The following is a 57,671-nucleotide window of genomic DNA, read 5'->3' on the forward strand; positions in this document are numbered from 1 at the left end:
TCCTCCTCCCGAACCTGCGGTTCCGTCTCCTCCTGGATCGCTTCTGTGATTACCTCTTCCGTCGATTCATCGGATAAAGTGCTTTCCCCCGTTTCCTCTTCAATAATCTGATATTCCGTTTCCTCCCTTACAGCTACCGCCCGTACCGTCTCCGCCGGAATCAAACTTACCATCATAACAGCTGATAGCAGTATTGCTGTTATCCGAGTCCCAATTGTTCTTTTCCTCTTCTTTTTTTCCATAGTTTTTTCTCTCCTTTTCCATTTGTGCGTATCCATCAATTACGAATACTCTACTTGATTACATAAACCTTTTCTCCTGAGACTGCTTCCTCACTCTCCTCTATACCCACATCTCTGGGCAGGCAGAATGCAGGGCGAACCCCTATATAGTTGTCCACAGCTGCAAAACCAATCCTCCCATCGCTGCCTACAGCTATGGCAACTGTATCACCCGCCATGGAAGGCGTCCTCAGCCACCAGCCAGACTCTTTCCCATTTTTATCAGTTACCGCCATTCTGCCAGGATCATCGTAGAAGTATTTTAGCGGCTTTCCTTCATGAATATATCCATTCGGAGAACCTCTAGGTGCCATTTCCGAAAAGGATAGTAAAAATGCTTTCCGTTCTATATGAATCGTATCTGGATCCTCTCCATAGTAAGCAGACATTGCAATGATCTCAATGCTGCTTTGGACGATTCTGGCACTCAACTCTTCCTGCAGTGTGTCCAAATATCTATTGCTCAGATAGTCATCTAGATTACTATTTTCATAATATGCTGCCCGTTGGTAATAGGTATGATATGGCTGCCTTTCATCCAGCACATACTTCCGCAAAAGCAGCACATTCCCATCACCGTTGTAATCATTATCCACTACCAGGTACGGCTGGTAACCCGCTGTCTCTTCCCTGATATATACGGTATTGCCATTCCGCTTATTCACTGTGTATGCCAATTCATTTAATGTCTCTGGCTGTTTATAAGGTATTAATTTAGAGACAAACCCTATAAATATGCCGGTTACTGCTGCTAACACCAAAAGTCCTGCTGCTGTTGCCGCCAAGATGGCTGCCGCCGCCACTACTCTCTTCTTTTCCATTTGCTTCCCCCTTTCCTCTTTCATTTGCGTGTATACGCCTATTACGATTACCTTACTTTATTATATAGACAGTTTCTCCCTGGACTGCTTCCTCACTCTCATCTATCACCACATTCCGGGGCAGGCAGAATGCGGGTCGAACCCCTACGTAGTTGTCCACAGCTGCAAACCCAAGCCGACCATCACTGCCTACCCCTATGGCACATGTAGGATATCCCTTGCTAGGGGTCCTCAGCCACCAGCCAGACTCTTTCCCATTTTCATCAGTTACCGCCATTCTACCTGGATCATCGTAGAAGTATTTGAGTGGCCTCCCTTCATGAATATAACCATCCGGAGAACCTCTAGGTGCCATTTCTGAAAAGGATAATAAAAATGCTTTCCGTTCAATTTGAACCGTATCGGAATTCTCTCCCTGGTAAGCTGACATTGCAATGATCTCAATGTGGCTTTGAACGATACTGGCACGTAGTTCTTCCGGCAAGGTATTCAAATACACATTGCTCAGATAGTCATCCAGGTTACTGTTTTCATAATATGCAGTCTGCTGATAATATGTATGATATGGCTGCCGTTCATCCAGCACATACTTCCGCAAAAGCAGCACATTCCCATCACCATTGTAATCATTGTCCACTACCAGGTACGGCTGGTAACCCGCTGTCTCTTCCCTGATATATACGGTATTGCCATTCCGCTTATTCACTGTGTATGCCAATTCATTTAATGTCTCTGGCTGTTTATAAGGTATTAATTTAGAGACAAACCCTATAAATATGCCGGTTACTGCTGCTAACACCAAAAGTCCTGCTGCTGTTGCCGCCAAAATAGCTGCCGCCGCCACTACTCTCTTCTTTTCCATTCACTTCCCCCTCTTTCAACACCCTGATACTTGAAGCATTTCTTTTCGCCATGCCGTTTTTTAGACTTATTTCTTTTCTTTCGCATTCTCGAGCAGCCATTCCATTACCACTTCATTTTGAAGCGCTATGTCCTGTTCGTTTTTATTCAATTCAGCTCCCATATCCCGCTCCTTGTCGTCACCCCCATATTCATACGCTTTATTCGTAAATTTTTCATCCGTAAGCTCCAGCTTCTCCTTCTTCGCAATTGCTCCCAATATTAAATCGATTACCTCTTGGCCCTCCTCCGGCTCTTTGATGACTTCGGTATGCTCAAGTAAGTAACTTTCAATTTGCTGAAACTGCTCCTGGCGCCAGGTTTCCTGCGCCTCTTTTTCCATTTCCTCCCTGATTCTTGCTTTTTCTTCCTGAAAGGAAGGATTTACTTCCAGAATGGATTTAATCGTAACTGTATAAATTCCATCTACCTCAAAGGTATCTCCAACAGAATGTCCCTTTACCTGCTCCCGAAATCCTTCTGCCAGGTGTTCTGACCCCACTGGTACATTCATATCCTGCCTAGTAATCTCCTCCCCGTTTATTTTCTCTGTCAGATCGATGATAATCCGGTCGCCGTCCTTAACCTTTTTTCGTTTGGTATCTACATACAATTCCTGATCAAATCCTGCATTCATAGAAAACAGGTTTTCAACCCTTTCTTCTGAAATCGTTTCTGGTTCCCCTTTGCTAATCTCAATTCCTTTATAATTGCCAAGCTTTACGTACTCATTTGAAATATCTTTTTGGCTGCATCCCGGGAAAATAAACATCCCGCATACCAAACCAATCATACTGATTTTTCTTAATAACACAGAGCGTACTCTCATAACTTCAATCCCCTTTCATAATGAACCTAATTTTTTCTCTCAGTTCCCGGAAGGAAGCTTTCAGCCAATATGCTGCATACCTTACGGGTTATTCTCAATTGTTCTTTGGATAAGTATCCAGCCTGTTTTTTACACCTATATTTATAACAATATCATAAATCCATCACATATATTGCCATGTCGTATTGAATAGCTCCTTTTATGTCACAGAAAAATGCTATATTTTCTTCTTTATATCAGTATTTTAAAAAAGCCAAAAACCCCGCTGTAACCAACGGGGTTTTTGACTATTTTTTGCCTTCCTTTTTATAATTAACCGGACTCATCTGGCAAAGTTTTTTAAATATCCTGTTAAAATGCTCCACACTGTTATACCCTACGCTCTGGCTGATCTCATAAATCTTCATATCCGTTTTTCGAATCAGCTCTTTTGCTTTTGAGATGCGAAATTCCATCAGGTAACTGCTGAAGGTGGTGCCTGTCTCTTTTGTAAAACGGGTGCTGAAGTATTTTTCGTTTAATCCCACAAAGTCCGCTACATTTCCCAGGGACAGCTCCGGGTTGGCATAATTATCCCAGATAAAGCGTTTTGCTTTTTGGATCACGTCATTCTGTCTTCTGTCATAGTTATGTTCCAGGTAATCCATGATCCAGCGAAGGTAATTGGTCATCCAGATCTCCATTTCTTTCAGACTGGTTATCCGCTGTATTTTTTCGTAGTAATCCACTTCCTGAGGAAATACCTTCAGGATATCGTCGTTGTTTTCTCTCAGGGACATGGAAACCTGATAGATCATATAGATACTCTCTATTTTTGCCTGCTCAAATCCAATTTTGTAAAAGTCCGTGAAGATCCTCTGACAGCTCTGTTCAAATGCCGCATTATCCAGAGATTTCAAACTGTCCTTTAAATCCTGATAACGAATTCCTGCCAAAACCGCTTCCCGTATATCAACTTTTTGCTGGATATCCATTGTAAATACATCCGTTTTTTCAAAAATGCTCTGAAAGGTCAGCAAGAATCCCGCTGTTTCCATGCATTCCAGAAACCGGGATGCCCCGGAGCCAATCTGGCTGATCCCCGCAATAGCCGGGAGATTCATATAGTTTTTCCAGTTGTTTAGAATCTGCCTGCTTACCGACTGCACCCGGTTCTTTCTGTTTTCATCTGCATCCTTTGCCCGGTAATACAGCAGGTAGGAAGACGGAGACAGGGAACAGATCGTACATTTGGAAGCAACCATGGGTATCTGATTTGCAATTTCCAGCATTGGCTTTATCAATGCATCATCCAGGTCATTCCCAAACCGGAATACCTGTTGTTTGAAATCCACAATTTCAAAACGAACGATATAATAATAATCTTCAAAAAACGATTCTTTTAACTCTGTCCGTCCAAGAGCCATATCCTGCAATATCTGGCTTTCCCCCACTGGTTTAACCGCAGTTCTGCCTGCCGGACTGCTCCCCTTTACTTTTTGAATTTCATTTACAATACGTTCCAGATGACTGCTCAGCATAATTTCATTGATATCCGATTTCAGCAGATAGTCCAGTGCCCCCAGCCGGAATGCCTCCCGAACCAGCAAAAAATCATCGTAACCGCTCAGCGCCAGAATAACAGGAACCTGCTCCATCTGATTTACCTGTTTGATTAAGGTAATGCCGTCCATAATGGGCATTTTCATATCGGTAATCAGGAGGTCAACGGGGGTGACCTTTAATTTTTCCAGTGCCTGCTGCCCATTTTTTGCATCCCCTGCAATTTCAAACCCATACTTCTCCCAATCCAAGATCGTATGCAGTGTGGTCCTTACGATCATATCATCATCTACAAACATAACTCTGTACATCTTCTTTTCCTCCCTGCTTCAATCCCGTGTTACAATCTGCACGTTCTGCTTCGTACTTTTGCGTGGTATCTCTATGGTTGTTCTGGTATATTTTCCGGGTTCGCTCACAATGCTCATCTCACACGTCTTCCCAAAATTCAGCTTCAGCCTGCTGTATACATTGGAGATTCCAATACTGTAATTGTCCTCCTTATCCTCCTTTGGTTTTAAAATTTCACTGATCTGAGCTTCTGTCATGCCCTTTCCATTGTCTTCAATGACAATACAAAGCCTGTCTTCTTCCTGATAAGCCCGCAGCTGTATTTCTCCGATATCTTCCATTTCACTGAATCCATGGACAATACAGTTTTCTATAATCGGCTGTAGAATCAGCCTGGGAACCAGATCCTCCATGCACCCTTCTCCCACATCAGCCGTATAGTCAAATCCGTCGGAATAACGCACCTTCATCAGGAAAATATAGCTGCTGAGCACTTCCAGCTCTTCTTTTAAAGTGTAAAAACTGCCGTTCCTCCGAAAAGAACAGGACAGTATGCGGATTAAAGCTTCCGCCATATTTTTAATGCCGTCAAACTTCGATACCTGTGCCATAAAACGAATGGAACTCAAAGTGTTCACCAGAAAATGAGGATTGATCTGTGACTGGAGTGCCCTGATTTCCGCCTCATGCTTCATCTGCTGCTGCTGTTCATTATCTCGAATCAATACTTTTAGCCTGCGCACCATGCGGTTGAATGAGTGGATCATCGTTCTGATCTCGGACTGCCCGCTGATGGGTATATGTACTTCAAGGCTTCCGCCCTCTACCTGCTTCAGCCCCTCAATTACTTCATTTACCGGATGAATAATACGCTTCAGGAAGATACTGGAGAACAGATAAAACAACATAAACAGTACAACGGTAATCACCGTTATAATCCCTGCTATTTTATTAAATTCCTCCAGAAGAATCTGAGAATCTACCACGCTGACCAGCTTCCATCCGGTAGGGCTGATCTCCTTCATCAAGTAGGTAAAAGCTGTCCCTTCCGTATGCTCCCGTACGATACTCTGGTTCAGGTCCAGATTATCCGGAAGTACAATTTCTTCATCACTGACATTCAGAAGTACCTCTTTGTTTTCGTCTACCAGGTACATGGTGCCCAGACTCTTCTCCTTGTTATATTCCCGCATCATGTTCCCGATTTCCGACTGAATAAACAAGGTCGCCATTTCGATCTTGTTGGTTCTGTCCAGGCTGTTGTCCGGTGACAGCCCCGCTGCAATGGTGAACTGATATTTTGTTTTCAATGAATAGGTGACTTTAGATGAATAACTGCCTATACAAACATTATTCTTATTTGACAACGCCTGCTGGTACCACTTTGACTGTCTGATTTCCGTCTGTGGAATCACCAGGTCATCCTTGATATATGTGTTGTCCCCGCTGACCATGTAGAATACGGATGCCAGCATGTCATCACTTGGGATCATCATATAATTAAAGGTTTCCCGCAAAATCTTTTCGAAGTTATATTTATTAAATGCATTGGTATCATCTGTCTTCGATGCCAATGCCAGCACATCACTGTTATTTACATTGCACAGATGGGACAGTCGCATGGAGACATTGTCTATTTCTTCTTCCAGCGTCTTCTCCACATTTGCCTGTACCAGTTCTATTTTATCTGTAGCAGAACGAAGCATCATTGTCCTGACGATGGCAAACGATCCGATAATAATAAATAAAATGGGTATCACAATCAATATTAAGAAACTGCTGTAATATGTGAATTGTAAACGGTTTTTCTTTTCAGTAAACATCCCCAACCCCCCCAAATCCCTTTTGTATTTTCCGATTATATCATGAAGTTTGTGAAGATACAACCGATTGGAATCAGAGAACGCGTATACGAGATAATAAACACAAAGCGCTGTTCGTTTCATATATTGCCATCAAAAGAAGACTGCCCTGGGTTATACCCCCCCGGGCAGTCTTCCGTCAACTATTTAATCTTCACTGTCTTAGCCTGTCCACCATTTTTAAATATTTTCTTATAAGCAGATGCCTTTTTGTTTGGCACATTAATATAAGCGTTCTTATGGATTCCGCTAAATGCTTTACTGTCAACTTTATTTACTTTTGTAGATTTAATTACAATACTCTTTAATAATTTGTCATTATAGAATGCTTTGCTTCCAATGCTCTTCAGTCCCTTACCAATCGTTACCGATTTCAGATTTTTACAGCCTGCAAATGCATAAGAACCAATTTTGCTTACGTTATCTGCAATCTTAACTGTTTTCAGCTTTGTATTGTTTTTAAATGCATTCTTATAAATTTCGGTAACCTTAAAGGTATAACCATTTAGCTTCACAGTCTTTGGAACACTGATGGAAGTATAGGTTTTTTTCCTGGCTTTCATTACTTTCACGGTTCCGTATTTGGATGAAGATTTAGTTACCTTGTATACCAGGCTGCTAACGGTATAAACAGCGTTTTTCTTAGGTACAGCCGGTTTTACCTTGAGCTGAGCCATAGCGTCACTTAAGTTCTTCACTGCGGCATTTACTGCTGCCTGGTCATTCTTATTGACTGCTTCTGCCGCTGCCAGCGCTGCTTTTACTTTTGCATAAGAATCTGAGGTATATTTGTTCCCATCCAGTTTCTTTGCTTCTGCGATCTTCTGGCTTAATGCACCCAGGTCTACCGGTTTGATTTTCAGCTGTGCAATGGCATCACCTAATGCTTTTGCTGCTGCATCGACTGCTGCCTGGTCTTTTTTATTGACTGCTTCTGCTGCTGCCAGTGCTGATTTTACTCTGGCATAAGAATCAGCCGTGTATTTAGCCTGGTCTATTCTCTTTGCCTCTGCAATCTTGTTATTCAGTACCGTCAGATCAATTGGCTTTAATACCAGCTGGTTAAGCGCTTCTCTGACTGCAGAAACTGCCTGATCAATTGCCTGCTGATCGTAACGGTCAGCATCCAGTGCTGCATCCAGTGCTGCTTTCACCCTATTGTAAGAATCTGCCGTATACTTGGCTGCATCCACTTTTCTGGCTTCTGCAATAATTGCATCCAGTGCTTTTGGATCTGCCGGTTCCATTAATTCACCGTCTATAAACTGGTTATTGACTGCAGCATTGTCAATCGTAGTAGTTCCATTGACATTCATAATACCAATCTGACCTGCAGCAAATGCAGTATCTTCTGCTATTATGAGAGCTTCCCTGCTGTCATTCTTATAAGCTTTGATCACGGATCCCTGCATTTCAACGGTTAATCGGTAAGTCTTGCCTGCCTGCAGGCGCATGCCGGTTTCCGCCAGAACGGTTGTCTCTCCTTTTTCCGATTTTACAATCTGGACTTTGTCGTTTTTAGCATCTGCAACCAACTGGTATCCGCTGATTCCTGCTGAACTGCTTACGGTACGCAGCAACAGTGCGGTTACGGAATCTTCCGTTCCCGGTTTTACATCCGCCGCAAATAAAGCATCTTTTATTTTATTGCTGTCTACCAGGGAGTATGCTCCCTTAGACCCTGAGGTATATGCTCCGTCAACTATCTTCCAGTTTCCGTTTGCTTCCCATTCATCGCTGCCTTTTTCAAATGTGCTGCTATAACGTGGGATGCTTGCCACGTGGATATTGTCCAGAGTTGCTGCTACCCGGTAACCTCTGACAGCCACGCCGCCCTCCAGGTAGGTAGAATCGTTAATATCTACACATGGTACTGCGGCATCATCCACATAGATCTGAATTCTGGAGCCAAATACAGCTACACGCAGTGTATGCGTACTTCCTACAATTAACTCCGGTACGGTAACTTTGGCAAGTTCTTTCCAGCCCTGGCTCATACGTCCAAGCTGTACATAACGGTCACCGATACCTGCGTAATATCCATTTGCACCATCCGGGCCCAAATTATAGTTGGAAGAGCGGAATACAAATCCTGCATTTCCGTGTGTTTGTGATGAATTGGTTACTTTTATATCCATTTCGTAGATACCGTCTGACATGGAGACATCCTTCATAATCATTTTGTCGCCCTGATCAGAAGCACCCATATTCAGCGCGCCGTTAACTACATTTCCACTCCATGCATTGCCCATAACTTCGTAACGTTTGGTATAGTCAGCATCACTGAAATCATCCAATACTTCAACGTCTTTTACCGTGTCGTCAATCTCAGTCTTAACTGCTTCATAAGACTCCGGTGAAACTACAAGATCGGATACCGTATTTGTTTTGGATGCATTGACCGTGATTCCTCCGGTAAAGCCGCTTCTGTCATAGACATTGATAACTGCTTCCGGATTATTGTCTGCAAATACACGAATCTGCTCGTCAAACAAGGTTACTTTTACGTGATGAGCGCCTTCCGCCAGTCCTGCTGCTTCTCCAATTACCTCATTTGTCTTCTTATTTGTAACGGTAATGCTGCTTCCTCCGTTTGCAAGAGCGATGACATATCCTTCCTTCTCTCCCGCTCTTACATTCAGATTGGAATTTCCGGATAACACGCCTTCAGCACTGTAATTATCAGAGGTTGTGTTAATATTTTTAACTGCTGTTACCTGATCTGCCTTTTCAATGTCCACCGGGTTTAAAATAATGGTTGGATTCACAGCATATCTTCCGTAAACGGAGTTGTAAATACGAAGTCCGTTCTGGTTTGCTGCATCCGCTTTTACTGCATAAGTAACTTTCATTACTTTGCTTTCACCCATAGCTGCCTTAATTTCAGCCAGTTTTTCCCTGGATACGCTTAAGTTTACCAGATAACCAAAGTCACCTGCACTGGTTGCACCGTTATAAGGAGCATTCAGGGAAAGTGTTCCTCTCATATCCCTTGGGTTGTCCGGAAGGTATACGGTGTCAATCTCTACACCGTTTACGGAAACGGTCATATCTGATGCCACTGCTCTGCCTTCTGCCGTCTGGCTGAATTCGGAGCTGTAAGAAGAATGGTTTTTATCGGTTCCTGTCACTCCTTTATAGGAAGATGCCTCTGCAATTATCTTCATGCCATTTAAGGAATCCAGATTAAAGTTCTCCGGTAATGTGTAGCTGTAATCCTGGCTGCCGGTCCCTTCTGTGGTAACCATCTTACGGTTGTTTACAGCCGCTTTCATGGTAATGGAACCTTTTTCATTATCCAGAGTCATTTCTTTATTATCGCTTGATGCATCTGCAACTACGATGTTGGTAAAGTTTTTCGCAATCTTAGCTCCGTCAGGTCCTTCAATCCATACGGTTAAAGTTCCTACGCAAGCCTGGGCCGGTACACGGAATGAGAGGCTTGCTTCTGCCTTTTCATAAGGGATAATATCCATTCCCAGTGTGCCGGCAAGGCCGGTGCTGATATTGTTTCCATAGATGTCTGTTCCGTCAAAACGCCATTTTACCACGGTATTTTCCGGTACATCATTTGTCCAGCTCATTGCCATAATCTTTGTTTTGATCTTTGCTCCCGGTTTTACATTTTTAATCGGGCTGTCTACGATACCGATATAGGTCTCCTGAACCAGATCCTTGATTCCCATATCACCGCCATAGGCTACTTCATCATAGCCAAAGATTTTCATTTTTCTGTCATAGGTTAAGATACCGTTGCGTTCGTACTCAACGTCAAATGGTTCTGTATATACGAAACCACTCTGTTTTTCATATCTTCTTTGTATATCCGTCATGTACTTGAAACAGTAAGAAATGTCGTAATCGCCGTCATAGGCAGCAACACCGCCGTATTCACTGTTCAGAAGGGGATCTCCATCCTGCTTGAAGCCAAACTTATAGTTATTTTCGGAACCTACGTATGCATTGTTTACCCGGTTCTCCACATCTCCTACCGCACCGTCATAAGACTTGGGATACATATGGTAAGTATTCAGGTCAGACGGCTGTACATGGTCGCTGTTGCAGGGACTCATATCTTCAATCAGCATATTCGGATAAGCCCCTTTTGTCTTATTGTACAGATATTCAACCCATTCTGCCGTGCTCTTTCCGTCAGCCGCTTTTACATTCCGGTTCTTGCCGTTGTCATTATATGCCGCATACAGTCCCCAGGTCTCGTTGAACAGCATAACAGACACAATCGACGGATGGTTATAGTTCATTTCCATTGCTGCATCCAGGCATTCTTCATAGTATTTTCTGCCAAGAGCTTCTCCGCCTTCTTTGGACGGCACCATAGCGGTTGCATGGGGCATATCCTGCCATACCATCATACCTAACTTATCGCACCAGTAGTATTGCAGCGGATCTTCGATTTTCAGATGCTTACGGATCATATTGAATCCGGCTTCTTTCATTGCCAGAATATCGTATTTTAAAGCATCTTCTGAAGGTGCGGTATAGATTCCCTCTTCCCAGAATCCCTGGTCCAGAAGTCCTGACATATAGACCGGTTCATCATTGAGATAAATATATTTTACACCCAGGTCTTCGTTGTAATACTTTGCCTCTACCTTACGAAGCCCAAAGTAAGTAGAAAGTTCATCCAGAACATTTCCCTCCACATCTTTGACGGTCAGAGTACCCTGGTAAAGATTGGGGTCATCATAGTTCCAGAGTTTCTGGTTTGCGATGGCAATCGGAGAGAGTTCTACCGAATTGGCACCGGATTCTACCTGGATTTCCTGGCTTCCTTCTACCACGGAACCGGTAGGGATATCCACATCATTTTCCATATCATATACGGTACTGGCGAAATCATATTCCACTGTAAGAGTCTGGTCTTTGTCTGTGGTGACATCCAGATCATAGGTAACCGTTGCATTGTCAATATCCGATACAGCTTTGGCATTGTCCAGGTAAGTTGCACTTCTGGCTTCCATACCTACTGTCTGCCAGATTCCGCTTGTATGGATATATCCACAGGGAGCGTTTCTGCCCTGTTTACCGATTAATGCCGGATAGCTGTCATCGCCGTAGCTTCCTTTGTCTTCTACCCAAAGAGTGACTACGTTGTCTTCCCCAACATTCATATATTCGGTGACATCCATTTCAAACGCACTGTATCCGCCAATGTGTTCTCCCACTTCTTCTCCGTTTACCCAGAGCTTGCATTTCCAGTCTACCGCTCCGAATTTTAAGAAGATTTTCTTACCTTCCCAGGATTTGTCTACATTTACAGTTTTCTTGTACCATGCCTGTCCTTTATAATCCGGGTCATTGACACCGCTTAAAGAGGATTCCCAGCAAAACGGTACGTTAATGGATCTGGAAAATTCCTGATCCGGCTTGAACCAACCTGCATTTTTACCTTCTTCATCTGCATCAAAGTCAAACTCCCAGATTCCGTTTAAATTTACATAAGAATCCCGTTCCCAGTCTGCCCTGGGCCGTTCTGTCCTTGTACGTACATCGTCTGTTCCCGGTTTTACAATAATGAGGCCTTTTGAAATCACGGCTGTATTGCTCTGTATGATTTTCAGCTTGTATGTACCGGTTTCCATATTTGGAATTACAATTTTTGCTTGTTCATTTTTCTGTGATGTTATATCGGCATATACCGGAGTCTTCAGGGATTCTCCGGAAGTCTTTACAATTTCAAAACGCTCCGCCTGATCCAGTCCAAAACCATTTACCGTAACATCCCCTTTAAAGTCTTCGCCTTCTTTCAGGTTTGCTTCGGAAGTATCAATGCTTCCGATATAAATTCCACTATAATTCGACGGAAGGTAAAATGCGGATGATGGAATGGTTGCTTTATCCTTCAGCCCTTTGTTATTACTCCAGGACAAAGTTGCATGAGCACCACCTGCGTAATCAAAATATTCCACTTTAATATCATAGAATTTGCCGGCTTCTAATTTTACTGCCTTGCTTGTCTGTAATACATCCCATGAATCACCATCCCAGTAATTAAACAGCTGCTCCCCGTTTACCCACAGTCTGATTCCATTATCAACAAGACCGTAGAAGGTATAATCTGCTGTTTCCGGTACCTGAATCCTGCCGCTCCATCGGATGCCGGCATAATCATCTTTACCAGTTGTAAGCATCAGCTTGGGATTTAAATCTCCATAATTAATGTTGTAATCGATGCCTTTTGACTTCAATACATCCAGTCTGACATTCTTTCCGCTTCCGGAAGTCGTATAATATTCTGCAAAAAGTCCGTTTACATCCACATTATTTACTGCGTCTGCCTGTTTGTTCTCAGCCTTTTTTGCAGTTTCTGTGTCGTTTTCCTCCGTGAGCTGTGTCTCGGTTTCACCTATTGTTTCTTCTTCTGTTTCCACCGGTTCTGTCTCGGTGACTGTCTCAGTCTCCGGTGCAGCTTCTGTTACTTCCTCAGTCACTTCCTGGCTGACTGGTGCTGTTTCTGACTCTGTTTCCGCAATTGCCTTTGCCGTCCCTGGGGGCAGTGCATCACCGGGATCTTCACTTAACTCCACAGTTTCTGCACTCCCCGGGGACACATGCTCCGGTTCTGCCGCCAATACATTTGTATACGGAGACAGATTGGATACTACCATACCGACAACCAATGCCATGCTTAATAGTTTCTTTCTTCTCTTGCCCATAATGTCCTCCTTCTTAATGTTTGTTTTGTGTAAATCGTACATTTTATATACGAATTTTCACCTTGTCTTTGACATTATAGCACCCGCAAATGGCATTTATCGTTGCAATTTTTTGAGTATTTTTTACACATTTATGATATTCCGGTATTTTTTTATAAAATTCCCCCTTATAATGCCATCATTGGTCTGGATTTAGCTGCCCCGCCAGGCTCCTGCAATATTATTTATTTCAATTTTATTGTTCGAACCTTTGAATAATTTCCATATATCTTAGTCTCTCCGGCCTTCTTATAGCCACGCATCTTAAACTGATAAACTTTTCCTTTTTTCAGTTTTGTTTTTGTATATGCGGTACTTGCTGCAGATGCATTTTTAATCCTGGTAAATTTACCGTTACCGGTCTTCATATAAATTGCAAATCCATCTGCCTTAGTTCCTTTTTTCCAGGATAGCTTCACACTGGTTGTGGAACTTACTTTGGCAGTAAGTGCCGGTTGTCTCGGTGTTGTCGCTGTCTTTAAATATTTGGAATATTCACCAAAAATCTTTTTACTTCCGGATAATGTATAAGCCCTTACTCTGTATTTGTAAATCGTTCCGGTGCTTAAGCCTTTCACCCTGTAACTTGTCTGGCCTGTGGTTTTTACTACGTACCATTTGTTTTTATCCGGATTATAGCGGCTTAATTCGTAGCCTTTTGCACCGCTGATTTTATTCCAGGATAACTTCATCTGGTTGATTTTGAAATTAGAAGCTTTTAATCCGGTTGCTTTTTTTGGTGCCGTTATCTTCTTAAACTTTGCAGTATAAGTTACATTTTGATAAACTGCCACCGTATAGTTTGCGGATGTGGATACTTTCTTCCCGTTGAGATACCAACCGTCAAACGTATACTTAGAAGATGGTTTTGCAGTTAAGCTGACTTTGCTTCCTGCATCCACTACCTGACCGCCTGCTGCTGTTCCGCCTGTTTCCGCTTTTACGGTAACTGTAACTTTTTGCGGCTTTGGTGCTTCTTTCTGAACAAATTTTGCGGTATACACAGTATTCTGTAGAGCATTCATTGTGTACTCCGGATTTGATGAAACTTTCAGGCTACCGATATACCAGCCTTCAAATACATAGCCTTCCTGTGCAAATGCCTGAATTTTTACAGTGGTTCCGTATTCCGCAGTGACACCGCCGGATACCCTTCCGCCTGTTTCAGCCACCACCTGAATTGTTATCATTTCTTTTGGTTTTTCTTCAAAGTATGCTGTATATACCGCATCCTCTACCGCCATGACTTCCAGGCTTAAATCATCCGATACTTTTTCGCCTTTCAGATACCATCCTGTGAACCGATATCCATCTTCTGGATATGCCGTTATGGTAAATAATTCACCCTTTGTAACCGTTCCGCTATCACTAACGGTTCCTCCCGGCTGTGCCTCTACGGTAATGTTCACCGTTTCCGGCTGCGGCTCTTCTTCTTTTGTGAAACGAGCAACATATGTGGCATCCTGACGGGCTTCCACTTCGTATTCTGCATTTTTGGAGACATTGACATTATCCAGATACCAGCCTTCAAATACATAGCCTTCATTGGCTGTGGCTGTAAGCGTTACCTTTGTTCCAACGTCTACCCTTGCTGTACCTTCTGCCGTTCCTCCTTCTTCTGCTTTGGCTGTGATCGTCACCTGCTGTATGGCATTTTTCGTAAACCGTGCAGTGTATGCCGCATCCTCCGTTGCCTCTGCTTCATATTCCGCCTGATCCGATACTTTTGTTTCTCCCAGATACCAGCCCTCAAATGTGTAGCCTTCCCTGGCTGTGGCAGTTATGGTTACAGTCTCTCCGAGGTTTACACTTCCTCCGCCGGATACGGTTCCTGCCGTTTCATCTTCTGACTGTACGGTAATCGTTACCTTTACAGGTGCATTTTTAATAAATTTAGCAAGATATTCCGCATCTTCTGCCGCCTCAACTTCATATACAGATGCATCGGATACTTTTACGCCTTCCAGATACCAGCCTTCAAATGAATACCCTTCATGAGCCATTGCAGTAAGGGTTACTTTTTCCCCTTCTTTCACTGTTCCTCCGCCGGATACGCTGCCTGCAGCTTCATCTTCCGAACGGGCTGTAATTGTTACGTCCTTCACGACCACCCTAAAGCTGGCTGTCAGTGTTTGGCTGGCCTGCACATTGGTTTCAAAACGCTGTGCATTTACATTGCCGTCGCTCCACTGTGCGAACTCATATCCGCTGTCTGCAATTGCGGTTACTGCAGTGGTATTGGAACCTGCTTCAACTTCCTGCACTGCCGTCCCGTCAATAGACCCGCCTGTTTCTGCTGCATAGGTAATGGTGTATTTCTCCACCTCCGGCTGGGTGAGTACAAATTTTACGCTGTCAAGGTTGTAGTTACCTGCATTGCTGCCTTCGGCGCGGATTCTGATGGTCTGAATGCCTGCCTTCAGTGCTACTCCCTGTACCTGTGTAATACGCCAGTCGCCATTCTTACTGCTGTCACCCCAGGTATCCGTTACCGGGAATGCCAGATCCGCTGCTTTTTCGCCGTTTACATACAGTCCGCCGGTACGCGGGGTGCTGTCATACTGCGGGCTGTTCTTTTTACCGTTGTTTACATGAATCTCAAGATCATAGATACCTGCAGCTTTTACATCTGCCAATATCTCAACATATTGACCTTCGGTTTTAAACCCGGCAACATAGCCTGTTCCGGTATAGCCTTTCCACTCGGTGTCTGTCCGCAGGGCAGTATTGCTGTCGTTGGTAATGCCTTTACCGTCTTCCAGTTCGAATACATCCCCCGGATTAATTACTGTAGGTTTATTCCTAAGCTTCACCAAAACGGTGGCGGGAATCGCCTGGGGTACGGTTAAGGTATAACGGCTGCCCGCTACAACCTCCTGAAGCGGAACAACTGCTCCATTTGCATCGGTTACTTCAATAGTCTCAATCTCAGTGCTCTTGTCTAATCCGCCTACCTGGAACATTACATCCTGCCCCGGTGCGGTATAGGGTTCGCTGATTTGAACTGTGGCGTTTCCGCCTTCTACCCGGGCAACAACTCCCAGCTTATTCTTCATAAATTTAAAGGACATAAAGTCACACACAGAATCTTTCGTATCTACAGAGAATTTAACATATACCGTGTGTATGCCTGTTACGTTGGCGCAATCTGCTGTAAAGTCCTTAAAGTTGCTCCAGCCGCCGGTATTGGTGATCTCAACCTCGGCTATTTTGTTTTCTTCCTCCATACTGTCTATATAGAACTGCGCCGTTCCCCCTGGCCGACCGCTGGTAACGTTGATTGCTGCCGTCTGCACGCCGCCATCGCCAAAGTTTACATCGTCAAATCTTGCCCAGTCACCCGACTCAATGTTTACCAGATAGGCTCCGGAGGAATGGACATTTATACCATTTCGCTCTGCCGCAGTAACAGCCTTAACGATATTAAAAGCATCTGCATTTCGCATAAACCGGAACCATTCCATTTCGCAGTCCAATGCCTTACCCTGAGGAGCTTTAAACTCAAGGAAAATATTGCTCTCCTGGACATCGGTATTCTTGCCGGCCACACGGATCGTATGCCATTCGCCGTCATTTGGCAGCGCTGCTGTGGCTAAAATCTTGTCACCTACGCCGTTTTCATAGACAATGATACTGCCGCCGGTAGTGCTCTTTATCTTCAGTTCCACGCCTGCCTTGTTTTCGCCGGTCACCTCATCAAACTGTGCCCAGGCACCATCGGTCACCGCTTTGATTACCGGAACTTCACCACCGGTCTCCAGCGTCATGTTCTCCAGATGGGCATTTTTCTCCGCCTTAATAGGCTGGAAAGCAGGAATCGAGGTATCCAGCCTGGTAAACTTCAGTGAATCCAGGTTGTAGTTACCGGCATTGCTGCCTTCGGAACGAATCTGGAGCGTCTGTACACCGGAACTAAGTTTGACACCAGCAATCTTATATTCCCGCCAGTCACCCTGTTTGGTTTTGCTGTCACCCCAGGTAGGCGTTACCTCAAATGCCAGGTCTGACTTTTTCTCCCCATTCAGGTACAGCGCACCGGTTCGGGGCGTATTGTCAAACTGCGCGCTGTTCTTTTTGCCGCAATTTACCCGGATTGTCAGATCATAGGTGCCGCCTTTTACCACATTGGCACGGAATTCAACCGCATCTCCAACCATCTTGAATCCTTTTACAAAGCCGTTTCCGGTATAGCCTTTCCATTCTGTATCCTTAATTACCTGGCCTCCAGCCACCGGAAGGAATGTCTGGTCCTCCAGTTCAACCATGGTACCGCTTTCAACGCGCTGTGGCGGAAGCCCCTGATTATCCTCGCCTTCCTCAGGCAATACCAGGCCATCGGAATCCAGCACAATGTTCATTGCTTTTCCGGTATCGGGTACCTTCACATAAAGGGTATTGTTTGTATCGTCCAGCCAAAAACCTTTCTGTGCTGCATTATAAGCTTCCAGGCTGTTCTGCACAGGCAGATTTTCGTTGTTTAATGTTACTCCCCGCACTGCCTTCAGGTGGTTAAACTTCAAGTTGTAAGACCGCTCATCCGTTTTGTACTCTGCGGGATTGTGGTCTTTTCGTTCGTCAATCCGGAAGGATATATTATTTCCCTCCTGCACGCTGGTGTAGGTTGTGGTGCTGTATGCATCTTTGGTTATGTATTCACGCGACTGTCCATCATCTTCATACAGTGTGTAAGTGGTGGTTCCCTTTGGATAAATATCCAGAGTCAGGGGATCCAGCAGCTTTTCATCAGCATAATCTACATCAGGACCCATGGGTACGATAGCCCCGGCTTTTACGAACACCGGAATTTCTTCCAGGGCTGCTGCAACGTTGATGGTCTTGCCGTTCTCGCCGCCTTCATAACGCTCACCGCTATAATATTCATACCAGGTGGTGTTGGGAGGGAGCCAGACCTGAACCACCGTGTCCGTTTCTTCCGCAGCAGGAGCTACCAGGAACCAGTCGCCAAAATAATATTGTTTGTTCAGATTCCATGCATCCGGGTTATATTGGCTGTCATCCTCTAGCAGCATTGCCCGCATCATCGGTACGCCCTCACTGTAACCCTGCCACGCCATCGTGTACAGGTAAGGGTACAGTGCATAGCGGATTTCCAGGTTCTTTTTCAGCGTATTCTGGGAAGTTTCACTGTACAGCCAGGGCTCGCGTCCATCGTGGCCATGAGCCCGCATAATGCCGTTCCATGCACCAAACTCTGACACCCATCTGGTGTACAGCTTATCACTGGGTTTTTTCATAAAGCCGCCCAGATCGTGTGAGGTGGACCAGTAGCCCACAAGTCCTGCGTCGATGCTGAAACCAATCTGGTTTACCAGCTCGCTTGAGGTATTATTAATATCACCGGACCATGCTGTTGCAAAATGCTGTCCCGCATAGCTGCCACGGGTTACAAACATGGGACGGGATTCCTCGGTGTACGCTTTCCACGCCTCATAGGCGCCCAGGGAAGAGAATGTGGGAGCAGTGTTGCTTCCCAGTACGTCGAATTCATCCGGCCAGAACCAGTCACCATAGCCGGTGGTAATCACGCTGTCCATGTAGGACTGTACCCACTCATCATCATTGATGTGCAGGTTTTTCCCTCCCTTTGCCTCAGGGGTTCCTGCGTTGTTGTGCAGTCCCACGCGGATGCCCATATCCCGTGCCTCCTGAAACATTCCGTCAATGTCGGGGAATTTTACGATGTCGTTGCTCCACATCTGCTTGCCCCATTTTTCACCTGCACCGGTTTGGTTGCCGCCGTTGTCTGCCACATCGCCCCGCCATCCATAGTCAAAAACATAGCTGTCTGTGGGGTATCCCTCGTCTCTCAGCCGATGAATCCACTGGGAAAATTCTGCTTGTGTTGCGTTGTCGTTTCCATATTTGGAAAGCATAAATCCATGTGCCCATTTGCCGTACATCTCCATACGTCCGGTGATTTCCGCATATTCATTGAGAATAGTCTTGAAATCCGGTCCATACATAAAGAAGTAATCCAGGTAACCCGTGGTCTGGAACCCGCCGCCCTGCTTATAAAATACCGTGTCCTTCTCGATGGTATTCAAAAATACGCCGTATCCCACGGTACTCATAAAGAATGGTGCTATCAGACGTCCATGTGACATGGAAAATTCATTAAAATCTGTTGCGTAGCGGTTCAGATTTGACCGGCGACCATGGTCACCGGAACCAAATCCAAAGATTCCTCCCGCATTTTCAGTGCCTTCCGTCTTTTTAACGCCTACCTTGTCTCCATCCACATACATACCGGTATCCTCTGTATCTTTCGACAACAGTTTTCCCTCAAGGTCATACATCCCGATACGCAGAGGTGATTGATTAATCCTTACTTCCATGGCTGCAGTTTTAACAGATATTACACCATTTTCCTGGGTGACGGACCTGTTAACCGCCGGCCATTCATTTTTCTGGACCATGTAGTATTCAGCATTGGCGGGACGATATCCATCCGCACCGTTTTCAGACAGCTGCACCCGCACCGTACGGTCGGTGCACAGCTCCACCATTACCTGTTTTTCTCCAGTGTTAAACAACAGGATATTACCGTCTTCGGTAAAGTTGTCCATGTCCCCAATGCCTACGGTGGCCGCCTGTACCTCTACAGGAGCAAAATTGCCCAACAGGGGAGCTATCAGAACAATAGACAGCAATACTGCCACCAGCCTGTTTCCTAAATGCTTTAAACGGTTTGTTTTACTCATGTTACCTCCTTCTTTTTCACAAAAATCCCTCAACGTGTTCCTGTGCTGCCTGGCATAAGTCAAATTTTGTTGAAATATACCATTTGTTGTGTACAATATTAGCAAAATATATAGTATTTTCACAATGGAATCTTTTGCCCACCAACAGCAAGATTTTGCGTTGTGGATTTTTCAAACTATCTGCCCTTTGCCCGTGTTCTGACATCAAATGCTACTGCTGTGATGAAAATTATCCCTTTTACCACATACTGATAAGAGATATCAACACCCATCAGATTCATTCCATTAGTCAGGGACATGATTACCAAGGCTCCAATCATGGTATTCGTCACCCTGCCGACACCACCGCTGACTGCCACGCCTCCAATGTAAGATGATGCAATGGCATCCATTTCAAAACCCAGACCTGCCGTGGGCGTTGCGGACTGTAATCTTGAAGTATAAAGAACTCCTGCCAGCGCTGCCAATACGGACATGGAGCAAAAAGCAAACAAAGTCACTCTTTTCACATTAATTCCGGAAAGTTCCGCTGCCTGTTCATTGCCACCGATTCCATAAATATAACGTCCCAGTCTGGTTTTTGTTAATACGTAGTTATATCCAAGTAACACGACCCCAACTATTACAGCGGTCCAGGGAAGCCCGCTGTATTTTGCAAGCACATAAATAATGAGCATGATAATAGCGGATAAGAAGATCAATTTAAATACAAAAATAGGTGTGGAAATAACCGGAAAGTTATACTGCTGTTTGTTTTTCCTGCTTTTTAGCTGAGTGAAAATCATAATAATTACAGCTGCTGCACCAATTAACAGAGTCAGAAGATGAATTTCGGTACCAAAGGGCAGATCCGGAATGAAACCATTTGATAATGCATTAAAACCTGCATTTGGTACAATAATTGTTCCTGATTCCTGTAAGAACAGGTTGAGTAGTCCACGGAAGATAAACATTCCCGCCAATGTGGTAACAAAAGCCGGCACCCCTACTTTAGTCACCAGAATACCCTGATATAATCCAATTGCCAGACCAAGAAGCAGTACCAGAAGGATTGCGGCCCATTCATTTATCTGATATCTCGTCATAAAAATTGCTGCTGCTGCTCCGCAGAATCCGGCTACATAGCCTACTGACAGATCGATATGTTTTAAAATCAAAATAATTGTCATCCCCACTGCCAATACAGCCACATAGCCTGCCTGATTGATAAGATTGCTTAAATTTCTGGCTGTAATAAATCCACCGTTTGTTTTGAATGTAAAAAATCCCATAATTAAAATTAGCGCAATATACATCATATAATCACGGATGTTTGCTCTTAACAGGGAAACAATCTCTTTCCCCAACCCTTGCGTTTCTTTATTTTCCTTCATTTCTTCAACCTCCTATGATCTGATCGCCATCTCCATAACCTTTTCTTCATCTGCATCTTCCGCTATTAGTTCCCCGGTAATCCTGCCCTCCGACATAACATAAAGCCGGTCACTCATTCCCAGTACCTCCGGTAATTCAGACGATATCATAATTATGCTCATTCCCTGTTCTACCAGTTTGTTCATTAAAGAATAAATCTCAAACTTTGCGCCCACATCAATTCCCCTAGTAGGCTCGTCCAGAATTAAGACATTCGGATTTACAAATATCCATTTTGCAAGCTGTACCTTCTGCTGATTTCCCCCGCTTAACTTTCCGGTCTTTTGTTCAATGGAAGGTGCTTTGATATTAATGGACTCCCGGAATGAATTTGCTGTCTGAATTTCCTTGTTCTCATTAATTGCCAGTCCCTCCGTCAATTCTTTTAAATTGGCTATGGAAATATTAAACTTAATATCCTGAATTAAAATCAGCCCATTTCCTTTACGGTCTTCTGAAACGTAGGCAAGCCCGTCCTGAATCGCCTCTCTGGGGTTTTTAAACTTACGCGGTCTGCCATTTATGTAAAGTCCGCCGCCTGTCACCTTGTATCCGGAGGGGTTGCCGAAGATGCTCATAGCAAGCTCTGTCCTTCCTGCTCCCATCAGACCCTGAAGTCCCACAATTTCACCTTTACGGACATTCAGGCTGATATCATGTAAAATTTCTTTTCCTTTCGCCGGGTCCGATACGGTCCAGTTCTTAAGCTCTAAAGAAATATCACCAATTTCATGTTTTTTCCGGGCGGGATATATATGTTCTATTTCCCTGCCTACCATATGTTTTATGATTTCCGCTTCTGTAATCTTCTGATTTGCCACATCCATGGAACAGATTGTTGCCCCATCTCTTAATACGGTGATCGTATCTGCAATGGCTGTTATTTCCCTTAATTTATGTGAAATCATAATGCAGGTAACGCCTTGGCTTTTTAATTCCTGAATCAGTGCCAGGAGGTTCTGACTGTCATCTTCGTTTAACGCCGCAGTCGGCTCGTCCAGAATCAGCAGCTTTACATTTTTGCTCAGAGCTTTGGCGATTTCCACCAGCTGCTGGTTTCCCACGCTTAATTCTTTGACTTTCATGGAAGGATCTGCGTTAAGCTTTACTTTTTTGAGCATTTCTCCAGCCTTTACGATGGTTTCATTCCAGTCGATCCTTTTTCCTTTCATGAGTTCATGACCAAAATAAATATTTTCATAAATACTTAATTCCGGTATCAACGCCAATTCCTGATAAATGATTGCGATTTCTTTTTCTTCACTGTCGGCAATGGACTTAAACTTTTGTACTTCCCCGTTAAAGATAATATCACCGGAATAAGTACCATATTCATATTGCTGGACTCCGGACAGAACTTTCATCAAGGTGGACTTTCCGGCACCATTTTCACCCACAAGGCAGTGAATCTCCCCTCGCTTTACTTTAAAATTCACATCATTTAATGCCTTCACACCCGGGAACTCTTTTGTGATATGTTTCATTTCCAATATATATTCGTTCACGCTCTTCCTCCTTTCTAAGCGCCTGTTAACAGGCTTGCGAAAAGGGGCGCTGATAAGAATCACAACCGCCCCTTTCGTCTTTAAAAGCTAATAGTTTTATAATCCTGTAAATTCTGCTTCTGCATAGTATCCGGAGTCAATCAGCACTTCTTTCAGATTTTCCTTGGTTACCACTACGATTGGCGTTTCTTTTGCCGGGACATCCTTTACCTCATTATTATAATTAACATCCGTTACCGGTGTTTCTCCCTTTAAGATTGCAACTGCCATTTCAACGGAATCCGCTGCCAGTGTTCTCGTATCTTTAAATACTGTCATAGACTGTTTTCCATCGATTATGTACTGAATGGATGCCTGCTCAGAATCCTGGCCGGTAATCACATAATTAGTCACTTCTTTATCTGTTGCAAATACATCTGCAATGGAGCGGGAAGTTCCATCGTTTGGTGCAAGGATCAGCACATCACCTTTTGCTTCTGCGGAAGCGCTGGTAAGATTTGCTTCTGCTTTTGATTTGGCTACATTGAAATCCCAGTCTGTAGTAACCTGTCCGATGATCTTTCCTAATTCATCTCTGCTCAGATCTGCTTTATCCTTTAATCCTTCTGCTTCCTGGGAATTGGCAATCTTGAATGTGCCATCTGCAATTTTCGGCTGCAGTACACTCCAGGCACCTTCAAAGAAAATGAAAGCATTGTTGTCTGTTGCTGCTCCTGCGTACAAATAAAGGGGAATATCTTTACCTTCCGGTGCATTGTCAATTAAGTACTGGCCCTGAGCTTCGCCAACTGCAAAGCTGTTAAAGGTTACATAGTAATCCACTGCATCTGTTCCGGTAATCAAACGGTCATAAGCAATTACAGTTACGCCTGCTGCTTTTGCTTCTTCAACACTTGCCGCTGCTGCCGATGCATCCTGTGCGCATATGATCAGTACGTCGATCCCCTGGGAAATCAAAGTCTCAACATTTGTCTTCTCTGTTGCTGAAGATCCCTGACTGAATAATACCTGATTCGTGAATCCAGCATCTCCCAGGATGGTTTCAAACTGCTTCTGATCCTGAAGCCATCTCGGTTCATCCTTCGTAGGTAAAACGATTCCCACCTGTAAATCCCCGTCAGATTCCTGTTCATCTGCTGCTGTAGTATTTTCATCTGCTGATGTAGTATCCTCCTCTGACACTGCTGCCTCTGTGGCTGCTGTTTCAGCACTAGTCTTAGTCTGTGTTTCAGTGGCTGCAGCTGTGTCACTTGCTTTTTCTGCTCCTCCTCCTGCTCCACATCCTGTGAGTAACCCCAGAGCCATGACCCCCGCCAAAACTAAACTTAATACCTTTCTTTTCATATTCGTATCCTCCTTATAATTTTTAATAGTTTGAAGCTATTAGCCTCTTTTCATCTTTATTTCGTTTCTTTCTAATAAATATCTCCACTTATTATTGAAAAATGCTCTGATAAATCCGCCTCACTGTAAGGCGGAACCAACCACAATTATTTTTTCAATCCAGCTTTGAATTTAATCAAATTACACATATTACCTCCTTTACCAATTTTAATTTATCAACATAACGCTGTGTAAGCATGCCTTATATTAACAAATAAAGGTCATAGTTAACAATAGAATCTTTTGCTTGTACAGAGTAAATCTTTGCTCTTTTATTTGTAACCTGAGTTCGGGTCATATTTCCCCCGAATTCAAGTTACACAGTCTGCATCAGTTGTAGATATCCTCCTCCAGATGAAAGCCGTCAGCAATTACTGTATCCTTAATGGTTTCCTGTGTAACCGGATATACTTCAATGGCAATATAGGGAATTTCTGTCTGCCCATCGTAGAGCGTACTCTCTGCATCCAGGGACTGACCTAGTGCCAGCTTTTCGCAGGCAGCCAGTGTCTCACTGACCAGATCCTGGATAGGCTTATACACAGTCAGTCCCTGACGTCCCGCTACGATGCGCTGGCAGGCAGAGATATCCGCATCCATCCCCACAACCACCACACCACCAATCCGATTTTCACCAAATGCGTCAGTCACCCCCCATGCCAGTGAGTCATTGCCGCAGATGACCGCCGTCAATTTATCCTGATAGCTGTCAATCCTTTCTTTAACAAAACTGTATGCGTTCTCCCTCACCCACCCCTCAATCCAGGTCTCATCCACGATCCAAATATCACCAGATGTAATATATGGTTCCAAAACCTCCATGTATCCTTCGCGGATCATGGGACAGTTGTTATCGCTCTTTGGTCCATTTACCAGTAAATATCCACCGTGCCCAGCGTGCTCTATTAAGTACTCTCCCATCAGCCGTCCGACCATAATATTGTCAAATGCAATATATACATCTGCTCCCGAATTGCGGATAAGGCGGTCATACACGATCACCGGCACTCCCTGGTCTTTGGCAAGCTTCACACAGCGAACCTCTTTTTCTGCATCATTCGGTGCAATCACCAACACGTCAATCCCCATCCCCAACAGTTCCTGCACCTGGGCGTATTGGATCTCCGAATCACGATTGGCATTGCGCACGATCACATCAATGCCTTTTTGCTCGGCTTTGGATTGAAAAATATCCCGGTCCCGCAGCCACCGGTCTTCCAGCAGCGTTGCCATAGAGAACCCAACCTTTATGTGCTGCACCTGCAACTTTTCTGACTGCAAAACAGGTTCATCCCGGTTGCAGCCAGCTAAAAGAAACAGCGAAATGACTGCTATAAATACCAAAATGAATCGCCTAACATTCATCCTTACTCTCCCCCCTCTCTGCTGAGGTCCTGTAGTCTCCTGCCCTGATTCCGGTGTATTTGTGAAACACTTTAGAAAAATAGTTCGGATCATTGAATCCCACCAGATATGTAATCTCTTTAATACTGCTGTCCGTTTTAGAGAGCAACTGCTTCGCATGCTTAATCCGTACCTGAAGCAGCCGTTCCTTAAAGTTACTGCCGGTGTGCTCTTTGAAGAGGCGGCTGAAATAATAGGGACTGAGATTCACACTAGAAGCCACCTCAACAAGATTGAGTTCCTTGTTAAAATTCTTTTCTATATAGTTGGCTGCCTGATCGACGATTTTCTTTGTGGAGGACAAAATATTCTCCTGCTGCCCGTAGGAACTGTTTATCTGCAGATCCAGATGCATTTTAGTCTCGTCGAAGACCTGACTTGGCACTTTATCGTCAGAAAACGCCTCTGCATATTCCAGGGCGCTCAAGGCCTGCTGAAGCCCAATTCGGCATTGCATAGGTCCTGTCATTGTCTGACTCACCCCGGACATAACTCTCGCCGCACTCTTATCCTTTTTATTCATATCTGTGAGAATTAAGTTAAGGCGCCGGCTGAAATCAGCCGGGTATGCATTGGGAGATTCGTCGGCTGGAACGAGAATCAGCGCACAGGCTTTTCCTTCTTCTAACACTTCTCGGATACTTTCTTCCATCTCTGGCAGTTGCTCCAGCAGGCTGTTCCACAGTAATCCCACTCGCCTGGTGTCATATCGAAAAACCGCGATAAACACAGGCTGATTTGATAATCCCAGGAAACTGGCGCATGCCAGCAGTCTCTCGTCAGAATTCCGGTCAGGCAGCAGCGCGTGTATAAAATCCCGCTGAATCATGGGCTGGGCGATCTGCAATCGTTTCTGCCTCACATCCTTCGCGTTCCTTTCCGCTCTACGGTCTGCAATATCCGCCATTACCTTTTTTAAAGCCGCGGAAAACTCCGCCTGCTTAACCGGCTTCAGCAAATAATCACTCGCCCCCATAGACATTGCTTCAACTGCGTAATTAAATTCACTGTATGCGGAAACAATAATAAATCTGGTTTCAAAAGAACAGGCCAGAATCTGCCTGATTGCCTCCAAACCGCTCAGACCAGGCATCTGGATATCCATAATTACAATATCCGGGTGCAGTAATGCAGCCTTCTCCATTGCCTCCCGTCCGGAAAAACAAGTACCGACAACTTCCAGTGCCGCATCCGTCTTTTGTACCATCACATTTGTAGCCTGAGCAGCGATGGGCTCATCATCTACTACCAAAACGCGTATACTCATTTTTTATTTCCTCCTCTGCAGCTATTGTCTGTTATTCTGCTGGTAATCTCAGCCGTACCTGTGTCCAGCCGCCGGCGGATACAATTTCCACCGGCCTTTGGCACCGGCACACAATTTGCAGCCGCCGGTACACATTTTTCAATCCGATACCGCTCAAGTGTCCCCGGTGCTCCTGATACTCCTCTGTGTACAGTGCCTCGATCTTCTCTTTTGGAAATTCCGGACCTGTGTTAGCAATCACCACTATAGCGTCTCCCTTATCACTACTGATCTTTAATAAGATCTGTCCTCCCTCCTCGATCAGATTCACTCCATGGACAAAAGCATTTTCCACCAGAGGCTGCAGTGTCATCCGGGGCAGCGTCACGGCTTTCAGCGCAACCGATTCATCCACTTGAACGTCAAATTGCAGCCGCGGACCAAATCGGGTGGTTAGCAGCTTCATATAAGCCTCCACATTGCCCAGTTCTTCTTCCAGTGTTGCGTTATCCAGACCAGCCAGGTTGTATCGAAACACATCTGCGGCATTTTCCAGATACTCGCAAACCACCTCATCTCCTGACAACATGGCAATTTTAGCTCCAATGTTAATGGTATTAAAGATAAAATGCGGATTCATCTGCGCATGCAGTGCATGCAGTTCTGCTTCCTGGAGCAGATTATCTTTTTCCAGCGACATAATTTGCTGCTGTGCCAGCTCATTTTCCAGCTTTTGTTTCTCCTTCAGGCTCTCCAGATACAAGCGGGTATTCTCCACCATAACCTCAAAGGTCTCGTATAGCTGCTTAAATTCCAGACTCTCCTGCTCAAGACAAATGTCAATGTCGTAATCCCCTTCCGCAACACGCCTGGCATAGCCCGCCAGACGTGTAATAGGTCTGCTCACATTGTTGCTTAGGTTGATCAGTAAAAACACCACAAAAAATATTGACGCACCAAACAACCCATAGGACAATGCGGTACGTATCGTAACCACCTGCTGCATTTCGTAGTATTGGGTACTGCTCTCCTGGAGCTCGCTTGCCATTAATGACTGAATATACTGATTAATCAGACGGAAATCGTAACTTACACTTTCGTATAGCGCCACATACTCCGTGTTTTTTTGATTACGTTTAGCAACGATCAAATCCTCAGCTGATCTCAGATAATGGCTCAGGTTCCCGCCCAGATTGACATAACGTATGTCCTGCTGTCCGCTTTGATCCTGGAGCTGCTCTACAATCTTCTCTAACTGGTTTTGATTATCATAATAGCTTTGCAGAGAGCCGGAGTTTCGTGAAAAAAGATAGTCGCTGATATTGTCCTGAAAGGTCTGAGTCATGGTCTGCACTTCGGAAAGCTGCTGATTTACTTCAGCAAATGTAGTCATACTCTTCAGCAGAAACTGGGATGAAAGGAAATTAAAGACACCTACCATACAGCAGATGATTGCCGCAATAAAATAGGTAAACAGCAATGTATGCCGAAGCGACGGAGGCTTGCTTCGATTTCTCCCCCCGCTCATTGTTCCGTCTCCAGCCACTGCTTGCTGAACTTGTCCACGTTTTCACGGGTTATCGTATGAAGCGGTACCGGGATATTATCGTCATAGGAGTGATTGTTTACCCACGTGTGCAGCATTGCCACGATATCGTTCCCCATCTGATCCGGATCCGGTGTCACGGTGCCGTAAATTACACCTCTGCTCACATAGTCTAAGGTTTGCTGCTGCATACCATAGCCGATAATCTGCACTTTATCTGCCAAATTACTGTCGATTACTTGCTGCGCGATCAGCGGCACTGTATATGCGTTCAGACAAATAATGGTATTATAGGTATTTTTCAGTGTCTCAAGCGTATTTGCCAGCTTTTCACCAGCATATACCTCCTCTTCAGTGGAAAGAGTCTGCACGATCTCAGCATCATCATGCTGACCGAACACTTCCATAATTCCCTGAACTTTCATGTTTTGATATGTAGAGGGAATGCCCTCCTGCGTCTTTTCCAGTACCAGCACCGCCTTGCACCCCTTCTCGCCCGCTGCGTCTATGGCCAGCTGGCCGGTGCTTGTGCCGATGCTGTAGGAATTGGCACTTACTGCTGGAATCGTGTCACGCTGGTAGTTTTCGCTCTCATACAAGATTAACTGTACCCCCTGCTCTTTGGCAAGTTCATACATCTCCTGTGTAAACATGGGGTCACTGGATTGAAATGCTACTGCCTGTGCCCCAGAATATATAGCAAACACCACACTGTCCCGCAGTGTGGTTGACTCCCAGCTTTGTAGTGTCTGATTCTCCACATTAATATGATATTGTTCCGCCGCCTCTGCCGTGCTTTTTCGCAGATGCTGGTAAATAAGATCATTGTCTTTGCTGATGACGATCATTCGGCTGCCCTGTTTTTTATCCGTTACCTCCGCCTGCCCCACGGGGCTAAACATAAACAGCTGTATGTACAGAACCACCAGCAAAACCAGAAAGCCAATAGAAACCAACATATATTTTCTGCTCATATTCTCTCCTGTCTATTACGCTCATGCCGCTGTATTTATACTCTAAAATCACTTTATCACATTATGTTCGGATTAAAACTGGAATATATTAACAATTTTAAGCGGTAAGGTTTTATCCAAAAAGACCGTAACAAATTTTATTTCGTTACGGCCTGCTGAGATGTATTCTACTTATTCTTTATAGTAATTATAAACACTCAATAAAACCCCAGCGCCCATCTGCATAGTCATATGTCACAAATTTTATTATTATTCACTCTGCTATTTTAACAAATAGCCCAATGAACAGGCAAGAGAATCTTTTGCCCCACATCTGGAAGTTATTGCTGTTTGATATCTTGTGCCCTTAGTTTACTGGAACGCCAGCTGAAAATTAGTATATCGGTTCAGAGAATTATCTCCTTCCTGAATAAATTCCCAGGTCTCCTTATAGGTTCCGTCCACCGCCACCCGGTTTTCCCCCAGGAACTGGATAAATTCTTCCGGCTTTCCTTCGAACTGTTCTGCAAAGGTGTCTGAGTACTCCCATTTTTCTTCGCTGGTAAACTCCCGCAGCTCATTAAACAGAACATGCTCCAGATTGCAGGACATATAATAAATGCGGTAGGGCACTTCATTAATTTTACCGGTAGCGGATAATTTATATAATAATTCTGACTTCAGCTCATTGCGCTTGATCAGAGATCCCACATTAGATGTTTCAATATGGTCCGTATAGTAAACAGTGGGACCGGACTTTTTCTGTACTACATTTTTGGCGTCCACAAAAGCTCCGTCCAGATCAGACAGGTGAATTACCTTCAGGATATCTTCATCCGTATACCGGTATTTTGTTTTGACCTCTTCCATACATGCGTTAATTTTTTTAATGATGGTATCTGAGTCCACACTCCCCCGCGCAGTAATATCTCCGTGAATTACATGAAACTTAACCTCGCTGGCTGAGAAAAATTCCTGCATGATAGATCCGATTGCTCCTTCATCGCTGGGGCCTTCCACGATAAAAATAATTACTTTTTTCTCTTTATCTGGCATTTGTAATTTCCCTCCCTGCTTTTCGAAATGACCTGGCAATCTTAATGCTGTCCGTATCCGTATAAATGCATTCCTGCTGCCCGCCTAAGGTGATGCTTCTGATATAGGCATCCCGCAGATTGAGGCTGTTTCCCGTATTCTGCATGCGGATATAGCGGTTGCCGGGATTGGCTGTGGAAAATAAAATACTGTCGTTCCCCAGCATCTCTAATGCTCTAAGGTTGTGTGAAGTAAAGACCAGCTGTCCTTTTGCCCCCTTATTAAAGATGTCCAGCAGTTCACCCAGCAGGTATTCGTAGATTCCGGCATCCAGTTCATCTACAACCAGACAGATACCCGGATCACTGTAAGCCCGGATCAGTACATTTAAAATGGATATAATCTTAACGATGCCATCGGATTCAAAGCGGATTGGTATTTCGATATCACCACGCCTGGATGTCAGGTCTACCTTCCTTCCTATGCCGCCGTTTTCTACCAGCTGCTGCCCATAGTCCCGGATATCCAGTGTCATTCCAGGAATAATTGTGGCTAACACGATGTTGATTTCCCCCACGATCTGTTTTAGCAGTTCAAAACGGCTTTCTTCTACAAGGGTAGGCTCCTTTAAGGCAATTACAAAATCCCCTCTGGTTGCAGACTTCCGGTCTGTTACCCGAAACGCTACCGGGAGCAGAAAGTCCGCACTGATGGCACCGGAATGGGAGTCCCGGATGACAAACAGATCCATCATGGCATAGTTATATAAGGACTGAATGATAAAGGCATAATCTAAAAAGTTTACTCCGCTTTCATTGCAGAAGATCTCCCGGCTGGTTTCCCCAAAGATATAGGAACAGTTATGAATCTGGGCTACTTTCTTGGCAACGATCAGGTTGGTTCCGTTCTCAGCGTTTCCGCTGGTGACTTCCTCCAGCATCTCTTTTGGGGTAAAGATACAATCCGCATCTTCAGTGGTATACTCCATAAACAGCAGATTTTCCTGAATCTCCCCCTGTACAATCCTGGCTGCGGATAAGGCCTCTCTGAAAATAACTGCGGTATTTTCTTCAGTTTTGCGAAACCAGATCTCATATTCCACTTCGAACTGCCTTTCCCTTCCGCTTACCAGAAACACAGCCTTAACTTTGGCATACTCCTGCCCGCTTGTAATATAATTGATCAGTTCCTCCGGGATGCTAAGCCCCATCATGATTTTCTGAACGTAAAAAAGAGAATCAATTACCGTCGTCTTTCCCGAACCGTTTTGCCCGTAAATCCCCAATATTTCAGAATCATCCAGAACCAGACTCTGGTGTATCCGGGAAGGCATTTCGACTTTTCCGTAAGTAGTATTTTTAATATTTTTTATTTCAACAGAATGTAACCGCACAATGATGTCATCCATGATTATCTCTCCTTGGGCATATGAATTATCTTACATTATCCCCTGTTCCAAGGGTTTGTATGCGGCACACTGCTTCTAAATGCAAAAAAGCAGAGCAGTGGTTCCCGGCGATAAACATTTTATGTTTATCAGTCTCGCGAATCACTGCCCTGCTAATGTTAGCTTAACATTGTTTTATTAACGTTGTTTTATTAACGTTGTTTTATCAACGCAATTTCACAGATAAGGTCTTGGAATATTTACTGTACACTTTACTGCTTCCAGCCTTTTTGTAACTACGAATCTTAAATTGGTACGTTCTGCCCTTTTTCAGATTTTTCTTTGTATATGCCGTAGTTTCTGCTGATACATTTTTTACCTTTTTAAAACCGTCTTTTCCGGTCTGCATATAAATTACAAATCCGTCTGCCTTCGATCCTTGTTTCCAGGACAGCTTCACGCTTGTCTTGGAAGCTTTCTTAACGGAGAGTACCGGTTTTTTCGGTGCTGTAGCTGTCTTTAAAACTGCTGAGTATTTTCCGTACAGCTTTTTACTTCCGGATATGGAATATGCCCTTACCCTGAATTTATACACCTCTGCGCGGCTTAAGCCTTTCACGGTGATATCGTTCTGACCTGTAGTCTTTACCACACTCCACTTTCTGTTAGCCGGGTCGGCTTAATTCATAACCGCGTGCACCGCTGGTTTTCTTCCAGCTAAGCCTGATCTTACCGGTAGTCTGGTTGGATGCTTTTAATCCCGTTACCTTTCCAGGCGCCGTTATCTTTTTGAATTTTGCAGTATAAACGGTATCTTCATATACGGTCACGGTGTATTTCTCAGATGTGGATACTTTTTTACCCTTTAAATACCATCCCTGGAACGTATATTTCGAAGACGGTTTTGCGGTTATGGTGACTCTGCTTCCCGAATCTACCGTTTTCGTTCCCACTGCCGTTCCGCCTTTTTCTGCTTTCACTGTTACCGTAACTTTTTGTGGTTTCGGCGCTTCTTTTTTAACAAACTTCGCTATATACAGGGTGTCCTGTAATGCATTTATCGTATAAACCGGTTGTGATGATACTTTCATATCCCCGATATACCAGCCTGCAAACTCGAAACCATCCTGAGCAGATGCCTGAATCGTTACAACTGCCCCGGCTTCCACGGTAGCGCCTCCCGTGGCGGTTCCCCCTGTTTCTGCCTGAACCTTTATGGTAATCATTTCTTTTGGTATTTCTTCAAAGTGCGCTGTATAAACTGCATCTTCCACAGCCACAACTTCCAGGCTTAAATCATCGGATACTTTTTGATCTCCCAAATACCAGCCTGCAAACCGGAAGCCTTCCTTCGGAGATGCCGTTATGATGAACAGGTCTCCTTTATTAACAATTCCGCCCTGGCTTACGGTTCCTCCCGGCTGAGCTTCTGTGGTAATCGTCACAGTTTCCGGCTGGGGCTCTTCAGCCTTTGTAAAACGAGCCACATAAGTCTCATTTTTAAGTGCTTCTACCTGATAGACCTCTTCTTTGGATTTATTAATGTTATTGAGATACCATCCGTCAAAAATATATCCTTCATCTGCAATCGCTGTAATGGTTACCATTGTACCTTTATCTACCGTTGCAGTTCCCTGCGCCGTTCCGCCTTCTGTGGCTTCTACAGTAATGGTGATCTGCTGTACCTCATTTTTCCTGAATCTGGCGGTATAAGTAATGTCCTCTGCTGCCTCTACTTCGTATTCCGGCTGATCTGATACTTTGGTTTCTCCTAAATACCAGCCGTCAAAGGTATATCCTTCCTTCGCCCGGGCGCTGATCAGAACTTTTTCTCCTGCATTCACGACTCCGCCTCCGGATACGGTTCCTGCCTCTTCATCCTCTGACAATACGGTAACCGTTACCTGTGCCGGGGCATCCTTTTTAAACTTCGCCGTATAAACTGCATCTTCTGCCGCTTCTACTTCATATTCTGCTTCTTCGGATACCTTCACGCCTTCCAGATACCAGCCCTCAAAGGTATATCCTTCCTTCGCCTGAGCAGTAATCGTTACCTTTTCTCCTTCTTTTACGGTACCGCCGCCGGATACGGTTCCTGCTGTTTCATCCTCGGACTGTACCGTAATCGTCACATCTTTTAAGTCACGGATAAATCTAGCCACATAGGTGGTATCTGCTGTAATCTCCGGTGTCGTAAAGACAGGTTCCCCGCTTACTTTATCCTCTCCCAGATACCATCCGTCAAAGAGATATCCCGGATTTGCTTCTGCCGTTAACACCGCTGTTCCGTTTGCCTCTACATCTGTTGTTCCTTCCACAGATCCGCCTTCAGCCGGGTCTGCCTGTGCAGTTACGGTATATTCCCCTTTGACAACGGTAAATACCGCCGTGCGAACCGCTTTCGCTCCGTTTACTTCCGAAACAGCACGGAGTTTTATAATTCCCGTTGAACCAACCCGAAGTTCGGTTCCGGATACGGTTGTCCCTGCCACTGCCTCTGCAATTTCAAATGAATAGCTGATATTTTCTTCTGCATGTCCGGGTTCTTCACATGGAAGCAAGATTCCTTTTGCAGATAATTCAACTGTTGTCTGATCCGCATTTTTCGGAATTACAATTTTACGGTCGGCAAATACCAGATCCTGGAATGTGCAGCCGCAGGAAGATGGGGTAATAACCAGATTCTCATCTCCCGGCTCTTCCTTGTCAATTGCTTTGTAAAATGCCATATACTGCCCGGAGATAAATTTATCTGCCGGATCTGACAGGTTGCCCATGGCATGGCGTACCCTCATCTGAATTCTTCTGGCATCTGTCGGGGTGAATACAGCTGTTTTCTTAACCGCATCTGCCGCCCAGGTGATCTCTCCGCCCGGAATCTCCTGCCAGTCATCCTGGTCTGCCGTGGTACTGTAATACAATTTAAATTCTGTAATAATACCATTATTGCCGCCGCTCTGCCTTGGCAGATAATCCAGCCTGCCTATTTTGCTGGTCTCTCCGAAGTCAAAGGTCAGTTTGTTGTTAATTCCCTTTGCCATATCGATACCGCCGGACCAGTCACTGTGGTAAATATTATTGTCGTCCTTTAACATATTTGTAATCGGATATCCGGATTGTGTACTGTCTGCTGCTGCCGCTTTGACTTCTGCTTTTTCATATTCATAGTTATTTCTCTGTGCCTGATAGATATAGAACTCACTTGCCGATATAAAAGTATTGTCCGCTAATGTGGCAGTTGCACGAAGCATCAGCCTGCGTGCTTTTATCAAAGAGAATTTAGCAGTTTTCTTAGAAGCATCCCCAGCCCAGGTTCCGCTTCCCTCCGGAACTTCCAAAAAGGCTCCTTCTTCATAGGTCCCTTCCTCTGCTTCGCTGTAATAGAGCTTATATCCGGTAATGATACCGTTTTTGCCCCCATCCTGCCTTGGAATGTATTCCAGTTTGCCAATCTCGTAGACTCCGCCCAGATCAATGGTAATTCCATTGTATTTGTCCTTGGAAATATCCGCCATAGGAGTGGAACTGTATGCAGAATGCCATTTAGTTGCCGTATCTCCATCTACCGCATTGCTTCCAGGTCCATCGACAGCCCCCGGTGTGTCACTTTCCTGGCTTTCCGCCACTGCGGTTAATTGGGAGCTTGGAATCTGTGTATAGGTGATTCCGCCTTCCTCCCAGGCAGCTGTCAGTGTCATGCTCCTGCCCGGCATGCTGTAAACAGCACCGGCCTCATAGGTCTTCTCTCCGTCACTCCAGCCGATAAAATCAAAATCTTTTCTGGTATAGGTATTTTCCGGAAGTACAATTGCCATGCCCTCTGTGGCCTTTATGTCTTTTGGATCTTCCCCGCTTACCGTTCCTTCTCCCGGGGCAAAGCTTAACGTATACTCCTGAATATCCCCATCCTTTCCTTCATTTACATAGAAGTTATCAATGATATATTCGGAAGCGCTCTGCTTTGTAAGGTCTATATAATAATCATCGTAATCACCGGTTGTAAAAGCTACTTTCGTGCTTTCTTTTTTAGCATAACCAGTACCGCCAAGGGGCTTAAACACAAGCACGGCATTTTTTGCATCTTCTGCTGCCAGAGCCTTGTCCGATTTTACACCAAGTGCAAATGCATTTGCGGCAGATGCCTTATAATCCAGCCCGACTGTATAAGTGGTATTGGGTTTCAGGCGGACACGGTGAGAAAGGGTCCTCATGTAGTCCCCATTTCGGATTTTCAGGGAGTAGTTCCCTTCGATTACATCGTTTGTGAGCCCACCGTTGATCTGGTTCATTTCGGATAAATGGCTTTGGTCTGATTCCGTAGAAACAAACGGACCGTACTCCTGATCCACATTTTCAAAATCTTCAAAGAAATAATGGTCTCCCTGATCTGTCAGCGTAACAGGAATAACCCGCACATCATCAATCATAACCGTGGAGGTTTCACTACCTGCATCAGCTTTGATTTTAATCACAGCCGTTGTCTGTCCTTCCGGTACCGTAAAGGAAAGTTTTACTCTCTGGAAATACTCTCTGTACTTATCAGTATGATGAACTCCATAGATTACATTGGAACTGTCTATATAGTTTTCAGCAAGCTTTGTTCCCTTCCCATCTTCTATGGATAAATGCACCTTTCTTCCCTCAGAGGTACGAATCCATGCAGAAGCTGAGTAGCTCTGTCCCGGCGTAAGCCCGGTCATTTCCTGGCTGATTCCGCCTTCCTCACTTCCTGTAATCTGAATCATGGTATTTCCAATGCTGGTATCGGTAAATGTTACCTTTGGATTATCATTGATATTACTCCATCCGTTACCAAAAGTATGGCTGTCAAATCCCATATCTTTTACCAGGCTTCCTGTGCTCCAGTCATAGGCTGCCATATCCGGAATCTCTACTGCCGCATCTCCCGGATAGATCACATATCCCTGACGGGCGTCCGCAGTTAAGGAGATGGTTTTGTCTGCACCCACGCTTAATACCTGTTCCTCCGTCTTCCCTGTAGACGTGAGTTTATACAGCTTCACATTAGAGTAATTCCATCCCTGGGGCAGCGTCCAGCTGGTTGTTCCTCCTGCTTCATTATAGTGATAGATCTTTTCCTGTCCATCGATTGTCCATGGAATGAAGATTTTATTTCCGGATGCCACTTCATGCCCATTCAGGCTGATTACATTTTTTCCGTTTTTCATTTCGGTTACAACTTCATTGTTACTGCCTAACACAGCCTTATCATTATTCGTCCACTGGCTGATGGGGTACTGTGCCAGGAAACGGTTGGGCAGAACATTTGTAAAAAAGTCCCTCATAGTAGCATAATAATCGTCTGCTCCCTGCCATCCGTTAAATCCATTGACACGGCTGCCTTCCCCACGGAAGAGGCTTGTCTGTCCAAAGATGTCCTTTTGCCCGTTGTAGACAAACCGTACCATATTTCCTGCGCCTGCATAAGTACTGTTAATATGATGTGCCCATGCGCTTCTGGCAGTCATCTTCTCCGGGTATTCAGTTGCTACTGCCGTTCCCTGATCCGTCAGCCCGTTAATTGCTTTTTCCAGGCGGTAAGGTGCGAACCGGTTGTCGAAATAAGTATCAACGTATATCAGTTTCAGCTTCCCGTTGGTATCTTCATTCAGCTGCTGAAGCCTCTGTTTCATATTTCCGCCGGGAATCTGGGAGCCGTCCAATAGAATATCATTTTCACGGATCATATTTACCGCACTGTCATACCAGTTCCATGCTCCGGTTCCGGTATTCAGTTCATCCACCGCATACTGGCTGGCTTCCGGATACATTTCCGTGTGGTTGATATGTACTCCGAAATAGGCGTTGTATTTTTCGCCCTCTGACAGCAGTGTATTAAAATCTTCCAGACCCCCTGCACGTTTATTATAATTGGCGAAGTCAGGATGGCTGGCATCATGACCTTCTCCCTGATACCCTTTTATAATAATCATCTGCTGAAATCCGTCTGTCCCCAGATTGAACTTTTTCGCATTGTCTAAGATACGTAAAAACGGATACTGCGCCGCACTTCCAACATTCATGGCGATACTGGTATATGCGTTCATAACTGCTTCGGAACCTTTAATCTCTTTATCCGATTCATCCGCATAACAATCATCCCGGTATGCAATTGCCCCATCCTGGAAATCAATCTTTCCATCCTGGTTCCGGTCAGCGGTGACTGCCACTGCCGTATAGGGTTTCTCGTAATCCTGGTCATCCAGCCCCCGAACTAAAAATTCATTGGTCCACAATCCTGTAGTGTAATGATCTCCGTTTTTCATGGTCTGGTATGCTGCTGCCCCATACTCTTTGGATGAATCATTCCGGACAGATGCCGCCAGCTCGTGGTTATTTACAACGGTGATCACAGCCTCTTTATATGCCGGATCTTCTGACGGATTCGTTGTTAAATCCACACTCTTCTGTACCCGGTTATCATTAACGGTAAGTGCTGCGCCTTCCTGGTCACTGCTTACGGATACCAGGCTGTGTTTTGGAAAATGAATGGTTTTAATTCCCTCAGCAATGTTTTCAAGGGTCATAACCATAACATTGTCCCGTACGGTCAATACCGTATCAAAGGTCATTCCGTTCACATCCATATGATAGACTGCCCTGTTTCCATTGATTTCGGAAGTAACCGTGGGCACGAAAGCTTTATTGTTAACCTCCACAACATAATATGGAATTTCCTGTCCCTGCATCGTCTTGCCGTCTAAATTATAGCTGATGACCCGTGGAAAAGCCTGGTCAACTTTTACGGACATCTGCGAAGATGCAATCTCCTTCTCCGTTACATCCAAAGCAGCGGGTTCCAACTCATTCTGAGAGGATACCGAAAAAGTTCCAATACCGCCGCCGTTATTTTCAAAGTACATACCAGCCTTGCCGGCATCCATGGAAATCCCGGGCACTTCTCCGTTAAATATTTCTGCACCATCCAGAAAAACAGTAACCACCTTTTCAACCACTCTTACACGAAGTTTATAAGGCTTCACACGCTTTGCATAAAGCCTCTGCCCGTCTCCGTATAAATTACCGTCTGTTCCCGGTGCACCGCTTAAAAGGGAAACCTCTTTTCCGTCTCCGGTTTTCAAATACCAGGGTGATGTATTGCCGCCAACACCCCCGTTGCCTATTGCCGTATAAGAATTCGGTCCCGCATATCTCACAACAGCATAAAACCTGCCGTTATTATTTGCCGGGTCAATTTCAAATTCTACCTCAGTGTTTTTCAGTGTCGGTGAATTTTCATCAATGATCAGTTTCGTTCCGCCTCCGGGAACCTGCAGCTTTCCTTCAGATTTACTTAACGCAGCTGATCCGCTTTTCACAGAAAAACCTTCTATCCCATCTTTGGAAAAATCTTTTTCATAAATTTCATTTGTTTCCCCCGGTATGACCTGCGCCTGGTTAGACGCAGGTACTCCTGCTTTGGCTTTCTCTTTCGCCGCCGCAGTATCCACACGCTCCGCCATTTCTGCTGATTCTGCTGTTTTTCCCGTGTCTGCAGCGTATACCGGCAAAACCGGCTGAACTGCCATACAAGTACTTAGAATCAAAGGCAAGACTCGTTTCCACAATTGTTTCTTCTTCATTTATCAACCTCTCCCTTTCTGTTGCTCATCTTCATGAAATGATTTTTCCCTAAATTATGCTGTTGCTTTCAGCCTGGCCCCTGCTTCTCATCCCTCCTTTTTAGAAATCCAGCGCTGCAATTTCTTGCTGCCATCAAGCAAATGATTTTTAGTAAAGATAATTTACAGCATCATCACGAAATCCGGCAGATTTTTGAGTATATTTCTAATTATATTTGATATATTAATGTCATGTATTGGTACATATGTTCATTTTTTTTGTATAATACGGTTTGCCATATTTTTATTTCTTTGTATATTTGTCCTGTTTAAAGGTGATTGCTGCTATATATTTATTAATTATGCCAAATAAAAAAAGACTACCCTTAAAATGAGTAATCTTCTTTTTTACACGCCTATAACATTTCTATAAATCAGCAGTTCTTTCTTTTTCCCATTATCTTCGCAAACACAATCCCCGTCAAGGTAGAAACACAGGTCGCTACGATTGCCGCCCCTACAATTGAAGTGGGGTTTGTACTCCCATATTGGCTCCGATACGCGATTATATTTACCGGGATCAGCTGCAGCGACGAAATATTTAAGATCAAAAACGTACACATAGACTTACTGGCGACAGGCCTGTGATGATTCAATTCCCCCAGTTCTTCCATTGCCTTTAATCCCGCCGGGGTTGCCGCCCATCCAAGTCCCAGAAAGTTTGCAATAAAATTAGTGGTAATATGTTCATTTGCCTTATGGTCCTTAGGGATCTCAGGGAACATAAAATGTACAAACGGCCTTATTTTTCTGGACAGACTCTTAATCAGTCCCGCTTCAGAGGCAATTTCCATAATCCCTACCCAAAGGGACATAACCCCCACCATTGTAATACACAGCGTAACCGCCTCCTTGGATGACGTAAGCGCCGCATCTGTTATTTCCTGCATCCTTCCGGTAAAAGCACCATAGATGATCCCGATTATGATCATACCGCCCCAAATATAATTCATATATACCCCCAATCAGTCCGCACTGCGGGCCATTTTTCAAATGAAATATTCTCTTGGCTTAATATATGAAACAAGTTCTTTATTCATGACATATCCGGTTAATTTCAGGGACTGGTTTTTAATTGTTTTCTAATATCGTTGCTTGCCTATATAGACAAGCGATCAAAATAAAACTACCCTGTTCTAGGCAAACAGGGTAGTTTTTGTCCAAAGGACAATCCTTATTGAGGGCAACCACTGCTTTTACGTCGGCGGTTATTCCTTTTTGTGCTTACATGATATCACTTTTTAACAAAATTGTCAAATGTACTTTTTACGCTGGATATCACAACTTTCAGCTCCTAACACTGTTAAATCACCCCGCATGCAGCTATCAGATAAACCGCCCCATAATACAGGGTCATAACCGCATACCGGTAAATCTTTTCTTTCTTCTTATGAATCAGCCGAAAGCCCAGGATACAATCGGAACATACAAAAAAGATTCCGCCCGCAGCAGCCAGTATGCCGCTGATGCCTCCCCGTACAATCCCCACTGTTATACCCATGGATGCCATAATACTTAAAACAGCCATATAAAGAAATGCCGGAATTTTAAGTTTGGAAAGTCCTGGAATATCTCTGTAAAATACACCGATAATTGTCACGTAAATCAATATAAAAATAAGAATTGTAATCCAATCTGCCCCGCCGTCCATTGCAAATGCCATAATAAAACAAATATGTGCTAACCCAAATGCAGTTGCTCCTGCTATAAAATAAAGCTCCAAAAGCACATCTGCCGTCATACAAAGCAGCGCCCCCAGAAAGATGAGCCAATTCACCCTCCCACCCCGGGAGAGAACGCCGTATAACGCCAGTATTACCGGCATTGATGTTGCTGCCGCCTTTAAGGCAAGCGCTTTTGCACCAGGCGGGTCAGCCAGACAGCAATAAGCCGTTCCGAAACAAACCGTAAAAATGAAAGTTACCAGCAATATCATAAAGATCCCCCCACTTCGTGATAAAATATGTAAAACCGTTACGTTTCAGGCAATATTTCCATATGCCAGACGTTTCCATTTTCCCTGGCGGAAGCGGATAACGTAAATCAAACCTCTGGTACACTCATCCAGCGCCATTGCAATCCATACGCCTTCCAGCCCCCAGCCCAGGGTTATGCCAAACACATATGCCATGCCAAATGCAATCAGCCACTCCCCTGTAATTCCTGCAATCATCGGTGTCTTCGCGTCCCCCACTGCAATCAGGCTTCTTGTCATAATGATATTAATAGCCCTTCCAATCTCCAAAAAGAATTCCAGGAATAAAATTCTTCTGCCAAGTGCCAGTACCTCCGGATCACTGGTAAACATCCGAAATACCAGATTGCTGTTTATAAATAGCAGCAGCGTCACCCCCAGGCAGACCCCGAGGCATATTTTCATAGTGCTCCACACCCTCTTTTGGATATCTTCAATCTTTTTAAGTCCCAGTAAATATCCCAAAACAATCTGAGTAGCCTGAGAAAGGGCAACAGCATAGACATAGGATAGATTTGCCAGAATGCTGCAATATCCCTTAGTAGCCGTTACCATGGTTCCAAAAGTATTTACAATTCCCAGAATACAAATCTGGGATACGTTGTACGAAAAGCTCTCAGCTCCAGAGGGAAATGCAATTTTACACAGATTCCCCAGTAATTTCTTAGGAAACGGCATTAAAAACCGTATTCCCAGAGGAAGCCGCACCTTTTTAACAAACAGCAGGATAATCAGCAGCAGCCCTATGGTTTTACTGATCACCGTAGATGTGGCGGCACCTGCTATGCCCATCTGGGGAAATCCCAGCCAGCCATTTATTAAGATTGCATTTCCTGCTATATTCAGTATATTCATAATTACTGAAACATACATCACTTCTTTCATTAAAGTATATGTACGGAGAATTGCCGCAAAGTTCAGATAAAGTCCCTGAACCAGAATAAAGCTTCCTACAATCATCAGATAAGCCCTGGTTTCACCCATAATTTCCGGCTGCAGCTTCATCATCGTAAATATCGGCTTGTTTGCCAGCATTACAATCAGCGTAATTACTACGCTGACACCCGTGATCAGAGTCAGCGAAACCATACAGGTCTTCGATGCATTTTCGTCATCTTTTGCCCCTAAAAACTGGGATAATATAACCGTAGTTGCCATGCTGATCATGTTTAGCACAATAATGACCAGATTCATAATCTGGTTCCCATTTACAATTGCTGCCACTGATTTCTGTGAATACTGGCTGATCATGATCTGGTCAATATTTCCCACCAGTAACTGCAGCATCAGCTCCACAAAAATTGGGATTGACATTTTAAATACTCTGGATGTTGAATTAATTCTAACTTGCCCTGTCTGCTCTTCCATTATCTTCTCTCTTCCATTATTATCTCTTTCATTATCTTCACTCTTCCATTCCTGTCTCTTCCATTATCTTCACTCTTGCATTCTTCTCTTTTCCAATCTTCTCTTTTCCATTATCTTCTCTCTTCCCTGAACCCATTAACTCTATATTACATAAACCTCGTACATTATACCAAACTGTTTTACCTATTCCTATATAAAAAACTATCAAAATTTCCTTATATTTACAACACTTTTTATCACTCTTGAATGTGCCGTACAAATAAAAAACTGCCCTGCCAGGCAAAAGCATATTATATGCTTTTCGACTGGGGGCAGTTCGTTCCTCTATTTAAAATACTGAATTAAAATTATTCTCTTTTCTTATTTACATCACCTACCTTATTTACACAAATACGGTTTTATAAAGCATTCAAACTCAAATGCTTCTTTATCTAAACGGTATTCCTCTGCCAATTCCGGTCCGCAGCTGTTGGAACCTATTCCGCTTTGGATATAATCCAGGCAAAGTACCGTATAAGGAGAAGGAACTAATTCGTAGTTATGTGCCTTCCCAGTAAGTTCTTCCTGTGTGTATACGGATGCATTAAAGCTGAATGTTTCTTTTCCATAAGCAGTCAGACCAGCCCTTGTACCATAGATCTTCACATAATCGCAATCATAGTGGCTTCCATTTTCCTGGGGGCGGATATAATCCTCATGCATTTCTGTCACCGGACTCTGGAATTTTCCATGGAAGCTGGCGCGGCGTTTATCAATATAGCTTTCAACCGGTCCAAGCCCCGCATATTCGGCATGCCCCATTGCTTTTGGAAGAAACAGGCGCAGTCCGAATCTTGGCAGGAACGGCAGCCCCGCTGGACGGCGTACCTCCTGCCTGGAACCAATTGTTCCATCGGAATAAACCGTCCAGCATACCCGAATCTCTACGAGCCTCTGGGTATAGATAGCGGACAGGGACAGGCTGGTGCTGATTTCCACACATCCTTCCAGAACTCTGTAACTGGTTTCATAGGCACGTGTTACCGTCTTATCATAATTTGCCTTCATCCACAGATGCTTCACATTCCGGTCATTATCGGTAGGCGCTCTCCACACATTATATTCCATTGGTTTCTCCAGGAAATTCATATTCCGGAATACCATTTTTTCAAACCCACCGGTAAGCTTATTATATACATAAGCAAATTCCGGTCCTGTGATATATAAGAACCTGTCATCTTCCTCAATTGCCAGACAACCATCTGCATCCTCCCGTGGAACACTCAGACTTTCCATGAGAGATTTTACAGTCTGATTCTGATTATCTTCCGTAAATAAAGCGATTTCATCAAATCCCAGAAAATCTCCTTCACGAACCGGTCCCTCTGTCTTCACTGCCTGATATTCCAGCTTCAAATAGCACTTACCCGATGCAGGTACCGTAAACGGAACCGACAGCTTCTTTTCCTGATGCGGCTCTAAATCCAGCATTTCAGCATCTGTAATCACTCCGCTTTCAAAAACACATCCATCCTGGGATACCGTATAGGCAATGGTCAGGTAATCTTTCAGGTTCCGATAGTCCATGAAATTACGGATTGTCACTTCCCCAGTATCCTGTACAAACTCCATCACCCGCACCGGACGGTGTACATTTTTAAATTCCAACAGCCCTGTATGAGGCGTTCGGTCCGGATAAACAAGTCCATCCATACAAAAATTTCCGTCATGGGGGTACTCACCCGAGTCACCGCCATAGGCATATTTTCTCTTGCCTAATTCCGTCTTTCCCACATCAATAGCGTGATCACACCACTCCCAGATGAATCCACCCATAAACCCATCATACTGCTGGATTACCTGAAAATAATCTTCCAGATCACCCGGTCCATTTCCCATGGCATGACAATATTCACACTGTACAAAAGGTTTATCCATTCCATTCTTAAAATATTCGTGAATCTCAGCCACAGATGCATACATCCGGCTGAAGGTATCCAGATTCGAAAAATCATTTTCTCTGTTCTTGTCTGCATGGAGGGCACCTTCATAGTGGGTCATACGGGAGGGGTCAAACTCCTTCGTCCAGCTAAGCGCTGCTTCAAAAGTACATCCGTATCCACATTCATTTCCCATAGACCAGCAGATCACACTTGGGCGGTTCTTGTCACGTTCCACACAGTGGCGAACACGGTCTAACGTAGGCTCTATAAAATCAGGGTTATCGGAAATATAGTGGGCAGTGCGTGCAAAGCTCTCTTTCCAATCCTCTTCTGTCATATAAATATCAACGGTTCCGTGGCTTTCATTGTCTGTCTCATCAATTACAAAAAAACCATATTCATCACACAACTGATAGAACTGCGGCGCATTCGGATAGTGGCTGGTACGAATGGCATTCATATTGTGCTGCTTCATCAATTCCAGATCCTTCTTCATCTGCTCCACACTGATGACAGCCCCCGTAATAGGATCACTATCATGGCGGTTCGTCCCATGGAGCTTCACTTTTACATTATTAATATATAAAACGGCATCCCGCACTTCTATTTCACGGAATCCCAGACGCTCGGTAATCACTTCATGATCTGTCTTTAACACAAGGGTATAGAGATACGGCTGCTCCGCATTCCACAAAACCGGATGGTCCACTTCAAACAGTATCTTACCACCCTCGGATTCCCCCGCTGCAACGACCTGCCCCTGACTGTCCTCAAGGCTGTATGCTACCGGAATCTCATTATGGCTGAATGAAAGATCTGCACAAACTTCTGCTTTTTCGTAATCACCGGAAATATTTGTTTTTACAAAATAATCTAAAATCATATCCGCTGGTCTGCTCAAAAGATAAACGTCACGGAAAATTCCCGACATTCTGAATTTATCCTGATCCTCCAGGTAACTGCCGTCACACCATTTTAAAACCAGAACAGCTATCTTGTTTTCACCTTCCCTCAACACATCCGTTACATCAAACTCACTCATACCATGAGAGATCTGGCTGTATCCTACAAATACTCCGTTCATCCATACATAAAAGCAGGAATCCACTCCTTCAAAATTTAAAAACTGCTTTGGTGCCTCTGGAACTTTATGATACACAAAGGTATGAAGATAAGCTCCGCAGGGATTATCCTGGGGTACATAAGGCGGATCCATAGGAAACGGGTATCTGGTATTGGTATATTGATGGCGGTCATATCCAAAGTTCTGCCATACGCCTGGAACCGGTATCTCTCCAAAATCCTTTGTATCATAACCGATCTGGTAAAATTCCTCCTGGAGGTCATAAATACTGTCATAATACCGGAACTTCCAGGTTCCGTTTAATAGAAAAAAACGATCAGAAGCTTCTCTGTTCTCCACCAGGTCATCTCTTTGGCCGGAAGCAGGAATGTAGTAACTTCTGTTTGGCATTGTATTTTTGTGCAAAACCTTCAAATCTTCATAATATCTTGGAATTATCATTTTGGAACCCTCCTGTAGTTCATATAAAATTTAAAATGCATGACATCTGCCGTTGATTTCGTAGTCTGTAAAGTATAAATTTCAGAACTACCAGCGCAGTTTTGAAACTGCTCTTCTTGATACTGATTATAAGTTCCACCCAAGTAAATTTCCATATCCAGGATAGACGAATATATGCACAAAATGATACAAAACCTATTGTCATGACGATCTTACCGGGTTATAATTATATTATATTGCGTGTCAACTAACTGAACGGAGGTGTATCCTTGTACTCAAACTCAGGCTATTTAAATGATATAGATATAGATATTTTGGACCAGGAGCACGAACTGTCCATTTACAGCTGCGGGAATTACCGGTTCATATCACGAAAGGAAATGGTTACCCTGCGCCCCAACGGACGTATTGATTATCAGTTAATCTATGTCGCACAGGGCAAAGCAGATTTTGAAAAAAACGGTGTTCGCAAAGAACTTGCTGCAGGCTCCCTGATCCTTTACCGTCCTTTGGAACCCCAGAAATATTATTACTATGCCCAGAATACCCCCGAACTCTTCTGGATACATTTTTCCGGTTATGGCGCAGAAGCCCTTCTGGACGCCGCAGGATTTAAAGAGCAGGATATGCTGGAGATCGGATTTACTTCTGAATACACCCAGCTTATGAATAAAATGATACGGGAACTGCAGTTAAAGCGTCCGGGACACTGTGAATTGCTGAACTTATATTTCCGGGAGTTTCTCATCCTGATTTCCCGTCATCAGCAGGAGAAAGGCCATGGCAGCACTAAAATAAAGTCAGAAATTGAAACAGCGGTGCACTATTTCAACGAACATTTCTCCCAGGAATTGAGTATCCAGGACTATGCAGCGGCAAACCATATCAGCACCTGCTGGTTTATCCGAACCTTCCGCCAATATATGGGCATGACACCCATGCAGTATATTACTTCCATCCGCATGACCAAAGCAAAAGAATTATTAGAGACAACCGACCTGACCATAAACGAGATCGGAGACCTGACCGGCTACCAGAATGCACTGTACTTCAGCCGGATTTTCAAAAAAACCGTTGGAACTGCCCCTACCGAGTACCGTAAATCTGTTTCCTATATAAATGGATGATTCTTTATTGGAACAGCACAAAAAACAGGGACTTCTATATCCCTGTTTCTTCAAAATATGCCCTTAGCCAAAGTGCATCCTCCAATGTATTTTTCCATCCATATTTTTTTAAATCCACCCTTAAATCAGGACTTACTTCCACTCCTTCTTCTTCCAGAAGCACATCCTGCTTATCCGGCTCCTGAAAGCATCCCGCACCGGAGAGATATCCCTGATGATTTACAATTCTCTGCGCTGGGAGATGATCTCCCGACAGATTATTTCTCAGTGCGTAACCCACCTGTCGGGAATTTTTAGGTTTTCCGCATAGAAGAGCTATTTGACCGTAGGTTGCCACCCTGCCCTCCGGAATCATTTTGCATACCACTGCCACCCTTTGATAGAAGTCCATCTTACAACCGGTACCCTGTCTGGAAGTCAATTCTGTTTTTCAGAGGCTCCCCTGCGGCTAACCGCCTCCTGTTTTCTAGCGCAATCCCTACTATCCGCTCCAGAGTCTCCGGTACCGAATATCCGCCTGAAACATGGGGTGTTAAGATCAGATTTTCCAGATCCCACATCGGATGGTCCGATGGCAGCGGCTCCGGCGTGATCACGTCAATCCCGGCACCGGCGATCCAATTCTCTTTCAATGCCCGGTATAAGTCCTGCGTATCGATTAAACTGCCCCTGCCCACATTTATCAGGATTGCAGTCTCCTTCATCTTTTTAAGCCGCTCTTCCCGCATAAACCCAATCGTCTTATCATATGCAGGCATAGTTAGGGCTACAATATCAGCCCTTTGAAGCAGACTGTCCACATCCTCTTCATAATAAAGCTCGTCTACAAATGGGGGCTTTTCGCTTCTCCTGCGTTTCACGCCAATCACATGGCTTCCCAGAGCCTGCATTCTTTTGGCATACTCCATCCCGATATCCCCAAGTCCGATCACCAGAACAGTACTCCCGGCAATGGTACTTACACCGCCCTCATAATGCCATATGTGGTTGAATTGATTGCGGATATACCGGGCGGTATTTTTCTTCAGTGCAAAGGTAAGTCCAACCATAAATTCCCCGATAGCCAGTCCATATGCCCCGGAAGCATTGGTCAGCAGCGTACCTTCAGCCAGAACTCCCGGCTTGCAATAGCCATCCGTACCGGCACTGTTTAGCTGAAGCCACTTTAAGTTAGCTGATGCTGCAATGTATTCCGGCGGCACATTGCCGATCACAATATTTGCCGCCTGAACCTGTTCCCTGGTTACGGACTTATACTTCGTGTAATGATACTCGGCACACGGATCCATTCGTTCCAGCTCCATTTTTTGTGCTTCCGTCATGGAAAGTGTTATTAAAATATTCATGTGGATTGCCTCCTGTCTGTTTATGCCTGGGGATTACCGTTATTTTGCCAGCCGCTGTTGTAAAATGCGTCATATTCCTTCCATGCATCGTCCCAGCTCTTATATGTTTCTTCACCTCGTTTGTCGCGAAAATTATAATGCTCATTTATATAACTGCCCAGATATGAAGTAACTTTTCTGGCTCCTTTTGAGTTCAGATGAATCGGGTCAATATAATCTGTTGCGAAATCAATTCCCAGCTCATCATAGAGATCCTGCTTATTAAAATTAATAGAATCAAAACCATACTCTTTTATGATTTCAAATACCTTATTCATCTGCTTTTGCGCGTTCTGAGACATGGATCCAGGCATGGAAGTAAACAGGAGCTGCAGATTATTTTCTTTCCCGTATTCTAATATTTCCAATAAAATCTCTAACTGCAGTTCTGATATTTCACCTATTTTATCCGTTGTTTTGGGCCTCTTCTGGGCATTCACCATAAATGCATTTTTTTCGTAGACACCCTTTACCTGCCTCTCAGGGATCGTAAAATCATATTTATTTAGCTCTTCCCATCTTGGATGATATTTAATAAAAGGAATATAAAAAGACATTTTATGATCCAGGAATGACTTATCTTCGTTATATTTCTCTGCATAGGTAAAAGCTTTTCTCAGAACATCCATCCGGTTCTTAGAAAATTTCATATTATCAGTCAAACGCCGGATCTTAAACTCCTGCAGTTCTAATTTACTGCTTCTTAATCCTCGTAAATCAATTACAAAAAAGTTTGTATTTTGCTTTTTATGTATTTCTTCAATCAGATTTGTGACAAACGGTAACGGCAGGCTGTCTGTAGACATGGGATATAATGCCATGCCATACTCATTCCAGGCAAGAGGTGCCGCCCATGCGCGGTCTACCACACTGCTTCCAATTAATGCACCATCCCATGAATTCTTTGCTTCTCTTTTATAAAATGCATCATAGCGGTCATTTATCTCAATTGACGCCGGTTTCACAAATATTCCATTCATCACATAAAATATACCACCTGCAAGCATCAGAAAACAAACCATTCTAAGTATCTGTTTTTTCGTCATAATCTTCTCCCCTATCTTAATCATGATCAATAGTCAGCTTATAATGAACAATACCACACAAAGCAGTAAAGTCCCGTTTCGGCATTCGGCCTGCCACAAAGGCCGCCATAGACGATTATTATAAGTTCTTATTATAACATTTCATCCCTGTTATGTCTAATAATTTTCAGCTGCTCCTTTTTATTCCACCCCTGCTTCTACCACATGATCTGCTCTCAAAACACAAAGATGCTGCATATCTCCTGACTCTGATACGCAGCATCCTTCTAATTTTATACTATTTTATTGTCAATCTTCTAACAGCGGAATATTCACTGTATACCTACACCTTAGAAGCAGGTCTTGCATAAGCCCTGATACGGAATCGGTAAGTTTTTCCTTTTTTAAGTCCTAATTTTACGTATGAGGTGCTTTTTGCTGATTTAGTTTTAATTTTACTGTATTTTCCATCTCCTGTCTTCATATAAATATCAATCTTATATGCCTTTTGCTTCTTCCAGGATATTTTTACAGCACCTTTTCCTGCTGCAGTCACTTTTAATGCCGGTTTCACCGGTTTTGCGGCTGTGATCAGCGTTTTTGATTTTTTCCCTGTGCCTGCACTGTTGCTGGCTGCTACACAATATTTGTATTTGACGCCTGGTTCCAGTTTCGTGTCGGTATAGGAGGTTCCGGTTGTTGTTTTCAACGTATTCCATTTTTTCTTCTTATCATTATACCGGTATACCTTATAGGTATCCGCACCAGTTACTTTCCCCCATTTTAATTTTATCTTTTTCTGGGAAGCGCCGGATATTTTCAAATTCGTAACAGTGGACGGCTTAACCGGTATCTGTTCCCACTTTGCTGTTAAGGTCATGTTCCCTTTACAGATATCCGTATTCTTTACCAGCTTTGTTCCATGATACCAACCCGTAAACCGGTATCCTTTTCTGGACGGTACCGGCAGCGTGCCAAATGAGCTGTTTGCCTTGACGGTTAACTCTGATTTGGACACCGTTCCTCCATTTGGGTTGAACTTTACTGTATAGGTTACAGGTTCGGGACCTTGAACCGGCTTTACGGTAACCACAAATTTTGCAGTTTCCATCAATACATTTGTATCCTCAGCGGAAGCTTTTACCCGGACTGTAACAATGCCCTGATTGTCAACGGTTAGTTTGCTGCCCTCTGTAATGACTGCACTACCTGTAGTATCGGAAATAATTTCATAAGCATACGTAATCTCTTTTTGGCTGTGTCCCTCTATCTGACAGGTTCCTTCAAGCCGGGCTGCTGCCTCCAGCAGTAACGTTTTCTTATCGCCCTTTTTGTCTATACTCAGCTCACTTCCGGAAAATGTCAGATTGGTTAGCCGGCAGGTACATACTATTTCATTTTTATCCCGGAAAACCACGCTTACATTGATATCTTCCTTTACGTTTGCAATAACAGACTGGTTCATGTTGTTTACCTGTATTGGTTCCCCATTTACATAAGCTTTATCGACCACGTATCCGTCTTCCGGAATAAAAGTAAGTACCAGACTGTCATTCTTTGTAATCTTTCCATCCTGGGCGCTGGTTTCCACACTTCCCGCTCCCTCTGTCTGGATATTTACCTGATACTGTGTCGAATCCACCCTTTCAGCCATCCTTCCGGTGAACTTGGCATCTGCCCAGTCTGCATGGTCATTGCCGTTATCGGCACCCTGATCCGCTATCAGCGTCAGCGTTTTCACTCCCTGCAGATCAATATCAACAAACTTCTGAGGAGAAGCTGAAGTCAGCTCCTGGCTGTTAAATACCTCCTTGTCATCTGCCTTTACCTTAAAAGTTACAGAACCTTTTCCATTTTGACTGGCATCCACTCCTACAAATGACTGGAATCTTTCATAACCCTTTCCTTCCACCTGGAATATAATGGTGGAGTTCGCATGGGTTCCGATTCCTCTGGCATATTCCACCCGTTCATTCTTATCATTGAGCAAGGTGATTGGCGTGCCATTCATTGCAGAATCAATATGGATACTTCCCCAGCCGATGGTATAGCTCAGCCAGTTCCGGTCATTGGCGCTGGTTTCTGCTCTTCCCTCGATCTCTGCCCGGTAGACTCTCTGTTCGCCATTTTTTGCAGTTACAATCACAACAACACGGTTTATGCCATTATAGATATCCAGAGGAACGGTTACCTTATAATCATCTGACAACGTTTCCTTTCCGTTATACAGCACCCTGATTTTTGCTCCCAGATCCTGTGCTTCCAATTTCAGACTTCCGGCGGATGATCCCGTGGTTCCGGAGTATGCCAGAATATCCGGATCAAACTGCCGGTTCATTGCAATTTCATTGGAAAACTCCATCTTAAGGAGCTGGTTATCCTCATCCTTAGGTACTCTGACATGCAGTGTATAATACCGTGAAGCGGCATTGGTATCCGGTTTCACCCCAATTACAATCTGATTGATTCCCGGTATCACCGGCACTGTTTTTTCGGTTCCCACAATCCTGTCGGTTCCATTTGTAATTGTCACTACAGAAGAATCATTTCCCTTGAATGCTGCAATGGATACCTCCTTTTCACTGTCCTGATTTATATAATACTCCGTCGTATCCGGATCAAAATCAATTGCACTGCCATCCACCAGAATACTGCTCAATGTAGGATCGTTATATCCTCTTCTCATAATGATAAACCGATAATAAGCCCTGTCCAGTCCGTCTGCTGCGGTTACTCTTGCTTCAATGATATTGTGATTTGCAATTAACGGAACCTGTTTGCAGGATACGGAGCCTGCTGCCCCCTTTTCCAATACCGCTCCGTTCACCGTTAACTGAATGACAGCATTCTGATCCTTAGTTTCAAAATCCAGATCTATGAATTCCGTTTCCGGTCCCGCTGTGGTGACATAATATCTGGTATCACTCTGAAAATCATTAAAATCCGTACCGGAAATCCCTGCCTTTTTCAAACCTGCCTCAGCTGACATTCCCATTTCCCGGGAATTTTTATCTGCAAACGCTTCTTTATCTGTATATCCATCTTTATCCGCAGACACTTCATTGTCCGTGTATGCATTTTTATCCGCAGACACTTCTTTACCCGTGTATGCATCTTTATCGGAAGACGCTTCATTACCCGTGTACGCATCTTTTTCCGCAGACACATCATTGTCCCTATGCACCTCATTATCCGCATACGTCCCCTTACCTGCTACCACAAATGCATCTCCATAAGCGATCAGACCGCATTTTCCTCTTGCATCCACAGGGATAACTGCAGCCTTGACATACTTTCCGGCAAAGTTATCCGGCAGGGTAATTTCATTACCGGTCAGCCCGGCAGCCGGCTGGTATATTCCATCCTCACTGTCGGAAACCAGCCATGAGATCACCGTATCCTGCTCTTCATCTCCGTCTTCATCTTCATACCGGTAGCTTACCGATACCTGATCTCCCGCTGCAGCATGGCCTGATTGCGGCATCTGATAAGTAATATCTGCTGCTGTTGGTGCATGATTAGTATTTTTAAAGCCATAATCCATTCCGTTGACCGACATGTCAGAAATAGTAAACCAGCTGCTGCTGTTTCCGCCTCCCACCAGGATACCTGCCCGGAAAGAACCCCCAAGCCCCGCATTGCTGACGGTTCTGATGGCTGTCCACTCCTCGTTTTCATCCACACGGTAGTATCCGGTAATATCCGTTCCTGTCTTCACCAGCTTCAGGTAAATGTCTTCATTTTCCATATCCGGCAGACTTGGATTTTCGGAAGGTGATCCGCCCTGCTCATTTACAACTGCAAGGACCGCATTTCCGGTTCCATGCTTCCTCTGAACTGCAGTATAATTGTCGTCATCCTGATAGAAAATAAGGCCCGCTTCGTCATAATCAGCTCCGGTTTTGCCGGATAACTTCACAACTGCCGTTACATCATCCGCCGATCCGGTAAAGTCTGTCGTAATGATATTTTTCACGGAGTTACCCGTAGCCCACAGGCTGTTCCCCTGAGCCAGAACAGACACCGCATCCCTATCTTCTTCTAATTTCCAGCCATTGCTGTCCTCTCTTACAATCTGCCAGTTATCTTTTAATCCACCCGATGCAGGTGTGGAGATCACAGCCAGACTGTCAGCCTGTACCTGATTAATGGTGGATGCTCTGACAATGACAGCTCCCTCCTGTCTGGCGGTAAGCAGTCCATTACTGTCAATTACAGCCGCCTGCGACGCCTCTCCGGTAACCGGATTTATAACCGACCATGTCACCGACTGATCTACTGCTTCTGCAGGAAATACTTCCGCACGAAACTGCAAAGTACCATTTATAGATGTAATGCTGTCTCCTTCCGATACAATACGGATACGTTCCGGCATAACAGCGCCCGATCCTTCTCCCACATAAAATGTCACCTCATCCGATTCAAATCTCCGCCCTTCCTGGACTGTGTAAGCCTTTACCTTAGCAACGCCTTCCCCAGCTGCACTTACTCTGCCGGAATCCGATACCGTTACAACGCTCTCATCACTGCTCTGGTAGTAAACGGTTCCCACTGCAGGTGTCTTGTTATCCGTACCTATTTTAACCCCTTCGCTTTTATCTATGGCGATATACTTTTCATCTGCTGACATTCCCCCTGTCAGATTGGCTCTCTTATTCAAGCCTCCATCATAGATATTGCCCTTTAATGACACCTGATTACAGGCATCAAAGGAATACAGATTGGAATTCAATGAATTGCCCCTGACATCCGTGGTTAGTTCTGTAGTCTCATTGACCTCCAGCTTTCTGTGATCTGCTGAAAGCTTTAGTTCAACTCCCGGATCATAGCGGAGAATTGTATTGTTTAGAAACTGAAGATTCTTCACACTTTTAGCCGACAATACATTTCCGTTTTCCATATAGATCTGATTCCCCTCAATCAGCACATTCTCATGTACCGGGTTATTCACATCCGGTGTCCCGGTGGGATCAATGTAGATCACAGGAGATGCACATTTATCAAATATATTGTTGCGGATTGTCACATCCTTAACCGGACCTGACTCAAACCAGGATGATGCATCATTGGAAATGTAAATAGCCGCCATATTCATACTGTCAAAATAATTGTTCTCAATCAAAACCGGCTGCCTTGTAGTCACAAGAATACCTCTGGTTGGTGTCGCCTGGAAAACATTATTTGTAATATGAACCTCCGGCGTATAGGTGATATTCTCCACCACATGAGTGTTTGGACCAATCTCAGCCGGAATGTCCTGATCCAGCGTAATGATAATATCGGTAAGATTTCCAGGTCCCGGACCCTCTACATTGGTTACGGTCGCCTGAGAATTTGCTACCGGCACCATATTTCCCCTGGTCATAAATTCCACCTGATCTCCCACGTAGAAATTAGGGAATCCAGCCGTTTCATTATGCATATATCTTACTTTTACTTTGTTCGGTGCCATTTTTTCCACAACCTGCAAAAAGGTTCCGTGAACATTAATGGGATCGTCATGGGGATTGGAAAACAGACAGTTCTTTATGTCAATCAGCCCCTTACAGCCTGACATCTGTACAAAATCCGCATATCCGGCTGTTGTTCTTCCACTGTTGGCAGGAGTTTTAAAGTTTACTCCATCATATGTGATATTTTCACTGAACTGTCCAACCATGCCAAATCCATGGAGAAAGTATGCATTGATATTCTGCAGCGCCACATCCTTACTTTCCCAGATGAAGGTGCCCGGTGTATCACGCACGGTATTTCTCATCTGATAGCAGATGCCCGGTTTTAGTTCCGAATCCATATTCGTATAAGTAAATTTCAAACGATGATTCCCCAGCTCTTCAATCCCTGTTACGTTTCTGAACAGCGGATTGAAGCCTGTACTCCCCCTCCAGGTCTCGCCTGAAGCCAGATCATAGCGCTGTGTATAGACCATATTATTCCTGGCGGTCCAATAGCGCTTTCCGGAATAAGGACTGATATCACTTAACCAGTTAACATTCGTCCCGTCAATCTCATATTCATAGCATTCCGGTACATAGGCAACTGCATAGCCGTCCCCTGTTTCCTCCACCGTGACATCCACTACCGTAGGTACCTGAAAGTCAAAGGAAAAGTTTTGAAAGGTAACATTATTACACCCAATGGTTGACAGCGTTGTCATTTTCCCATGGAACATAAATAAAGAATCATTTCCCTCAATGGTCACATTATTCAAGTCCTCTAAGAGAATACCAATCGTTTTATTTTTATAATTCTGATCTGTTCCGCAGGTGTTGGTGACATAGAGATCCCTCTTTGCCGCATATTCCGGGTAAATATGATACTCCCCCTGTGGAAAATTCAATATTACAGGTTGTCCGTCCAGCGCTCTCACCGCCTCAATTGCCTTTTGAATTGCAACGGCACTATCCTTGGCACCGCTGGGATCTGCCCCGAAATCCGTCACATTAATCACTGCTGCATCTGATCCATCTGTGGGATCAGCACTTTCTGCAAATGCAGTAATTCCCCCAAGATCCAACCCTGAAAAGACCAGGCACAGGGTTAGCAAAATAACTGCTGCTTTCTTCAAAACCTCCATAATTTTCCCTCCGATTTCTTCTGTCTGCTACAAACAAATTTTCTTGCAGAACTTTGTTTATTCGATTATAATCTTACATTATTTGGAAGTACATATGATTTTCTTGACAAAAAATACAATATTCTTAACCGTAATTCCTTCCAGAACCTGCAAATTACTTTTGACAAACCTCCACCGCCCACCTATAATAAAAACAACAGCATTTTACAGGAAATACCAAACGGGAGGTACCATATGAAAAAGTATTTTAACAGCACCAGCGGGAGTTTGAAAATTCATTTCCGCCATCTCCACGACCCACTTTGCGGCATATTTGCCCCAGGTTCTAAAATTGTAAGACTATTCTTCCTATTCGCAGTGATTCTGACCATGGCAACCTCCATATCCATTCCCACCCAGGCAGCGTCCCAGAAAACGCTAAAAGACGTCCGAAAAGCTCCCGCCAAAAAAGGGGACTGGGTTAAGAGAGGAACTAAATGGAAATACCGCTACACCAACAAGACCTATGCGAAAAATACCTGGCTCAAAATAAACGGCAAGTATTACTATTTCAAAAGCAGCGGATACATGGATACCGGTTGGAAGACATATAATAGACAAAAATATTATCTGAATAAAAACGGAGATATGGCAACAGGATGGGTTTCCTATAAGAAAAAATGGTATTACTTCAATAAAAACGGGACAATGGCTTCCAACAAATGGATTACCTATAAGAAGCAGAAGTATTATGTGGGTGCCAAAGGAGTCATGGCTGCCGGATGGAAGACCATACAAAAGAAAAAATACTATTTTAATAAAAACGGACAGCTGATGAACGGCTGGGCAAAGGTAAAAAATGACTGGTACTATCTGAAAAAAGACGGATCTCTTTCTTCCTATAAAAAAGCAAGCCAGATGATCTTCGTGGAAGCAACCGGAAGTACAGCAGAATTTACCATGCTGGAGAAAAAAAATGATACTACCTGGAATGAAATCCTAAGCACAACGGCATACGTAGGACGGCGGGGAGTAGGTCCTACATCCGAGGGACTTGCCACCACACCAGAAGGAACATACAGTTTTGGCGTAGCATTTGGCAATAACTCTAGTCCGGGTACTGCATTTCCCTATACGAAGATCAATCCTTCCCATTATTGGGTAGACGATCCAAACTCACAGTATTACAACAAATTTGTCAGTACAAAAAATGTAACGCCGGACTGGAACAGTGCCGAACATTTATCAGAATATCCCACGGCATATGCCTATGCACTTTCCATCAACTACAATACCGCCTGTACCCCGG

At 44.2% G+C, this 57,671-nt stretch carries 31 protein-coding genes (1 of these 31 running past the window's edge); 2 read left to right on the plus strand and 29 right to left on the minus strand.

Features of this window, described 5'->3' with window-relative positions:
• The 24 genes from ACH2DQ_RS13665 to ACH2DQ_RS13780 all read right to left on the minus strand — a co-directional run.
• On the minus strand, positions 1 to 242 hold a 242-nt coding region (locus tag ACH2DQ_RS13665), incomplete at its 3' end, for a hypothetical protein (RefSeq protein ID WP_395027104.1).
• 50 nt (positions 243 to 292) lie between these two features.
• Positions 293 to 1,102, minus strand: coding sequence for a DUF6273 domain-containing protein (locus ACH2DQ_RS13670; protein ID WP_394912063.1), 810 nt, complete (start codon positions 1,100 to 1,102; stop codon positions 293 to 295).
• A 52-nt stretch (positions 1,103 to 1,154) separates the two neighbouring features.
• The gene (locus ACH2DQ_RS13675) at positions 1,155 to 1,964 is read right to left on the minus strand and encodes a DUF6273 domain-containing protein (protein ID WP_394912062.1); all 810 of its coding nucleotides are present in this window, start codon (positions 1,962 to 1,964) and stop codon (positions 1,155 to 1,157) included.
• Between the two features lie 66 nt (positions 1,965 to 2,030).
• Positions 2,031 to 2,831, minus strand: a complete 801-nt coding sequence (locus ACH2DQ_RS13680) for a hypothetical protein (protein WP_394912061.1) — start codon at positions 2,829 to 2,831, stop codon at positions 2,031 to 2,033.
• A gap of 287 nt (positions 2,832 to 3,118) precedes the next feature.
• Entirely contained in the window at positions 3,119 to 4,684 is a 1,566-nt protein-coding gene (locus tag ACH2DQ_RS13685) for a response regulator (protein WP_394912060.1), read from the minus strand.
• Between the two features lie 18 nt (positions 4,685 to 4,702).
• Positions 4,703 to 6,487, minus strand: a complete 1,785-nt coding sequence (locus ACH2DQ_RS13690) for a sensor histidine kinase (RefSeq protein WP_394912059.1) — start codon at positions 6,485 to 6,487, stop codon at positions 4,703 to 4,705.
• Between the two features lie 182 nt (positions 6,488 to 6,669).
• The gene (locus ACH2DQ_RS13695) at positions 6,670 to 13,203 is read right to left on the minus strand and encodes a sugar-binding domain-containing protein (RefSeq protein WP_394912058.1); all 6,534 of its coding nucleotides are present in this window, start codon (positions 13,201 to 13,203) and stop codon (positions 6,670 to 6,672) included.
• A gap of 224 nt (positions 13,204 to 13,427) precedes the next feature.
• A complete protein-coding gene (locus tag ACH2DQ_RS13700) occupies positions 13,428 to 19,964 on the minus strand; it encodes a TIM-barrel domain-containing protein (protein ID WP_395027108.1) in 6,537 nt (2,178 codons plus the stop codon).
• A gap of 176 nt (positions 19,965 to 20,140) precedes the next feature.
• A complete protein-coding gene (locus tag ACH2DQ_RS13705; protein WP_394912056.1) occupies positions 20,141 to 21,337 on the minus strand; it encodes a sugar ABC transporter permease in 1,197 nt (398 codons plus the stop codon).
• 12 nt (positions 21,338 to 21,349) lie between these two features.
• Entirely contained in the window at positions 21,350 to 22,882 is a 1,533-nt protein-coding gene (locus ACH2DQ_RS13710) for an ATP-binding cassette domain-containing protein (protein WP_394912055.1), read from the minus strand.
• A gap of 96 nt (positions 22,883 to 22,978) precedes the next feature.
• A complete protein-coding gene (locus tag ACH2DQ_RS13715) occupies positions 22,979 to 24,226 on the minus strand; it encodes a substrate-binding domain-containing protein (RefSeq protein WP_394912054.1) in 1,248 nt (415 codons plus the stop codon).
• A 369-nt stretch (positions 24,227 to 24,595) separates the two neighbouring features.
• A complete protein-coding gene (locus tag ACH2DQ_RS13720; protein ID WP_394912053.1) occupies positions 24,596 to 25,630 on the minus strand; it encodes a substrate-binding domain-containing protein in 1,035 nt (344 codons plus the stop codon).
• A complete protein-coding gene (locus ACH2DQ_RS13725) occupies positions 25,620 to 26,936 on the minus strand; it encodes a response regulator (protein WP_394912052.1) in 1,317 nt (438 codons plus the stop codon). The genes ACH2DQ_RS13720 and ACH2DQ_RS13725 overlap by 11 nt, the downstream gene beginning before the upstream one ends.
• A gap of 31 nt (positions 26,937 to 26,967) precedes the next feature.
• Positions 26,968 to 28,443, minus strand: coding sequence for a sensor histidine kinase (locus ACH2DQ_RS13730; RefSeq protein WP_394912051.1), 1,476 nt, complete (start codon positions 28,441 to 28,443; stop codon positions 26,968 to 26,970).
• Positions 28,440 to 29,435, minus strand: a complete 996-nt coding sequence (locus ACH2DQ_RS13735; protein WP_394912050.1) for a sugar ABC transporter substrate-binding protein — start codon at positions 29,433 to 29,435, stop codon at positions 28,440 to 28,442. Before ACH2DQ_RS13735 ends, ACH2DQ_RS13730 begins: the two co-directional genes overlap by 4 nt.
• 351 nt (positions 29,436 to 29,786) lie before the next feature.
• Positions 29,787 to 30,470, minus strand: coding sequence for a hypothetical protein (locus ACH2DQ_RS13740; protein WP_394912049.1), 684 nt, complete (start codon positions 30,468 to 30,470; stop codon positions 29,787 to 29,789).
• A complete protein-coding gene (locus tag ACH2DQ_RS13745; RefSeq protein ID WP_394912048.1) occupies positions 30,460 to 31,857 on the minus strand; it encodes an AAA family ATPase in 1,398 nt (465 codons plus the stop codon). Before ACH2DQ_RS13745 ends, ACH2DQ_RS13740 begins: the two co-directional genes overlap by 11 nt.
• A 205-nt stretch (positions 31,858 to 32,062) precedes the next feature.
• Positions 32,063 to 32,488 (minus strand): fibronectin type III domain-containing protein, encoded by a 426-nt coding sequence (locus tag ACH2DQ_RS13750; protein ID WP_395027113.1) that lies wholly within the window; start codon positions 32,486 to 32,488, stop codon positions 32,063 to 32,065.
• A 13-nt stretch (positions 32,489 to 32,501) separates the two neighbouring features.
• Entirely contained in the window at positions 32,502 to 39,440 is a 6,939-nt protein-coding gene (locus ACH2DQ_RS13755; protein ID WP_395027115.1) for an endo-alpha-N-acetylgalactosaminidase family protein, read from the minus strand.
• 413 nt (positions 39,441 to 39,853) lie between these two features.
• Positions 39,854 to 40,432 carry a nucleoside recognition domain-containing protein gene (locus tag ACH2DQ_RS13760; RefSeq protein WP_394912046.1) on the minus strand — a complete coding sequence of 193 codons (579 nt, stop codon included), beginning with the start codon at positions 40,430 to 40,432 and terminating at the stop codon, positions 39,854 to 39,856.
• 350 nt (positions 40,433 to 40,782) lie between these two features.
• Positions 40,783 to 41,415 carry a lysoplasmalogenase gene (locus ACH2DQ_RS13765; protein ID WP_394912045.1) on the minus strand — a complete coding sequence of 211 codons (633 nt, stop codon included), beginning with the start codon at positions 41,413 to 41,415 and terminating at the stop codon, positions 40,783 to 40,785.
• A gap of 45 nt (positions 41,416 to 41,460) precedes the next feature.
• Entirely contained in the window at positions 41,461 to 42,822 is a 1,362-nt protein-coding gene (locus ACH2DQ_RS13770) for an MATE family efflux transporter (RefSeq protein ID WP_394912044.1), read from the minus strand.
• A gap of 37 nt (positions 42,823 to 42,859) precedes the next feature.
• A complete protein-coding gene (locus ACH2DQ_RS13775) occupies positions 42,860 to 43,081 on the minus strand; it encodes a hypothetical protein (RefSeq protein WP_394912043.1) in 222 nt (73 codons plus the stop codon).
• Between the two features lie 119 nt (positions 43,082 to 43,200).
• Complete coding sequence (locus ACH2DQ_RS13780; protein WP_394912042.1) at positions 43,201 to 46,269, minus strand: glycoside hydrolase family 2 TIM barrel-domain containing protein; 3,069 nt, start codon at positions 46,267 to 46,269, stop codon at positions 43,201 to 43,203.
• 269 nt (positions 46,270 to 46,538) lie between these two features.
• Between ACH2DQ_RS13780 and ACH2DQ_RS13785 the strand changes: the two genes are divergently transcribed.
• Positions 46,539 to 47,396 (plus strand): helix-turn-helix domain-containing protein, encoded by an 858-nt coding sequence (locus ACH2DQ_RS13785; protein ID WP_394912041.1) that lies wholly within the window; start codon positions 46,539 to 46,541, stop codon positions 47,394 to 47,396.
• A gap of 34 nt (positions 47,397 to 47,430) precedes the next feature.
• On the opposite strand, the gene ACH2DQ_RS13790 is transcribed toward ACH2DQ_RS13785, so the two are convergent.
• The 5 genes from ACH2DQ_RS13790 to ACH2DQ_RS13810 all read right to left on the minus strand — a co-directional run bounded on the left by ACH2DQ_RS13790 (position 47,431) and on the right by ACH2DQ_RS13810 (position 56,677).
• Positions 47,431 to 47,787, minus strand: a complete 357-nt coding sequence (locus tag ACH2DQ_RS13790; RefSeq protein WP_394912040.1) for an MGMT family protein — start codon at positions 47,785 to 47,787, stop codon at positions 47,431 to 47,433.
• Position 47,788: 1 nt separating this feature from the next.
• Positions 47,789 to 48,742, minus strand: a complete 954-nt coding sequence (locus ACH2DQ_RS13795) for a D-2-hydroxyacid dehydrogenase (protein ID WP_394912039.1) — start codon at positions 48,740 to 48,742, stop codon at positions 47,789 to 47,791.
• Between the two features lie 20 nt (positions 48,743 to 48,762).
• Positions 48,763 to 49,827: a hypothetical protein gene (locus ACH2DQ_RS13800; protein ID WP_394912038.1), complete on the minus strand. Its 1,065-nt coding sequence runs from the start codon at positions 49,825 to 49,827 to the stop codon at positions 48,763 to 48,765.
• Positions 49,828 to 50,149: 322 nt separating this feature from the next.
• Complete coding sequence (locus tag ACH2DQ_RS13805; protein ID WP_394912037.1) at positions 50,150 to 56,383, minus strand: NPCBM/NEW2 domain-containing protein; 6,234 nt, start codon at positions 56,381 to 56,383, stop codon at positions 50,150 to 50,152.
• Positions 56,384 to 56,587: 204 nt separating this feature from the next.
• Positions 56,588 to 56,677 (minus strand): hypothetical protein, encoded by a 90-nt coding sequence (locus tag ACH2DQ_RS13810; protein WP_394912036.1) that lies wholly within the window; start codon positions 56,675 to 56,677, stop codon positions 56,588 to 56,590.
• Positions 56,678 to 56,752: 75 nt separating this feature from the next.
• Between ACH2DQ_RS13810 and ACH2DQ_RS13815 the strand changes: the two genes are divergently transcribed.
• Positions 56,753 to 57,671: the 5' portion of a L,D-transpeptidase family protein gene (locus ACH2DQ_RS13815; RefSeq protein ID WP_394912035.1), read on the plus strand. The gene runs 137 nt beyond the window's last position; 919 of the gene's 1,056 nt are visible here — the first part of the coding sequence; the start codon lies at positions 56,753 to 56,755; the stop codon falls past the right edge of the window.

Source organism: Robinsoniella sp., assembly GCF_034124845.1.

What these genes read in the sequence shown, in the direction of transcription:
- ACH2DQ_RS13715 (WP_394912054.1), bottom strand. Translation starts at nt 24,226, where the DNA reads ATGAAAAGAAAGGTATTAAGTTTAGTTTTGGCGGGGGTCATGGCTCTG.
- ACH2DQ_RS13800 (WP_394912038.1), bottom strand. Translation starts at nt 49,827, where the DNA reads ATGACGAAAAAACAGATACTTAGAATGGTTTGTTTTCTGATGCTTGCA.
- ACH2DQ_RS13685 (WP_394912060.1), bottom strand. Translation starts at nt 4,684, where the DNA reads ATGTACAGAGTTATGTTTGTAGATGATGATATGATCGTAAGGACCACA.
- ACH2DQ_RS13680 (WP_394912061.1), bottom strand. Translation starts at nt 2,831, where the DNA reads ATGAGAGTACGCTCTGTGTTATTAAGAAAAATCAGTATGATTGGTTTG.
- ACH2DQ_RS13725 (WP_394912052.1), bottom strand. Translation starts at nt 26,936, where the DNA reads ATGAGTATACGCGTTTTGGTAGTAGATGATGAGCCCATCGCTGCTCAG.
- ACH2DQ_RS13705 (WP_394912056.1), bottom strand. Translation starts at nt 21,337, where the DNA reads ATGAAGGAAAATAAAGAAACGCAAGGGTTGGGGAAAGAGATTGTTTCC.
- ACH2DQ_RS13720 (WP_394912053.1), bottom strand. Translation starts at nt 25,630, where the DNA reads ATGAATGTTAGGCGATTCATTTTGGTATTTATAGCAGTCATTTCGCTG.
- ACH2DQ_RS13760 (WP_394912046.1), bottom strand. Translation starts at nt 40,432, where the DNA reads ATGAATTATATTTGGGGCGGTATGATCATAATCGGGATCATCTATGGT.
- ACH2DQ_RS13740 (WP_394912049.1), bottom strand. Translation starts at nt 30,470, where the DNA reads ATGCCAGATAAAGAGAAAAAAGTAATTATTTTTATCGTGGAAGGCCCC.
- ACH2DQ_RS13795 (WP_394912039.1), bottom strand. Translation starts at nt 48,742, where the DNA reads ATGAATATTTTAATAACACTTTCCATGACGGAAGCACAAAAAATGGAG.
- ACH2DQ_RS13675 (WP_394912062.1), bottom strand. Translation starts at nt 1,964, where the DNA reads ATGGAAAAGAAGAGAGTAGTGGCGGCGGCAGCTATTTTGGCGGCAACA.
- ACH2DQ_RS13670 (WP_394912063.1), bottom strand. Translation starts at nt 1,102, where the DNA reads ATGGAAAAGAAGAGAGTAGTGGCGGCGGCAGCCATCTTGGCGGCAACA.
- ACH2DQ_RS13755 (WP_395027115.1), bottom strand. Translation starts at nt 39,440, where the DNA reads ATGAAGAAGAAACAATTGTGGAAACGAGTCTTGCCTTTGATTCTAAGT.
- ACH2DQ_RS13700 (WP_395027108.1), bottom strand. Translation starts at nt 19,964, where the DNA reads ATGAGTAAAACAAACCGTTTAAAGCATTTAGGAAACAGGCTGGTGGCA.
- ACH2DQ_RS13770 (WP_394912044.1), bottom strand. Translation starts at nt 42,822, where the DNA reads ATGGAAGAGCAGACAGGGCAAGTTAGAATTAATTCAACATCCAGAGTA.
- ACH2DQ_RS13765 (WP_394912045.1), bottom strand. Translation starts at nt 41,415, where the DNA reads ATGATATTGCTGGTAACTTTCATTTTTACGGTTTGTTTCGGAACGGCT.
- ACH2DQ_RS13790 (WP_394912040.1), bottom strand. Translation starts at nt 47,787, where the DNA reads ATGGACTTCTATCAAAGGGTGGCAGTGGTATGCAAAATGATTCCGGAG.
- ACH2DQ_RS13690 (WP_394912059.1), bottom strand. Translation starts at nt 6,487, where the DNA reads ATGTTTACTGAAAAGAAAAACCGTTTACAATTCACATATTACAGCAGT.
- ACH2DQ_RS13805 (WP_394912037.1), bottom strand. Translation starts at nt 56,383, where the DNA reads ATGGAGGTTTTGAAGAAAGCAGCAGTTATTTTGCTAACCCTGTGCCTG.
- ACH2DQ_RS13695 (WP_394912058.1), bottom strand. Translation starts at nt 13,203, where the DNA reads ATGGGCAAGAGAAGAAAGAAACTATTAAGCATGGCATTGGTTGTCGGT.
- ACH2DQ_RS13745 (WP_394912048.1), bottom strand. Translation starts at nt 31,857, where the DNA reads ATGGATGACATCATTGTGCGGTTACATTCTGTTGAAATAAAAAATATT.
- ACH2DQ_RS13735 (WP_394912050.1), bottom strand. Translation starts at nt 29,435, where the DNA reads ATGAGCAGAAAATATATGTTGGTTTCTATTGGCTTTCTGGTTTTGCTG.
- ACH2DQ_RS13730 (WP_394912051.1), bottom strand. Translation starts at nt 28,443, where the DNA reads ATGAGCGGGGGGAGAAATCGAAGCAAGCCTCCGTCGCTTCGGCATACA.
- ACH2DQ_RS13780 (WP_394912042.1), bottom strand. Translation starts at nt 46,269, where the DNA reads ATGATAATTCCAAGATATTATGAAGATTTGAAGGTTTTGCACAAAAAT.